Annotated in this window: 43 protein-coding genes, 1 tRNA gene and 6 pseudogenes; 28 read left to right on the top strand and 22 right to left on the bottom strand. The window is 67.4% G+C overall.

Annotated features, from left to right (window positions below; translation table 11 throughout):
• Positions 1 to 83 precede the first annotated feature (83 nt).
• The 3 genes and pseudogenes from KW83_RS17755 to KW83_RS17750 all read right to left on the bottom strand — a co-directional run.
• The gene (locus KW83_RS17755) at positions 84 to 428 is read right to left on the bottom strand and encodes a transposase (protein ID WP_235191463.1); all 345 of its coding nucleotides are present in this window, start codon (positions 426 to 428) and stop codon (positions 84 to 86) included.
• Positions 429 to 430: 2 nt separating this feature from the next.
• Positions 431 to 703: pseudogene (locus KW83_RS20775) on the bottom strand (DDE-type integrase/transposase/recombinase); the annotation flags it as partial.
• Positions 704 to 749: 46 nt separating this feature from the next.
• Positions 750 to 1,732: pseudogene (locus KW83_RS17750) on the bottom strand (transposase); the annotation flags it as partial.
• Positions 1,733 to 2,622: 890 nt separating this feature from the next.
• Between KW83_RS17750 and KW83_RS17745 the strand changes: the two are divergent.
• Complete coding sequence (locus KW83_RS17745; RefSeq protein ID WP_036181726.1) at positions 2,623 to 3,588, top strand: Gfo/Idh/MocA family protein; 966 nt, start codon at positions 2,623 to 2,625, stop codon at positions 3,586 to 3,588.
• A 7-nt stretch (positions 3,589 to 3,595) separates the two neighbouring features.
• Here the strand turns inward: KW83_RS17745 and KW83_RS17740 are convergent, their stop codons facing one another.
• From KW83_RS17740 to KW83_RS19410, 4 genes are all read right to left on the bottom strand, one after another.
• Positions 3,596 to 5,383 (bottom strand): M3 family oligoendopeptidase, encoded by a 1,788-nt coding sequence (locus KW83_RS17740; protein ID WP_036181685.1) that lies wholly within the window; start codon positions 5,381 to 5,383, stop codon positions 3,596 to 3,598.
• A gap of 57 nt (positions 5,384 to 5,440) precedes the next feature.
• Positions 5,441 to 7,036 (bottom strand): ATP-dependent DNA ligase, encoded by a 1,596-nt coding sequence (locus KW83_RS17735; protein ID WP_036181683.1) that lies wholly within the window; start codon positions 7,034 to 7,036, stop codon positions 5,441 to 5,443.
• 61 nt (positions 7,037 to 7,097) lie between these two features.
• Positions 7,098 to 8,117 carry a ligase-associated DNA damage response exonuclease gene (locus KW83_RS17730; RefSeq protein WP_036181681.1) on the bottom strand — a complete coding sequence of 340 codons (1,020 nt, stop codon included), beginning with the start codon at positions 8,115 to 8,117 and terminating at the stop codon, positions 7,098 to 7,100.
• A gap of 392 nt (positions 8,118 to 8,509) precedes the next feature.
• Complete coding sequence (locus KW83_RS19410; RefSeq protein ID WP_051928637.1) at positions 8,510 to 8,938, bottom strand: BLUF domain-containing protein; 429 nt, start codon at positions 8,936 to 8,938, stop codon at positions 8,510 to 8,512.
• A 176-nt stretch (positions 8,939 to 9,114) separates the two neighbouring features.
• On the opposite strand from KW83_RS19410, the gene KW83_RS17720 reads away from it, so the two are divergent.
• The 4 genes from KW83_RS17720 (at position 9,115) to KW83_RS17705 (ending at position 13,132) form a co-directional block, all read left to right on the top strand.
• The gene (locus tag KW83_RS17720) at positions 9,115 to 10,530 is read left to right on the top strand and encodes a circularly permuted type 2 ATP-grasp protein (RefSeq protein ID WP_036181679.1); all 1,416 of its coding nucleotides are present in this window, start codon (positions 9,115 to 9,117) and stop codon (positions 10,528 to 10,530) included.
• A gap of 5 nt (positions 10,531 to 10,535) precedes the next feature.
• Positions 10,536 to 11,492, top strand: coding sequence for an alpha-E domain-containing protein (locus KW83_RS17715; protein ID WP_036181677.1), 957 nt, complete (start codon positions 10,536 to 10,538; stop codon positions 11,490 to 11,492).
• Positions 11,489 to 12,370, top strand: a complete 882-nt coding sequence (locus KW83_RS17710) for a transglutaminase family protein (RefSeq protein WP_051928636.1) — start codon at positions 11,489 to 11,491, stop codon at positions 12,368 to 12,370. The genes KW83_RS17715 and KW83_RS17710 overlap by 4 nt, the downstream gene beginning before the upstream one ends.
• Before the next feature lie 333 nt (positions 12,371 to 12,703).
• Positions 12,704 to 13,132 carry a phasin family protein gene (locus KW83_RS17705; protein ID WP_036181674.1) on the top strand — a complete coding sequence of 143 codons (429 nt, stop codon included), beginning with the start codon at positions 12,704 to 12,706 and terminating at the stop codon, positions 13,130 to 13,132.
• Positions 13,133 to 13,666: 534 nt separating this feature from the next.
• On the opposite strand, the gene KW83_RS17700 is transcribed toward KW83_RS17705, so the two are convergent.
• The gene (locus KW83_RS17700) at positions 13,667 to 14,878 is read right to left on the bottom strand and encodes an NADP-dependent isocitrate dehydrogenase (protein ID WP_036181671.1); all 1,212 of its coding nucleotides are present in this window, start codon (positions 14,876 to 14,878) and stop codon (positions 13,667 to 13,669) included.
• Between the two features lie 146 nt (positions 14,879 to 15,024).
• Here KW83_RS17700 and KW83_RS20200 point away from each other — a divergent pair, with 146 nt between their 5' ends.
• The gene (locus KW83_RS20200) at positions 15,025 to 15,183 is read left to right on the top strand and encodes a YqaE/Pmp3 family membrane protein (RefSeq protein WP_036181668.1); all 159 of its coding nucleotides are present in this window, start codon (positions 15,025 to 15,027) and stop codon (positions 15,181 to 15,183) included.
• A gap of 97 nt (positions 15,184 to 15,280) precedes the next feature.
• Positions 15,281 to 15,874: an NAD(P)H:quinone oxidoreductase type IV gene (gene wrbA, locus KW83_RS17690; RefSeq protein ID WP_036181665.1), complete on the top strand. Its 594-nt coding sequence runs from the start codon at positions 15,281 to 15,283 to the stop codon at positions 15,872 to 15,874.
• A 496-nt stretch (positions 15,875 to 16,370) separates the two neighbouring features.
• Here wrbA and KW83_RS17685 read toward each other — a convergent pair whose 3' ends face one another.
• Together KW83_RS17685 and KW83_RS17680 are read right to left on the bottom strand one after the other, a co-directional pair.
• Positions 16,371 to 16,994, bottom strand: a complete 624-nt coding sequence (locus KW83_RS17685) for a glutathione S-transferase family protein (protein ID WP_036181662.1) — start codon at positions 16,992 to 16,994, stop codon at positions 16,371 to 16,373.
• Between the two features lie 9 nt (positions 16,995 to 17,003).
• The gene (locus KW83_RS17680; protein WP_036181659.1) at positions 17,004 to 17,657 is read right to left on the bottom strand and encodes an alpha/beta hydrolase; all 654 of its coding nucleotides are present in this window, start codon (positions 17,655 to 17,657) and stop codon (positions 17,004 to 17,006) included.
• A 190-nt stretch (positions 17,658 to 17,847) separates the two neighbouring features.
• On the opposite strand from KW83_RS17680, the gene iscR reads away from it, so the two are divergent.
• From iscR to KW83_RS22050, 18 genes and pseudogenes are all read left to right on the top strand, one after another.
• Positions 17,848 to 18,309, top strand: a complete 462-nt coding sequence (gene iscR / locus KW83_RS17675) for a Fe-S cluster assembly transcriptional regulator IscR (protein WP_036181656.1) — start codon at positions 17,848 to 17,850, stop codon at positions 18,307 to 18,309.
• Between the two features lie 44 nt (positions 18,310 to 18,353).
• Positions 18,354 to 19,403, top strand: a complete 1,050-nt coding sequence (locus tag KW83_RS17670; protein ID WP_036181653.1) for a cysteine desulfurase family protein — start codon at positions 18,354 to 18,356, stop codon at positions 19,401 to 19,403.
• A 13-nt stretch (positions 19,404 to 19,416) separates the two neighbouring features.
• Positions 19,417 to 20,958 (top strand): Fe-S cluster assembly protein SufB, encoded by a 1,542-nt coding sequence (gene sufB, locus KW83_RS17665; protein WP_036181650.1) that lies wholly within the window; start codon positions 19,417 to 19,419, stop codon positions 20,956 to 20,958.
• Positions 20,955 to 21,164 (top strand): hypothetical protein, encoded by a 210-nt coding sequence (locus KW83_RS17660; RefSeq protein ID WP_036181637.1) that lies wholly within the window; start codon positions 20,955 to 20,957, stop codon positions 21,162 to 21,164. The genes sufB and KW83_RS17660 overlap by 4 nt, the downstream gene beginning before the upstream one ends.
• Positions 21,164 to 21,367, top strand: coding sequence for a hypothetical protein (locus KW83_RS17655; RefSeq protein WP_036181634.1), 204 nt, complete (start codon positions 21,164 to 21,166; stop codon positions 21,365 to 21,367). Before KW83_RS17660 ends, KW83_RS17655 begins: the two co-directional genes overlap by 1 nt.
• A 70-nt stretch (positions 21,368 to 21,437) precedes the next feature.
• Positions 21,438 to 23,078 (top strand): glycosyltransferase family 2 protein, encoded by a 1,641-nt coding sequence (locus KW83_RS20195; RefSeq protein ID WP_161785527.1) that lies wholly within the window; start codon positions 21,438 to 21,440, stop codon positions 23,076 to 23,078.
• 78 nt (positions 23,079 to 23,156) lie between these two features.
• Complete coding sequence (locus KW83_RS17645; protein ID WP_036181712.1) at positions 23,157 to 23,477, top strand: heavy metal-binding domain-containing protein; 321 nt, start codon at positions 23,157 to 23,159, stop codon at positions 23,475 to 23,477.
• Positions 23,478 to 23,479: 2 nt separating this feature from the next.
• The gene (locus KW83_RS17640; RefSeq protein ID WP_051928635.1) at positions 23,480 to 24,370 is read left to right on the top strand and encodes an FkbM family methyltransferase; all 891 of its coding nucleotides are present in this window, start codon (positions 23,480 to 23,482) and stop codon (positions 24,368 to 24,370) included.
• 45 nt (positions 24,371 to 24,415) lie between these two features.
• On the top strand, positions 24,416 to 25,171 hold the full coding sequence (gene sufC, locus KW83_RS17635; protein WP_036181630.1) for a Fe-S cluster assembly ATPase SufC: 756 nt from the start codon (positions 24,416 to 24,418) through the stop codon (positions 25,169 to 25,171).
• Positions 25,171 to 26,466, top strand: coding sequence for a SufB/SufD family protein (locus KW83_RS17630; protein WP_036181627.1), 1,296 nt, complete (start codon positions 25,171 to 25,173; stop codon positions 26,464 to 26,466). The genes sufC and KW83_RS17630 overlap by 1 nt, the downstream gene beginning before the upstream one ends.
• A 5-nt stretch (positions 26,467 to 26,471) precedes the next feature.
• A complete protein-coding gene (locus tag KW83_RS17625) occupies positions 26,472 to 26,954 on the top strand; it encodes a YIP1 family protein (protein ID WP_036181624.1) in 483 nt (160 codons plus the stop codon).
• Entirely contained in the window at positions 26,951 to 27,547 is a 597-nt protein-coding gene (locus KW83_RS17620) for a YIP1 family protein (protein ID WP_036181621.1), read from the top strand. Before KW83_RS17625 ends, KW83_RS17620 begins: the two co-directional genes overlap by 4 nt.
• An 11-nt stretch (positions 27,548 to 27,558) precedes the next feature.
• Entirely contained in the window at positions 27,559 to 28,779 is a 1,221-nt protein-coding gene (locus tag KW83_RS17615; RefSeq protein WP_036181618.1) for a cysteine desulfurase, read from the top strand.
• 201 nt (positions 28,780 to 28,980) lie between these two features.
• A tRNA-Arg gene (locus KW83_RS17610) sits at positions 28,981 to 29,057 on the top strand.
• Positions 29,058 to 29,438: 381 nt separating this feature from the next.
• Positions 29,439 to 29,558 (top strand): Mu transposase C-terminal domain-containing protein, encoded by a 120-nt coding sequence (locus KW83_RS20190; protein WP_152563644.1) that lies wholly within the window; start codon positions 29,439 to 29,441, stop codon positions 29,556 to 29,558.
• A 33-nt stretch (positions 29,559 to 29,591) separates the two neighbouring features.
• A complete protein-coding gene (locus KW83_RS20770) occupies positions 29,592 to 29,762 on the top strand; it encodes a hypothetical protein (protein ID WP_152563643.1) in 171 nt (56 codons plus the stop codon).
• Positions 29,763 to 29,766: 4 nt separating this feature from the next.
• Complete coding sequence (locus KW83_RS22055) at positions 29,767 to 29,973, top strand: hypothetical protein (protein ID WP_051928634.1); 207 nt, start codon at positions 29,767 to 29,769, stop codon at positions 29,971 to 29,973.
• Positions 29,889 to 30,479, top strand: a pseudogene (locus KW83_RS22050) (TniB family NTP-binding protein); the annotation flags it as partial. The gene KW83_RS22055 and the pseudogene KW83_RS22050, both read left to right, overlap by 85 nt.
• Here KW83_RS22050 and KW83_RS21610 read toward each other — a convergent pair.
• From KW83_RS21610 to KW83_RS21605, 9 genes are all read right to left on the bottom strand, one after another.
• On the bottom strand, positions 30,412 to 31,068 hold the full coding sequence (locus KW83_RS21610) for an efflux RND transporter periplasmic adaptor subunit (protein ID WP_235191462.1): 657 nt from the start codon (positions 31,066 to 31,068) through the stop codon (positions 30,412 to 30,414). The pseudogene KW83_RS22050 and the gene KW83_RS21610 overlap by 68 nt on opposite strands.
• Before the next feature lie 536 nt (positions 31,069 to 31,604).
• Positions 31,605 to 32,795 (bottom strand): ester cyclase, encoded by a 1,191-nt coding sequence (locus KW83_RS19400; RefSeq protein WP_051928633.1) that lies wholly within the window; start codon positions 32,793 to 32,795, stop codon positions 31,605 to 31,607.
• A 142-nt stretch (positions 32,796 to 32,937) separates the two neighbouring features.
• Positions 32,938 to 34,020 (bottom strand): patatin-like phospholipase family protein, encoded by a 1,083-nt coding sequence (locus tag KW83_RS17585; protein ID WP_051928632.1) that lies wholly within the window; start codon positions 34,018 to 34,020, stop codon positions 32,938 to 32,940.
• Positions 34,017 to 35,675: a mechanosensitive ion channel family protein gene (locus KW83_RS17580; RefSeq protein WP_161785525.1), complete on the bottom strand. Its 1,659-nt coding sequence runs from the start codon at positions 35,673 to 35,675 to the stop codon at positions 34,017 to 34,019. Before KW83_RS17580 ends, KW83_RS17585 begins: the two co-directional genes overlap by 4 nt.
• On the bottom strand, positions 35,672 to 36,457 hold the full coding sequence (locus KW83_RS17575; RefSeq protein ID WP_036181599.1) for a 3-hydroxybutyrate dehydrogenase: 786 nt from the start codon (positions 36,455 to 36,457) through the stop codon (positions 35,672 to 35,674). The genes KW83_RS17580 and KW83_RS17575 overlap by 4 nt, the downstream gene beginning before the upstream one ends.
• A 120-nt stretch (positions 36,458 to 36,577) precedes the next feature.
• Complete coding sequence (locus KW83_RS17570; protein ID WP_051928631.1) at positions 36,578 to 37,753, bottom strand: patatin-like phospholipase family protein; 1,176 nt, start codon at positions 37,751 to 37,753, stop codon at positions 36,578 to 36,580.
• Complete coding sequence (locus KW83_RS17565) at positions 37,750 to 38,121, bottom strand: DoxX family protein (RefSeq protein ID WP_051928630.1); 372 nt, start codon at positions 38,119 to 38,121, stop codon at positions 37,750 to 37,752. The genes KW83_RS17570 and KW83_RS17565 overlap by 4 nt, the downstream gene beginning before the upstream one ends.
• A gap of 25 nt (positions 38,122 to 38,146) precedes the next feature.
• Positions 38,147 to 39,205 carry a dihydrolipoyl dehydrogenase family protein gene (locus tag KW83_RS17560; RefSeq protein WP_051928629.1) on the bottom strand — a complete coding sequence of 353 codons (1,059 nt, stop codon included), beginning with the start codon at positions 39,203 to 39,205 and terminating at the stop codon, positions 38,147 to 38,149.
• The gene (locus KW83_RS21605; RefSeq protein WP_081904691.1) at positions 39,202 to 41,112 is read right to left on the bottom strand and encodes a glutaredoxin domain-containing protein; all 1,911 of its coding nucleotides are present in this window, start codon (positions 41,110 to 41,112) and stop codon (positions 39,202 to 39,204) included. Before KW83_RS21605 ends, KW83_RS17560 begins: the two co-directional genes overlap by 4 nt.
• A gap of 128 nt (positions 41,113 to 41,240) precedes the next feature.
• Here KW83_RS21605 and KW83_RS17550 point away from each other — a divergent pair, with 128 nt between their 5' ends.
• Entirely contained in the window at positions 41,241 to 42,050 is an 810-nt protein-coding gene (locus KW83_RS17550; RefSeq protein ID WP_036181597.1) for a LysR family transcriptional regulator, read from the top strand.
• Positions 42,051 to 42,199: 149 nt separating this feature from the next.
• On the opposite strand, the pseudogene KW83_RS17545 reads toward KW83_RS17550, so the two are convergent.
• The 3 genes and pseudogenes from KW83_RS17545 to KW83_RS17535 form a co-directional block, all read right to left on the bottom strand.
• Positions 42,200 to 43,406, bottom strand: a pseudogene (locus tag KW83_RS17545) (IS3 family transposase).
• Positions 43,407 to 43,498: 92 nt separating this feature from the next.
• Positions 43,499 to 43,591: pseudogene (locus tag KW83_RS20180) on the bottom strand (integrase core domain-containing protein); the annotation flags it as partial.
• Positions 43,592 to 43,657: 66 nt separating this feature from the next.
• A complete protein-coding gene (locus KW83_RS17535) occupies positions 43,658 to 44,227 on the bottom strand; it encodes an IS3 family transposase (RefSeq protein ID WP_152563640.1) in 570 nt (189 codons plus the stop codon).
• Positions 44,228 to 44,256: 29 nt separating this feature from the next.
• Here KW83_RS17535 and KW83_RS20760 point away from each other — a divergent pair.
• Both KW83_RS20760 and KW83_RS17520 read left to right on the top strand, forming a co-directional pair.
• Positions 44,257 to 45,155, top strand: a pseudogene (locus tag KW83_RS20760) (IS3 family transposase); the annotation flags it as partial.
• A 22-nt stretch (positions 45,156 to 45,177) separates the two neighbouring features.
• Positions 45,178 to 45,532 (top strand): IS5/IS1182 family transposase (locus KW83_RS17520; protein WP_036181687.1); only part of this gene is annotated, 355 nt, incomplete at its 3' end.

Genomic DNA, 45,532 nt, shown 5'->3' with positions numbered 1-45,532 from the left:
GCTCAGCTTCACCAACCGGCATTGCTGACTGACGCCCAGTTCCGGATGGTCGCCGCGGATCATCGCTTTCTTCTTCGCAGGGCTCATCGCTTGAGCCCGGCGGACAAAAAATCGTTCTCGACCGCCAGCCTCCCGATCTTGGCGTGAAGCTCCTTCACTTCCGCCTCGCTCGGGCCTTCGGGCCTACTGCCACGGGCAAACACGTCGGCCATGCCGTCGACAGCCTGACGCTTCCAAGCGCTTACCTGGTTCGGATGAACCTGATGCCGCGCAGCAATCTCCTGGATCGTCTTGTCGCCTCGCAGCGCCTCGAGCGCGACCTTTGCCTTGAACTGATCCGTGAACTTCCGGCGTTTCGCCATTTCGTATCCCTCCAAAGGTTCGGGATACACCTTAGCTACCTGTCCGATTTCCTGGGACCACTTCACTAGTGCCACTCGACCCTGCGGTTTTCCTGCCGACTTATGATCGCGTTCGATGTCGGTTCCGTGCCGTTGTCGCTGACCACCATGCAGTGACAACGACGCACCCGGGCGATGTTGTCGAACTCACGGCCGACGCGTTGCCCGGACAACGAGGTATCGACGACAAAGGCCGGGCATTCCCGGCTGAAGTCGTCGATGACGCAGAGCACCCGAAAACGGCGGCCGTCCGAGAGACTGCCAGACACGAAGCCCAGAGACCATCTTTGGGGAGTGTCCTGGACTCAATGTATCCGGCCCGGCCCATGCGGTTTCGGGAGACGTTCGAGCGGCAAGGCGCGCGCCGGATATTCTGGCGAACCGGTTGCGAGCCGCGAACCGTTCCCTGGCATGTCTGCCATCGTTTTCGAAGGTGCGGATGGCGAGGTCGATCGGTTTCGTGGCGGTCCCATCGGCGGGGAATGAACCGCGCGTCTGGGTCTTCGGATCGCCCGGTTGGGGCTCTCGATGGCATTCGTGGTGTGGATGATTTTTCGAATCGCCGGATCGAAGGCGGAGAACGGGATCACCTCTTGCCACGCCCGACGCTAGGCCGGGGCGATGGAGGCATATGTCCCGGCCCGTTTTCTTCGGAATCGTCGATCTCGGCGGCGGCCACGTCCTTGCGGTCCTTGCATGAGCGGAAGTTCAGGCAAGGACCGGATGCACGATGCAGGTCTGGACGATAGGCTCGGGAAAGGCGGCGGCGATCGCTCCGGGAAATTCTTGGGGCCGTCCACCGCGGCAATCGGGATGTCCCGCAGCGCGTCGAACATGACGATGGGATCCATCCGGCCCGGCGCCCGGCTTGGCCATTCCCGGTCCCGCGGCACTGTCTCGGTGAGGCGGCTGATCGGGCCGGGCGAGACCTTCAGACCGTAGAAATCCAGCGGACACGCCTGGATGTCCCGGACCGTCAGCCCGGCGGCATAGAGCCCGACGATCCTGTCATCCACGCCGTCGATGCGGGTCTGGCCCTTGCTGACCGGCTCCGGCTCGAAGCTGTTGTCGCGGTCCCGCGGCACCGCCACCGGCAGTCCACCGTTCCGGCCTTTCAGCACCTTGCTTCTCCTGCCGTTTCGGCGATTGGCCTGACCGGGCGGGGCTCGCTTACCCTCTCCATCGCCCGGATGCGCGGTCGGCTCCACCCCCCGCATCCGTTTTGTCAGACGGATTTCGAGTGCTTTCATCAGCCCGGTGTCGCCGAAAAACCCCTCGGGGCAATCAACGCCCTTCAGATGGTCGTCCCGTATTTCCCTGGAGATCGTCATTCATGCGTCCTGTCGGCGAAGCATGGACCGGATCGCTCATACACAGAAGATCGGACGCTCTCTGCCACCGACATTGATGCCATCGGCCAGTTCGGCGGGGATCCTCGGCGCGCCGCAGGTACTTGGATGTGCAGTGGATCTCGGCAAGCCGCTCGCTCGGCGCCGCATCGGCGACTGACCGCGTGGACGGCGCGCGGCGCTGCCAGCGATGGACGCCGCTGCGCGACACGCCCATGACCCTCGCCATCGGTTGCACGGGATGCACGGCCCGGTTCACGGTCGTGAATTCGAAGACCTCGACGCGCCGCGCTCGTTACGTGCAAACCAGGCGCCGTCCACTGGGTCCGGACCGATGGCGCCGTCAATAAACGACCCTTCGAGAGGGTGTCGCGCTCCATGCGAAGCCGACGGTGTTCCTTCGCAGGCGGGCCAGCTCCTCGCGTTCCAGACTGGTGGGGCCGTCATCCCCGGCCCCGGGCTGCCGGATCCAGCCGGCGATCGTCGCGGCACAGGGTTCGAACTCCCGCGCCAAGCTCTCGACGCAGCGCCCCGATCGCGCCAGCGCGACGATCCGGTCCCTGAAGTCCGCAGGCTACGGGTTCCCCGTCCTCGGCATGGGGACACCGTCCGATGAAAGCCGATGTGTCTCCACGGAACCGGGGGAACGCCAGATCTCGATCCTCGCAAGTTCGAAGCCACCGATCCCGATGAGGCGGGTGCTTTACCGGCCCCAGGCGATAAACAGTCGGAAGGTTGCCGGTCTGCCCGCGAGGTTTCACCGCGGCGATTGCGTCGGCACCGCGCCGGGGCTCATTTCGGGATGGCGTCTCGCCGTGGCGGCGCGCTTGCGCTACGCCGGTGCGGCAACCGACGATGGAAAGGCCGGGATCATGAATGAAACGCTTCGCTGGGGGATCGCAGGCGCGTCTTCTTTCGCGCGAAAGACCATGGCACCGGCGATCCATGCCGCGCGGGGTGCGCGCGTCGTGGCGCTGGCCACGCGCGATCCGTCCAAGGCCGCGCCGTTCTGCGCCGCTATCCCCGATCTCCGGGTCGAGGCTGAGTACGATGCGCTTCTGACCGACGACATCGACGCGATCTATGTGCCGCTTCCCAATCATCTGCATGCAGAGTGGGTGCTGAAGGGCCTGAACGCAGGCAAGCACGTGCTGTGCGAAAAACCCATCGCACTGCAGGATACCGATTTCGACACCATGATCGAGGCGCGCGACCGCACCGGGCGTCTGGCCGCCGAAGCCTATATGATCGTCCACCATCCCCAGTGGCGCCGTGCGCGGGAGGTGCTGCGGACCGCGCAGCTGGGCCGGCTGCGACACGTCGAGGCCGTGTTCACCTTCAACAACCCCGATCCCGACAATATCCGCAACATGCCGGCCATGGGCGGAGGCGGACTGCGCGACATCGGCGTCTATGCGTTCGGATCGGTGCGGTTCGCCACGGGGGAGGAACCCGAACGCCTGACAGCCACGCTCAGAATGCAGCACGACTTCGATACCTTTGCAGAGGTCAACGCCGTCTTTCCGGGGTTCTCTTATCACGGGATCGTCTCGACCCGCATGGCCGCGCGCCAGAGGGTGACCTTTCACGGCGAGGACGGCGTGATGGAACTGACCGCGCCATTCAACCCGGGGGCTTTCGATCAGGCCGAACTGGTCCTGGAAACCCGGCGCGACGTCCGGCAGGTGGAGCGCTGGCCGGCCGCGGATCAGTACGTCCTCCAGGTCGAGGCGTTCTGCCGCAGCGCCCGGACCGGCCAGGCCTACCCCTGGACTCTGGAGCAGGCGCGCGGCACCCAGCGGATGATCGACATGGCCCTGGCCTCCGGAGGCGCCTGATGCCGCGTCAGCCCATCGTCTCCAGTTCGTCGATCATGCCCTCGATCATCGACAGGCCCTTGTCCCAGAAGGCCGGGTCGGTGGCGTCCAGTCCGAACGGTTCGAGCAGGTCGGAATGGTGCTTCGAGCCGCCCGCCCTGAGCATATCGAAATACGTCTCCTGAAAGCCGGGCGCTCCGTCCTCATAGGCGGCGTAGAGCGCGTTCACCAGCCCGTCCCCGAACGCATAGGCGTAAACGTAGAAGGGCGAATGGACGAAATGCGGCACATAGGTCCAGAACACCTGGTAGTCGTCCATGAAGTCGAACGCCGGGCCAAGGCTTTCGCCCTGTACGCTCATCCAGAGCGCGCCGATCTCGTCGGGCGTCAGCTCGCCTTCGCGGCGCGCGGCGTGAAGCTTGCATTCGAAGTCGTAGAAGGCGATCTGCCGGACGACGGTATTGATCATGTCCTCGACCTTGCCGGCCAGCAGCACCTTGCGCTCGGCCTGGGTTTTGGCGCCGGCCAGAAGTTTGCGGAAGGTCAGCATCTCACCGAACACACTGGCCGTCTCGGCAAGGGTCAGGGGCGTATTGGCCAAGAGCTCCCCCTGGGGTGCCGCCAGCCGCTGATGGACGCCGTGCCCCAGCTCATGCGCAAGGGTCATGACGTCGCGTGGTTTTCCAAGATAGTTCAGCATGATATAGGGATGCGCGTCGGTCACGGTGGGATGGGCGAAGGCCCCCGGCGCCTTGCCGGGCTTCACGGGGGCGTCGATCCAGCCGCGCTCGAAAAACGGCTCTGCCAGCCTGGCCAGATCCGGTGAGAAATCGGCATAGGCGTCCATCACCGTTTTGCGCGCCTCGTCCCAACCGACGATGCGATCGTTCTCCATCGGCAGCGGCGCGTTGCGGTCCCAGACCTGCATCCGGTCCAGTCCCAGCCACTTGCGCTTGAGCTCATAGTAGCGGTGGCTGAGGCGCGGATAGGCGGCGACGACCGCGTTGCGCAGCGCCTCGACCACCTCTGGCTCCACGTCGTTGGCCAGGTGCCGTCCGGTCTGGGGCGTGGGCAGGGTGCGCCAGCGGTCCTCGACCTCCTTTTCCTTGGTCAGGGTGTTGTGGACGCGGGCGAAGGTGCGGACATTGGCCGAGAACACGCGCCCCAGCTCCCGCGCCGCGGCCTCGCGCTTCGCGCGGTCCTGCTCCGAAAGCAGGTTGAGCGTCGCCTCGATCCCCATGACCTCACCGTCCACGGTGAATTCGAGGCCCGAGATCGTCTCATCGAACAGCTTGTTCCATGCGGTCGCGCCGACAACCGACTGGTCATGGAGAAATTTCTCCAACTCGTCGGACAGCTGGTAAGGCCGCATCTTGCGCATCCGCTCGAAGACCGGGCGGTAGCGGGAAAGCTCTGTGCCGTCCGAAAACCAGCCATCGACGGTGGCCTCGTCGATGCGGTTGACCTCAAGGGTGAAGAACACCAGCGGTGCCGTATAGGTCGTGATCCTGTCCTGGCAGTCGGACAGGAAGGCGGCGCGATCCGGGTCGGTGGTCTGCTGGTAGTAGCGCAGGCCCGCGTAGGACATGATGCGCCCGGCAGCGGCGTCGATCTGTTCGTAGCGGTGGACGACCTGCAGCATTTCCGCGGCGGAGAAGTCCGCGAGCCGGCCCTCCACCTCCGCCGCAAAGGACGCGCATTCACCCTCAAGCCAAGTCAGATCGCGCTCGACCTCCGGGGCGTCCGGGGCGGCGTAGAGGTCGGTCAGATCCCATTCGGGAAGGTCTCCGAGGTCGCGGGTCTGGGCGTCGAGCATGGTCTCTCCTCAAGCTTTCGTCTCGCACATATGGCTTGGCCGCGGCTCCGCCAAGGGTCAGCCGTAGGCGGCGAGCATCCGCCTGAGGTCGTCGAGCGTATTGGCCTCCGCCACGGGCTTGTCGTGGCGCCAGCGGGCCATGCGCGGAAACCGCAGGGCGACGCCGGACTTGTGGCGGGGGCTTTCCTGGATCCCCTCGAAGGCGATCTCGAACACATGGTGCGGTTTGACCGCGCGGACGGGTCCGTAGCGTTCCAGCGTGTTGCGGCGGACCCAGGCGGTGATCTTGCGGAACTCGGCGTCGGTCAGGCCTGAATAGGCCTTGGTGAAGGGCACCAGCGCATCGCCGTCGCGCACGGCGAAGGTGAAGTCGGTGAACAGGTTGGCGCGGCGGCCGTGGCCCTGCTGGGCATAGATCATCACCGCGTCGATGGTCAGCGGATCGACCTTCCATTTCCACCAGTCGCCGCGTTTTCGCCCGGCACGATAGGGGGCGGATTTCCGTTTCAGCATGATGCCTTCCGAGGCGAAATCGCGGCTGCCCTCACGGATGTCGGCGAGCCTGTCCCAGGTGTCGAACGCCAAGAGGGGCGAGACGCGGAGCGGGGCCTCCGGCGGCACGGATGCGACCAGCGCGTCGAGCAGCGTGCGGCGTTCGGCGAAGGGCCGGTCACGGATATCTGCGCCCTGCCATTCCAGCAGGTCGTAGGCGTAGAGGATGACCGGCGCGTCCCTGAGGAGCGCCTTCGGCACCGTCTTGCGGCCGATCCGTTTCTGCAAGGCGTTGAAGGACAGGGGAAATTCGTCGCGCCAGGCCAGGATCTCGCCGTCGATGACGGTGCCGGCGGGGACGAAATCGACCAGTCGGGCGAACTCCGGGAAGCGGTCGGTCATCAGCTCTTCGCCGCGGGACCAGAGGAAATGCGCGCCGCCGCGCAGGACCAGCTGTCCGCGGATGCCGTCCCACTTGCGCTCCGCCGCCCAGTCGCCGGGCGGCGCGTCGAGTGAGGATGGTCCCTCATCCAGTTGATAGGCAAGGTAGAACGGGTAGGGGCGCGACAGGTCCACGGACGGGTCATGGGCGCGGATCAGCGCGTCGAAACTGGTCGTCTCCGGCGTCCAGTCGCCCATCAGGCGGTGGGCGAGGTCGGCCTCTTCGATGCCGGTCGCGCGGGAGAGGGCGCGGGTCATGAGCTTTTGCGAGACGCCCATCCGGAAGCCGCCGGTCAGCAACTTGTTGAAAACGAAGCGTTCCCTGGCGTCGAGCTGGTCCCAGGCATCCAGGATCGCGGCGCGCTTGTCGGCCTCGTCGCGGGGGGCGAGGGCGCGGATTGTGGTGATCCAGTGGGTCAGACTGTGGTCGGAGGCACGGGTCGCGTCGGGCAGGACCAGGGCGATGGTTTCGGCGAGATCGCCGACGATCGGATAGGATTCCTCGAACAACCACAAGGGGATGGCGGCGCGTTCGGCGGCCCATTCCCGCAACAGGTTGGCGGTGACCGCACGTTTCGGACGGCGGCCGGACAGCAGCGCGATGGTCCACAGGCGGTCGGTTTCCGGCGCGTCGGCGAAATAGCCGGCCAGGGCATCGACCTTGGCGTTGGTCCTGGTGGTCTGGTCGAGCCGGGTGAAAAGCGCGGTGAAAAGCCTCATCCGACACCTGTCTGAATCGCGTCGGAGATCCGTCGGAGTTTTGTAGGAGGGTGCGAACGCATCATTCACCGGTTCCCGCACCGTCGTCATCGATGCTTTCGCCCTCATAGGCGGTCTCGACCACGGCGGCGTCGTAGCCCTGGCTCTCCAGCCAGCGGCGGAAGATCGACGTGTAGCCGTGGGTGGCGAAGATGCGGCTGGCGCCGGTCTCTGCAATCGCGGTGTTGAGCCCGGCCCAGTCGGCATGGTCGGACAGCACGAACCCGCGGTCGGCGGCGCGGCGGCGGCGCACGCCCCGCAGCGCCATCCATCCGCTGGCGAACCCGGTGGAGGCGGCACCGAAGCGGCGCGCCCAGGACGTGCCCAGCGCGGAGGGCGTGGCAAGGACCAGCGCGCCGGGATAGGCCTTGGGGTCGGTCTGCGGTGTGACGCGGACCGTGTCGGGCAGGGGAAGGCCCTGGGCGCGCAGGACCTCATTGGTGTTCTCGACCGCGCCGTGGGTCAGGATCGGGCCGATGGAGGCGTCGATGGCCGACAGCAGCCGCTGCGCCTTGCCGAGCGCGTAGGCCCCGAGGATCGTCGCCCGGCCCTGTGCCGCATTGGCGCGCCACCAGTCGTCGATCTGCCGGGCCACGTCGGTCTGCGCGTCCCAGCGGAACACCGGCAGTCCGAAGGTGCATTCGGTGATGAACGCATGGCAGCGGACCGGCGCGAAGGGTTCGGACAGGCCGTCATCCTCTGTCTTGTAGTCGCCGGATACCACCCAGACCTCTCCGCCGACCTCCACCCGGATCTGCGCCGAGCCGGGGACATGTCCGGCGGGATGGAACGAGATATCCGCCGACCCGATCCGCAGCCTTTCGCCATAGGCGACGGTCTGCAGGTCGATGGCGCCCAGGCGGTGGCGCATGACGGGCGCGGCGGCATCGGTGGCCAGATACCGGCCCATTCCGTCGCGGGCGTGGTCGGCATGGCCATGGGTGATGAGCGCCCGGTCCACGGGGCGCCAGGGGTCGATGAACACATCGGCGGCCGGGCAATAGATGCCGCGGTCGGTGAAGGTGAGGACCGGCTCTGTCATGGGGGGCGAGATAGGGCCGGCCCGCCGGGCGGACAGGCGGACACGGCGCCGCGCGCCCGTCGCCGGACCGGCGGGCGTGGCGACGGCCGAAGGACCCGCCGTCGCGTGCGTGCGGCGTCGTGCGATCCGGGGCCGAGCGACGGCGCCAAGAAATGGGGCCAAGAAATGGGGCCAAGAAACGGGGCCGAGAGATGGGGCGCGAAAGGCGGGTCCCGGAAGGGGGGGACTGACGGAGGCGGGGACTGACGGAGGCGGGGACAGACGGAGGCGGGGCGGACGGCGGACGCGGGTCGGACGCCGACGCCCGGCACCGGCGGGCCGGGCGGGGGCGGTCCCCCGCCGCGTGCCGGCCGTCGCCCGGCGGGTCTGCCGCGCGCGACGCCCAGGGCGGTTCAGGCCACCGCGTCCGCCTTCAGCCGGGCGCGCAGGGCCGCCAGATCCTCAACCAGCGCCTCACCGGCGATGCCGTCGGGATCCAGCGAGCGGGCGACGAAGTCGCGGGCCTGCACGGTCGCGTCCTCTGCCCCGTCGCCGGCGGGCAGGGCGGCCATGGACCAGTGCGGGAAGGACGGCCGCGCCACCGTCCGGTCCAGGATCACGCGCATGTCGCAATGGCGCGGATCCCCGGCGATGGTGTCGACGACGAAATCGAGCTGCTCCGGATCGCCCTCAAGCAATTGCAGGAAGTGATCGCCATGGACCAGAAGGATGCCGGTCACGCCGAGTTCGGGATTGTTGCGCCGCGAGCAAAACAGGATGTCGGGCAGGTGGGTGCCGGCGTCGCCTTCGGATGCGCGGCTTGTGTAAAGGATCTGTCGCATCCCCCGTGGGTCCTTTCGTGGGTTGGCTGTGCCCGATCCTAGGGCGCGCGGCTTAATGTTCGGTAAAAACCGGTCCGTGTCCCAGCGGCACCGCGGCCGACAGAGGCGCTGCGGTTGCGCTCACGGTCTCCCGGTCTAGGATGGGGAGCAGCCAACAGGGACGGGACAGGCCGAAGATGCCGGAGTATTTCAACGAGATGTACCAGGGAGGCGAGGTGCGGCCGCCCTACAAGGGGATCGAGGGCTGGGCCAGCGACATGCCCGTCGACCTGCGGGGCATGAAGCAATCCGAGGCCGAGAGGCTGTTCCGGCGCATCGGCATCACCTTCGCGGTCTACGGTGAGGGCGGCAGCCCGGACCGGCTGATCCCGTTCGACATGTTTCCCCGCATCTTCGCCGCCGACGAGTGGGACCGGCTGGAGCGCGGCATCAAACAGCGCGCGCGGGCGCTCAACTGCTTTCTGGCCGACGTCTACGACCGCGGAGAGATGATCCGCGCCGGCCGCATCCCCGGCCATCTGGTGTATCGCAACGACGCCTACGAGATCGCGGCGACCGGGTTCCTGCCGCCGCAGGGGATCTTTTCGCATATCGTCGGCATCGACCTGGTACGCACGGGGCCGGACGACTTCTTCGTGCTGGAGGACAACTGCCGCACGCCGTCGGGGGTCTCTTACATGCTGGAGAACCGCGAGATCATGATGCGGATGTTCCCCCAGCTCTTCCACGAGAACCGCATTGCGCCGGTCGAGACATACCCTGCATTGCTCAAGCGCACGTTCGACAGCGTGGCGCCGAAGAAATGCGAGGGAGAGCCGAGGGTGGTGATCCTGACTCCGGGGCATTTCAACTCCGCCTATTACGAGCATTCGTTCCTTGCCGACATGATGGGGGTGGAGCTGGTCGAAGGCTCCGACCTGTTCGTGGAGGGCGATTTCTGCTGGATGCGCACCACCGAGGGACCCAGGCGCGTGGACGTGATCTACCGCCGGCTCGACGACGGGTTCATCGACCCGCTGTGCTTCCGGCCCGATTCGATGCTGGGCGTGCCGGGGCTGATGAACGTCTACCGCTCCGGCGGGGTGACGATCTGCTCGGCCCCCGGGGCGGGCGTGGCCGACGACAAGGCGATCTATACCTACGTGCCGGAGATGGTGCGGTTCTATCTGGGCGAGGAGCCGATCCTGAAGAACGTCCCGACCTGGCAATGCGCCAGGGACGACGAGTGCAAATACGTGCTGGAGAACCTGGCCGATCTGGTGGTCAAGGAGGTCCACGGCTCCGGCGGGTACGGGATGCTGGTGGGGCCGAAATCCACCAGGGACGAGATCGCGTTCTTCCGCACCAAGATCGAAGAGAACCCGCACAACTACATCGCCCAGCCGACGCTGGCCCTGTCCACCTGCCCGACCTTCGTGGACGAGGGCTTCGCGCCGCGCCACGTGGATCTGCGGCCCTACTGCCTGGTCGGCAAGGAGATCAATCTGGTCCCCGGCGGTCTGACGCGGGTGGCGCTGACCGAAGGGTCGCTGGTGGTGAACTCTAGCCAGGGCGGGGGCGTCAAGGACACCTGGGTCCTGGCGGGAAGGTAACGGACATGCTCAGCCGCACCGCAGACAACCTGTTCTGGATCGCCCGCTACATCGAGCGGGCCGAGACCAACGCGCGCCTCCTGGAGGTTGCCGCCCGCAACGCGCTTCTGCCCGACACGGGCGGGGGCAACCGCAACGAGTGGGAGTCGGTGCTGCGTGCGTCCGGCACCAGCGGCCTCTATGCCGACAAATACGGCAAGGAGGCCGTTCAGAGGAACGTGGAAACCCACATGTTCTTCGACCGCGACAACCCGTCCTCGGTCGCGTCCTGCATCAATGCGGCCCGCGAGAACGCGCGCATCGTGCGCACCGCGCTGACCACCCAGGTCTGGGAGGCGATCAACGCCGCCCAGGCGGAGATGACGGAACTGGGCCGGGTGGAACGCTCCAGCCTGTCCACCTCGGACATGAAGGACTTCGCGCTGCGCCACATGGCCCATGTGAGGGGCGCGATCCTGGCCACGCAGCTCAGGAACGACGGCTACGATTTCATGAACATCGGCCACTACCTGGAGCGCGCCGACAGCACGGCGCGGATCATCGACGTGAAATACTACGTGCTGCTGCCCAACGTCTCTATGGTCGGCTCCGGGCTCGACAACTACCAGTGGCGCACGGTGCTGCATGCCATGAACTCCCAACGCGCCTTCGCCTGGGTTTATGGCGGAGAGGTCACGGCCGCCAAGATCGTCGATTTCCTGGTGCTGAACCCGCAGGCGCCGCGGTCGCTCATCGCCTCTGCCGAGGGGGTCGTGTGGCATCTGGAGCGGCTGGCCCAGACCTACGGGCGCACGACCACCGCCACCGCACGGGGCCGGGCGATCCTGGCGGGCCTCAACGCCATCACCGTGGCCGACATCTTCGAGGAGGGGCTGCACGACTTCCTTCAGCGAGTGCTGTCCGAGGTCCTTGCCCTGGGTCACGAGATGTCCACCAGCTACCTGAACGGGGAAGCGCGATGAGACTGCATGTCCGCCACCGCACCGGATACACCTACGACACGCCCCGCCGCACGGTGGTCCAGTCGCTGAGGCTCTGGCCCACGGAATTCGACGGCCAGAAGGTCCACGACTGGTCGGTCCGGATCGAAGGCCACGACGCCCAGCGCGGCGCCGCGTTCCGCGACGGCGCCGGCGACTGGATCGAGACCGTGTCGCTGATGAACGTCTCCGGCATGACCATCGTCGTGGAGGGCGAGGTGGAGACCGCCGACCTGAGCGGCGTGGTCCGCGGCCTGCGCGAGAAGGTGCCGCCGATGGCCTATCTGCGGCCGACGCGGATGACCCGGCTGGACCAGGGGCTGCGCGACCTGGCCCTGACGGCGGTGGAAGGTGACGACGGACCGCTGGCCCGCGCCCATGCCATCGCACGCGCGGTGCGCGATCACATCGCCTATACCCCGGGCTCGACCGAAAGCGAGACCACCGCCGAGGAGGCGCTGGCGATGGGCAAGGGGGTCTGCCAGGACCAGGCCCATGCCGCCATCGCCATGGCCCGTGCTGTGGACATGCCCGGCCGCTACGTGGTGGGCTATCTGCAGGCCAACGAGGACAGCGCGGTGAGCCAGGCCAGCCACGCCTGGGCGGAACTCTGGGTGGACGGTCTGGGCTGGGTCGGGTTCGACGCGGCCAACGGCTGCTGCCCGGACGAGCGCTACGTGCGGCTCGGCTCCGGGCTCGACGCCCATGGCGCGGCGCCGATCCGCGGCCGTGCCCAGGGCGCGGGATCCGAGGACATGGACGTGGACGTGCGGGTGCTCGACGCGGCACAGGCCCAGAGTCAGGCCCAGAGTCAGACCCAGAGCCAACAGGGACAGACCCAGACGCAGAAGCAACAGTAGCGGCGATCCGCCGGGCGCCTGGACGGGCGCGGCGGAGGCAGCACCGCCGCGCGATGTCGCGGCGGCCCGCACGCACGCGCGCCCGTCTGGCCGAGCGGTCCGGGCCGCGTCCGATGCGGAACCGGAGGCGTCCTATACGGTTTGCGGAGAGATGCCGGCGCGGGCGGTCGGGTGGTCACCCGCGCCCCTGAAGCACCACGATCTGCAAAGCCAGGGAAAAATCCCGGAAGCTCGAAGATTTCTGCGCTGCGGCGGTTGAAAATGCTGCAGTGCGGCACAACATCTTCATCAACGCCGAACGTACTGTCCGAAACTCCAGAAGGGAGCCACACAATGGCCAAGCAGAACAAGCAATCCGCCGCGAACGACATCCAGAGCATGTTCGATCCGCAGAACTACCAGAGCGTCTTCAAGACCTGGGCGAACATGAACGAGCGCGTGACCGCGATCCTGGTCGATGCCGGCCAGCGTTCGACCGAAATCACCTCGGAGACGGCCAACGAGACGCTCGCGAATCTGCGTGAGATGACGCAGGTCCGCGACGAGGCCGCCGATTACGGCCAGGCCTACAGCGACTTCGTGCAAAAGCAGATGGACCTTGCCATGCGCACCGTCCAGGCTTTCGCCGATGTCAGCCAGAAGACAGGCGCAGAGGCCAGCCAGTTGGCGTCCGAAGCCGGTGAGACCTTGGCCGACAAGGCCACCGACAACGCCGACCGCGCCGCCAGCAAAGCAAGCTCCGCCGCCAAAAAGGCCGCCTGAGCCGACGTGCGCGCAAGCCTTGCCATAGACGAACGGCGGATCCGAAAGGGTCCGCCGTTTCGCGTTGCGGAGGTGGCCGCGCGACAAGACGCCGGCAGGCCCCCCGGCGATAAGATATATGGACCGCAATCCCTTTCGGCTGAGGTTTCGAGAGATGATGCGGGGCCGCAGTGGAACGGGCGCGTAGTCGGATGCCCGGTCGGCGAATTCGCGGCGCCTCTGACCGGTCCTGCCCACGCTGACGGCGCTACCGGTTCGGCGAAGGGCAGATTACGGTCATCCGGATAGAGCGCCAGGCGGGTTCCGCGCCACGGTCCTGTGCCGCTCATACGGGAGCAGCCGCGACCCCTCGCAGGTGGCGGTCGAACCATGGCGGCAGGGAGGTGTCGCATACTCGGCGTCGGATCAGGCGCCATGCTCAGAGCCGGATGTGGGATGGGCGGCCCAAACAAGCCGACCATCGTTTCGAGACCGGATCTCACCGCATGAAATGCCTCACACGATGGCGGGCCTTCCTTCGCCGGTCGGGCGCCGTCAGCCCAGCGCCTTGGACAGGTTCGCCTCGACCTTGTCGAGAAAGCCGGTGGTGGTCAGCCAGTTCTGGTCCGGTCCCACCAGCAGGGCAAGGTCCTTGGTCATGTCGCCTGCCTCCACGGTATCGACGACGACCTTCTCCAGCGTCTCGGCGAAATCCATCAGCTTGTCGTTCCCGTCCAGCTTGGCGCGGTGGCGCAGACCGCCGGTCCAGGCGAAGATCGAGGCGATGGAGTTGGTCGAGGTTTCCTCTCCCTTCTGGTGCTGGCGGAAGTGGCGGGTGACGGTGCCGTGCGCGGCTTCCGCCTCCACCACCTTGCCGTCGGGGGTCATCAGCTGCGAGGTCATCAGCCCGAGCGAGCCGAACCCCTGGGCCACGGTGTCGGACTGCACGTCGCCGTCGTAATTCTTGCAGGCCCAGACATAGCCGCCGGACCATTTCATCGACGCGGCCACCATGTCGTCGATCAGCCGGTGCTCATAGGTCAATCCGGCCTTGTCGAACTGGTCCTTGAACTCCTCGTCGAAGACCTTCTGGAACAGGATCATGAACTGGCCGTCGTAATTCTTGAGAATCGTGTTCTTCGTGGACAGGTACACCGGATAGTTGCGCTTGAGCCCGTAGTTGAGGGACGCCCGGGCGAAATCGCGGATCGACTCGTCCAGGTTGTACATGCCCATGTAGACGCCGGAGGCGGGCGCGTCGAAGACCTCTTCCTCCATCACCTGGCCGTCCGTGCCTTCCCATTTCATGGTCAGCTTGCCGGGGCCGGGGAACTTCATGTCGGTGGCGCGGTACTGGTCGCCGTAGGCGTGGCGGCCGATGACGATGGGCTGGGTCCAGCCGGGCACCAGGCGGGGGACGTTCTGGCAGATGATCGGCTCACGAAAGACCACGCCGCCCAGGATGTTGCGGATCGTGCCGTTGGGGGAGCGCCACATCTTCTTGAGGCCGAACTCTTCCACCCGCCCCTCATCGGGGGTGATCGTGGCGCATTTCACGCCGACGCCGATCTCCTTGATCTTCTCGGCCGCGTCCACGGTGATCCGGTCGTCGGTCTCGTCGCGGCTTTCGATGCCGAGATCGTAATAGAGAAGCTCCACGTCCAGATAGGGCAGGATCAGCTTTTGCTTGATGAAATCCCAGATGATGCGGGTCATCTCGTCGCCGTCGAGCTCGACGATGGGGTTCTCGACCTTGATCTTCGCCATGGGGGCCTCGTGAAACGGGGTTGCGGTTGTGGCGGGACATAGCGGACCGGGGCGCATAGGAAAAGGGTATACCACGGAATACAGTCGCTGCGCGGAACCGCCCGGCGCCGCCGCCGGTTGGCCGGGAACCGCAAAGAGAGGGTCCCATGGACGTCATCCGCATCATCATCGCCATCCTGCTGCCGCCCCTGGGCGTGTTCCTTCAGGAGGGGCTGGGCAAGCACTTCTGGATCAACGTTCTGCTGACCATCCTGGGCTATATCCCCGGCATCGTCCACGCCATCTGGATCATCCTCAAGCGATAGGGCGGCACCCGCGCACAGGGTCTGTTCGGCCACGGGACTGGCGGGGACCGGGCGCCGGGGGCATCTTCCGGCTCGCAAACGACGAAAGGATACCGTCATGCCGACACCGAAGATCACCGTGCTGTTCTATACCACGTACGGCACCAACCACGCCGTCGCCGCAGAGGCCGTCCGCGCCGCAGAGGCCGCGGGCGCGGAGGTCCGCCTTCGCCGCGTGCGCGAGACCGCGCCCGACGAGGTCGTGAAGGGCCAGGAGGCCTGGGCCGCCCAGGTCGAGAGGATGTCCGACATTCCCGTGGCAGAGCCCGACGACATGGCCTGGGCAGACGGGTATTTCGTCTCCGCGCCGACGCGGTTCGGCGTGGTGGCCAGCCAGATGCGGGCCTTCATCGACACGCTGGGCGGACTTTGGCAGAGCGGGACCCTGGCCGACCGGACCTTTACCGCGACCACCAGCGCCCAGACACTGCACGGAGGCCAAGAGACGACGCTCTTTTCGCTCTATGTCACCGCCATGCACTGGGGCTGCGTGCTGGTCCCGCCGGGATATGCCGACAGCGTGAAGTTCGAGGACGGCGGCAACCCCTACGGCTGGTCGGGCAGCGCGGGCGAATTGGACGAGACGGCCAGAAAGAGCATCGCCTTTCAGGCCACGCGGCTGGTCGAAAAGACCGCCAAGCTGATCGGCTGAGCGTCCGGTCCCCGGCGGAGCGGCCCGAAGACGGGGTCGCCCGGGCCGGGGACGATACGCGACGACGTCGCGCCTTGGCGCAAGGGTATCCGAACGGGCCCGCGTCCGCGGAACGGCGCCTTCCCGAAGGGCCGCGCCGCTCCGCCTGCGGATATTGCGCGCGCGGCCGGGATCCTACGCCGACAGACGGCCACGGCCCCCCCCCCGACGCTCCGCGTGATCGCGTCTCCGGGAGGTGCCCCCACGACGCTCCGCGCGTTCGTGGCCGACACCATCCACAGAAGGGTCTCCGGGACGCCTCCCCGGCGCTCCGCGCGTTCGCGGCTGAGACCCTCTACAAGAGGGTCTCCGGGACGCCTCTCACCCCCCCCCCTTCATCTTTCCAAAAATATCCTCGGGGTGGTCCGGAGGGGCAGACGGCCCCTCCGGCGCTCTCCTCCCGCGCAAGGCACGATCGGGAGCGCGCCGGTCCGGTGCGGCCTCGACGTCGGGCGGGTCAGGCGTAGTCGTAGGGGCCGCCGGCCCTCAGTGCGGCATCGTAGGCCGGGCGCGCATGGATGCGGGACAGCCAGGCCCCGGTCGCGCGCCGCCCGTCAAGGCCGTTGCGCGCCGCGGCGGCCTCCAGGGGAAAGCTCATCATCACATCCGCGGCGGTCAGGGTCTCTCCGGCGAACCACGGACGCTGCGACAGTTCCGCCTCCACATGATCCAGATGCACGTCGATCAGCGGCTGGACGCGGCGGAGGGCGATGCGGCCCATGACGGGGATCCTCGACAGCACCAGCCTGACCAGCAGCGGCGGCATCAGCGAGCCTTCGGCGTAGTGCAGCCAGAAGCGGTAGCGCCGGGCCGTCTGCGGGTCGTCCCCCGGTCCGAGCGCGCCCGCCTTGTCCACCAGATATTCGACGATGGCGCCGGTCTCGGCCAGGGTCAGGCCGGCATCCTCATCAACGATCACCGGCGACTTGCCCAGCGGATGGACCGATTTCAGCGTCCGCGGGGCCAGGCCCGTGGCGGGATCGCGCGCGTAGCGCTCGACCCTGTAGGGCAGGGACAGTTCCTCCAGCAGCCAGAGCACGCGCTGGGAGCGGGAATTCTCAAGGTGGTGAACGACGATCATGCGGATCCCCTAGCGCGTCGTCTCGGTCAGGCGGCGCTTCACGTAGTCCCGGGTCATGGCGATCATCGTCTCCATGTGCGGATCCTCGAAGAAATGGCCCGCGCCCTCGATCTCCTCGTGGGTGATGGTGATCCCCTTCTGTTCGTGCAGCTTGTTCACCAGCATGTGCGTGTCGCGCGGCGGGGCGACGCGGTCGGCGGTGCCGTTGACGATCAGGCCCGAGGCGGGGCAGGGCGCGAGAAACGAGAAATCGTACATGTTGGCCGGCGGCGAGACCGAGATGAAGCCGGTGATCTCCGGCCGCCGCATCAGCAGTTGCATCCCGATCCATGCCCCGAAGGAGAAGCCCGCGACCCAGCAGTGCTTGGCGTTGGCGTTCATGGATTGCAAGTAGTCGAGCGCCGAGGCGGCATCCGACAGCTCGCCGATGCCCTGGTCGTATTCGCCCTGCGACCGGCCCACGCCGCGGAAATTGAACCGCAGTACGGTGAAGCCGAGGTTCAGGAACGCGTAATGCAGGTTGTAGACCACGCGGTTGTTCATCGTCCCGCCGAATTGGGGATGCGGATGCAGGACGATCGCGATGGGGGCGTCGGGCTTGCGCTGGGGGTGGTAGCGCCCTTCGAGACGGCCCTCGGGACCGGGGAAAATCACCTCTGGCATGGGCAGTCGCTCCAATCGCAGGCGCCTCGGTCCCGGCGCGGCCAATGTTGACGACATTGGTCGGAGACTTTAGAGCCTTTCTAAACACGGCGGGCCCGCGCCGGGCCCCTATCGGCCTGTGCAGGTAGCGGCCGGGCGCGGGAGCGTCAATGGCCGCGGACCGGACGGGCAGGCAGAGGAGCCCCAGGCGATGAAGCTCAGCACAAAGGGGCGGTACGCGATGGTGGCACTGACCGACCTGGCGCTGGCGGGCGGCGACGGGCTGGTGACGCTGGCCGAACTGTCGCGCCGGCAGAACGTGTCGCTGCCCTATCTGGAGCAGCTTTTCGTCAAGCTGCGGCGGAGCGGGCTGGTGGCCAGCGTGCGCGGCCCCGGCGGCGGCTACCGCCTGGCGCGGTCGGCCGCCGAGATCCGCGTGGCCGATGTGCTGGCCGCGGTGGACGAGACCGTGTCGGCGCTGGAAACCGGCGCCGGCGCCAAGGGGGGGCTGTCGGGCACCCGGGCGCAGTCGCTCAACAACCGTCTGTGGGAGGGGCTGTCGGCCCATGTCTACGTGTTCCTGCACCAGACGCGGCTGTCGGACGTGGTGGGCAACCAGCTGGCCCCCTGTCCCGCGGTGCCGTCGCTGCTGGAGGTGGTGGACGAGGGATGAGAGCGCCGGGGCTCTGCCCCGGACCCCGGGATATTTGGAGAAAGATGAAGAACGCTCGGACATATCTGGACTGGAACGCCACGGCGCCGTTGCGCGCCGAGGCGCGCGCAGCGGTGATCGCGGCGCTGGACGTGGCGGGCAACCCGTCGTCGATCCACGCCGAGGGGCGCGCGGCGCGCGGCGTGGTCGAACGCGCGCGGGCGCAGGTGGCCCGCGCTGTGGGGGCCGAGGCGGCGGATGTGGTATTCGTGTCCGGAGCGACCGAGGCCGCGGCGCTGGTCTGCGCCGGGCGCGGACTGGTCTGCGCGGACGTCGAGCACGAGGCGGTCCTGGCCTGGTGCAGGGCCGTTCTGCCGGTGGATGGGCGCGGCGCGGTGAGCGTGACCGAGCCGGGACGCACGGCGCTTCAGGCGGCCAATTCGGAGACCGGCGTGCTGCAGGCGTTGCCCGCCGGGCTGGCCGCCGTGGACGCGACGCAGGCGTTCGGCAAGGTGCCCTTCGCCTTCGACTGGTCGGGGGCGGAGACGGCGTTCGTGTCCGGCCACAAGATCGGCGGACCCAAGGGCGTCGGCGCGGTGTTGCTGAGGCGGGGCCTGGAGGTTGCGGCGCGGGTGCGGGGCGGCGGCCAGGAGATGGGCCGCCGGGCCGGGACCGAGAACGTCGCGGCCATCGCGGGATTCGGTGCCGCGGCGGCGGCGGCGGCGGCGGATCTTGCCGCCGGGCGCTGGTCGGCGGTCGCGGCGCGGCGCGACGCCCTGGAAGACGCGTTGATGGCCGGGGCCGGCGACATTATCTGCATCGGCAGGGATACGCCGCGCCTGCCCAACACCAGCCTGATCGTCTGCCCCGGCTGGAAGGGCGAGACGCAGGTGATGCAGATGGACCTTGCGGGGTTCGCCGTCTCGGCCGGGTCGGCCTGTTCGAGCGGCAAGCTGCGCGGGTCCGGCACGCTGGCGGCGATGGGAATGGACCCCGACGCCGCCGGATCCGCGATCCGCGTGTCGCTGGGACCGGAGACGACCGACGAGGACGTGAACCGCTTTGCCGAAAGCTGGCTCCGTCACTGGAACAGACACCGGGCGCGCGCCGCCTGACAAGGAGAGACCCATGACCGATCAGATCGTCATCGAAGAGACCGCCAAGGAAGGCGTGGACCGCGAGACCGTGGATGCCGTGGCCAAGCTGTCGGGCGCCTACAAGCACGGCTGGAACACCGAGATCGAGATGGACTTCGCGCCCAAGGGGCTGACCGAGGACATCGTGCGGCTGATCTCGGAGCGCAACGACGAGCCGGAGTGGATGCTCGACTGGCGGCTGGAGGCCTTCGCGCGCTGGCAGAAGATGAAGGAGCCGGACTGGTCGATGCTGAAATACGCTCCGGTGGACTACCAGGAGCAGTATTACTATGCCAAGCCGGCCTCGATGCTGGAAAAGCCGAAGTCGCTGGACGAGGTGGACCCCAAGCTTCTGGAGACCTATGCCAAGCTGGGCATCCCGCTGAAGGAGCAGCTTGTCCTGGCCGGCGTCGAGGGCGCGGACGCGGCGCCGGCGGAGGCCAAGGAGGGCGAGCGGCGGGTGGCCGTGGACGCGGTGTTCGACAGCGTCAGCGTGGGCACGACCTTCAAGGCGGAGCTTCAGAAGGCGGGCGTCATCTTCTGCTCGATCTCGGAGGCGATCCGCGAGCATCCCGATCTGGTGCGCAAGTACCTGGCATCCGTCGTGCCGGTGCAGGACAACTATTTCGCCACCCTGAACAGCGCGGTCTTTTCCGACGGGTCGTTTGTCTACGTGCCCAAGGGCGTGCGCTGCCCGATGGAGCTGAGCACCTATTTCCGCATCAACGCCGAGAATACCGGCCAGTTCGAGCGCACGCTGATCATCGCCGACGAGGGCGCCTATGTGTCCTATCTGGAAGGCTGCACCGCACCCATGCGCGACACCAACCAGCTGCATGCCGCGGTGGTCGAGATCGTCGCGCTGGACGACGCCGAGGTGAAGTATTCCACTGTCCAGAACTGGTATCCGGGCGACGAGAACGGCAAGGGCGGGATCTACAACTTCGTGACCAAGCGGGCCGATTGCCGGGGCGACCGCTCCAAGGTGAGCTGGACGCAGGTGGAAACGGGGTCCGCACTGACCTGGAAATACCCGTCCTGCATCCTGCGCGGAGACGAGAGCCAGGGCGAGTTCTATTCGATCGCCATCACCAACAACTGGCAGCAGGCCGACACGGGCACCAAGATGATCCATCTGGGCAAAGACACCCGAAGCCGGATCGTGTCCAAGGGGATCAGCGCCGGCCACGCGCAGAACACCTATCGCGGGCTGGTGTCCATGCATCCCAAGGCCAAGAACGCGCGCAACTACACGCAATGCGACAGCCTTCTGATCGGCGACCGGTGCGGCGCGCATACGGTTCCCTATATCGAGGTCAAGAACAACTCGTCCCGGGTCGAGCACGAAGCGACGACATCCAAGGTGGACGATGACCAGATGTTCTATTGCCAGTCCCGCGGCATGGATGAGGAAGAAGCCGTGGCGCTGATCGTCAACGGGTTCTGCAAGGAGGTGCTGCAGGCGCTGCCGATGGAATTCGCCATGGAGGCGCAGCAACTGGTGGCGATCAGCCTGGAAGGCTCCGTGGGATGACCATCGACGATGCGGCAGAAGGGCTTGCCGAGGCGGACCGCCTGGCACCGGTCCGCAAGAGGGTGGCCGCCGCCGACGCTGTGGGTGGCATGCCACTTGGCGCGCTGGCTGAGCGGGCCAGATCGAGCCGCGCGTACGGGACCGAGCCGCGGACGGCGGGGAACCTGTTCTCTTGCGTTCGCGTCGAGCGCGCCGTGGCGAACTGATGGGAGAGCTCGACCCGATCCGCCCGCCGGCACGGGCGCGCTTCTTCCGCTCGCTCACCGTCGGGGTGGCGGTCGTGCTGGGGCTGATCGCCAGCCTTGCGTGGTGGCTCCAGGCGCCGCTTCCGCGGGTATTGATCGTGCTGGCGGTGTCTGCGGCGATCGGCTGGGCCGCGGGCCGCGTGATGTTCCGGAGGATCAAATGAGCGTCGAGGCGGTGCAGGGCACCGGCGCGGGGCAATGCGGCGCCGGCCGCCGGGCCGGATGACGTCCGGGATGGCGGATCCGGCACCGCAGGCCGCGGTGGAGCCTGCCGCCGGGCGCACCGTGCTCTTTTCCGCGGTGAAGAACGAAGGTCCGTTCCTGCTGGAATGGGTCGCCTATCACCGCGCGATCGGGTTCGAGCGGATCGTCGTCGCCTCCAACGACAGCGACGACGGGACCGCGGAACTGCTGGACGCCATGGCGTCGTCCGGCGCCATCGACCTGCACCTTCGCCACGCCCCGCCGGCGGGCCGCTCTGCGCAGATGTCGGCGGCCCAGGCGCTGGCCGCCGCGGACCCGCCCCGCGCCGGGGACTGGTTCCTGTGGCTCGACGCGGACGAGTTTCTCAACATCCATCTGGGCCAGGGGCACGTGGCGGATCTGGTGGCGCTGATCGGCGCGCGGCACGGGATGCTGATCCCCTGGCGCGTGTTCGGCGCGGGCTGGCAGACCGGGCTGCAGACGCGGTTCCTGACCCCCGGATTCGACAGCGTGTCCCCCGACGCGCCGGCCGATCCGCAGATCAAGACGCTGTTCCGCTATGCCCCCGGCGTGCTGGACGTGTCGCCCCATGCGTTCCACAGGCCCCGGGTCGATCCCGCCGCGGGACTGTCCGCCGCCGACTTCCTGACCGGCTCGGGCGGCACCGCGACGCTGGCCGACAAGGCCGACGCCGGCTGGCTGAAGGGCAAGGAGCGGGCCCGCAACAGTCGCGTGGGCCTGCGGGATTTCGGACGGGACTGCGCGCAGATCAACCACTACGCCGTCCGGACGCCGGAACTCTTCGCGCTGAAGAAGCGGCGCGGCCGCGGGTTCCACGGCCGGCTCAAGGGCGGTCGCGACGCGCCGCCGGTGCGCCATGACGATGCGTTCTTCGCGGCCCATGATTGCCGGGGGGCCACCGACCGGACGATCCTGCGGCACGCGGATGCGCTCGAACGGGAGGTCGCGCGCATCCTGTCCGATCCGCAGACCGCAGCCTGCGTGGCGCAGACGACGCGGAGGACGCAGGACCGGCTGGCCGAGGCGCAGCGGCAGGACCGGCCCGCGGCCGCAGGGACCGTCGAAGAGCTGTTCCTGCCCGGTCTGACCTTCGATCCGACCGTCGCCGATTTCGTCACCGACTGCTACGCCCGCGCCGATGCGATCCTGGAATACGGCTCCGGCGGGTCGACGGTGCTGGCCGCCGGGCAGGCGCATTCCGCCGTCGTGGCGGTCGAGAGTGACCGGGACTGGGCGCGGCGGCTGCGCGCGACGCTGGCCGCGCGCTTTCCCCGGGCGCCGGTCCGGGTCCACTGGGTCGATATCGGCGAGACCGGCAAATGGGGCCGTCCGCGCGACACGGCGAAGGCCGGCACCTGGCCCGCCTATCCGCTGGAGGTCTGGGATCTGCCGGATGCCGCCCGGCCGGACCTGGTGCTGATCGACGGGCGGTTCCGGGTCGGCTGCTTCTTCGCCACCCTGTTCCGCACGGCGCGCCCCGTGACCGTCCTGTGGGACGACTACGTGGACCGGCCCGCCTACCACCTGGTAGAGGACTTCGCGCGCCCGGTGGAAACCGTCGGTCGCATGGCCCGGTTCGAGCTTGGCCCCCGCGCGGTCCCGCCGGAGGCGCTGGGCGTCATGGCGCGGGCTTTCGTGGACCCGGACTGACGGAGCCGCGACCGGACACCGGCGCGCGCCGAGCAATCGCAACAGGAGGACCGGATGAGTTTCTGGAGCAAGTCTGAGATGATCGTCACCACCACGCCGGGCATAGAGGGGCGGCGGATCACCGCCTACAAGGGCATCGTCGTCGGAGAGGCGATCCTGGGCGCCAACCTCTTCCGCGACATGTTCGCCGGCGTGCGGGACATCATCGGCGGCCGGTCCGGCGCCTATGAGAAGAGCCTGAACGAGGCGCGCGAGACCGCCCTGCGGGAGATGGAGGACCGCGCCCGCGATGCCGGGGCGAATGCCGTGGTCGGGGTGGATCTGGATTATGAGGTCGTCGGCAAGGAGAACGGGATGCTCATGGTCTCTGCCTCCGGCACGGCGGTGACGATCGACTGAGGGTGGCCCGGGACGGATCCCCCAATGGCGAAGATGCCGCGCGCGACCGCATCGCGGCGCTGATCGATTGCGTGGCCCCCGCGCGGCCGACCCGCGTGGTCGAGGTCGGCGCGAACCCGATCAACGACAACCCCTACGCGCGCCTGCGCGACATGGGCGGGTGCGAGGTCTGGGGGTTCGAGCCCGACCCCCGCGCCTTTGGGCGGCTGAAGGCGGGGCCGAGAGAGACCTATCTGCCCCATGCGGTGGGCGACGGGACGACCCGGACGCTCCATGTCACGCGGATGCCGTCGCTGACGTCCCTGCTGCGCCCGCGTCCGCGCACCACGGCCTATCTGAAACGCGCCGCCCGACCGATGACCGTGGAGCGCGAGGTCGCGGTGGAGACCGTGGCGCTGGACGCGCTGGCGGAACCGGACGCGTTCGAGCTGCTGAAGATCGACGTCCAGGGCGGAGAGGCAATCGTGTTCGATGGGGCCGCCGGGCACCTGTCCCGCGTCGCGGCGGTCGTCACGGAGGTCGCCTTCGTGCCGCTCTACGAGGGCCAGCCGCTCATGGACGAACAGATGCGCAGGCTCAGGTCGCACGGGCTGATGATGCACAAGTTCCTGCATCTCAAGGGGCTGTCGTTGCGCGGCGGGCTGAACACGGGGCTTCACAAACGCCGCCATCGCAACCAGTTGATTGACGGGGACGCCGCGTTCATCCGCGACCTGACGGACCCCGAGGACGTGCCGGACGAGACGCTGAAACACCTTGCGATCCTGGCGGATGCGGTGTTGGAGAGCTTCGATCTGGCGGTGCGCTGTCTCGATCTGCTGATCGCGCGCGGCGCCATCGACACGGGGGCGGCCCGGGGCTACGTGGCCCGGTTGCCCGACCTGGCGCGCTGACGCGGCCGGACCATGACGTTGCCCGGTGGGCTGGAAAGGAAGAAGATGCTGGAAATCAAGAATCTGCAGGTCAAGCTTGAGGAAGAGGACAAACAGATCCTGAAAGGCGTGGACCTGACGGTCGAAGCCGGGAAGGTCCATGCGATCATGGGGCCGAACGGGTCCGGCAAGTCCACGCTCAGCTACGTGCTGGCGGGACGCGACGGCTATGAGGTCACCGGCGGCTCTGCATCTCTGCTGGGCGAGGACATTCTGGACATGGATCCCGAGGCGCGCGCCGCGGCGGGCATGTTTCTGGCGTTCCAGTATCCCGTGGAGATCCCCGGCGTGGGCAACATGACCTTCATGCGGACGGCGGTGAACGCCCAGCGCAAGGCCCGCGGCGAGGAGGAGATGTCCTCGGCCGAGTTCCTGAAGGTCGTCCGTGCCAGGGCCAAGGACCTGCAGATTGATGCCGAGATGCTGAAGCGCCCGGTCAACGTGGGCTTTTCCGGCGGCGAGAAGAAGCGCAACGAGATCCTGCAGATGGCCATGCTGGAGCCGAAGCTGTGCATCCTGGACGAGACCGACTCGGGCCTCGACGTGGATGCGATGAAGCTGGTGGCCCAGGGGGTCAACGCGCTGCGCAGCCCGGACCGCGCGTTCCTGGTCATCACCCACTATCAGCGGCTGCTGGACCACATCGCGCCGGACGTGGTGCACATCATGTCGGCGGGGCGGATCGTGAAATCCGGCGGACCGGACCTGGCGCTGGAGGTCGAGAAGAACGGCTATGGCGACATCCTGAAGGAGAGCGCGTGATGGCCGTGGCGAAACCCGCTAGCCCGGCGGCGTCGCGGCTGGACGGGCTGACGCGGCCCCCGGGCGGCGGCTGGCTGGGGGCGGCCCGCGATGCGGCCCTGTCGCGCCTGCAGGGGATGGGCCTGCCCGCCCCGCGCGACGAGTACTGGCGCTTTACCCGGCCCGCGGACCTGAACGCCGCGGCACCGGCCCCGGCGGCCCCGGTAGAGAGCGCCGAGGCAGAGGCGCTCTACGACGGCACGGACCGCCTGCGGCTGGTGTTCCGCGACGGGGCCTTCGACGCGGAGGCATCCGACGCGCTGACCGGCGAGGGGCTTGAGATCGCGCGGCTGGCAGAGGCCGGCGGCACCGACATCCACTGGGCCGCCGATCTCTACGGCGCGCTGGAGGCGGACGGCCAGTCCCCGGTGCCGCGTCCCTTCGCGGCGCTGAACACGGCCCATGCCACGGACGGCGTGCTGATCCGCGCCACCGCCGCCGTCTCCCGCCCGGTCGAGATCGTCTATCTGCACGAGGACGCGGCGTCCGACCCGATCCTGCATCACGTGATCCGGGTCGAAGAGGGCGCGTCCCTGACGCTGCTGGAGACCGGCACGGTCGGCGCGCGCTGCAATACCGCCATGGAGGTGGATGTGGCGTCTCACGGGGCTTTCCACCACATCCGCGACCAGGGCCGCGCCCACGCCCGCCGTACCAACACCCACGCCTTCGCGCGGCTGGGCGGGGCGTCGGTGTTCAAGTCCTTCACCCTCAGCCTCAACGGCGCGCTGACCCGCAACGAGCATGTCGTCGCCTTCACCGGCAATGACGCCACGGCGCATGTGGCCTGTGCGGCCATCGGCGACGGGCGCCAGGCGCCGATGCACCATGACGACACGGTGTTCATCACCCATGACGCGGTGAATTGCGAAAGCCGCCAGGTGTTCAAGAAGGTGCTGAAGAACGGCGCCGTGGGCGTGTTCCAGGGAAAGATCCTGGTCAAGCGCGGCGCCCAGAAGACCGACGGCTACCAGATCAGCCAGGCGCTCCTGCTGGACGACGACAGCCAGTTCCTGGCCAAGCCGGAGCTGGAGATCTACGCCGACGACGTGGCCTGTTCGCACGGCTCCACCACCGGTGCCATCGACGAGGACATGCTGTTCTACCTGCGCGCCCGCGGCGTGCCGGAGCGGCGCGCGACGGATCTGCTGGTGCTGGCCTTTCTGGCCGAGACGCTGGAGGAGATCGGAGACGAGGCCATCGCCGAGAGTCTGCGCCAGCGCCTGTCCACCTGGCTCGACCGGCACGCGGGCTGAGGCGGATGGCCCTGGCGAACGACATCGTGGCCAGCTACCGGCGTCCGGGAGAGATCCTGCGCCGCCGGCTGGGACCGCCCGAACGGGCGGAGGCTCGGGCGCTGGTCACGGTGATGCTGGCCTGCTTTCTCATCTTCGTCGCGCAGTGGCCGCGCCTCAGCCGCGAGGCCGCGCTGACCGGGCAGGAGCTGAACATGCTGCTGGCAGGCGCGATGCTGGGGTGGCTGTTCGTGGCACCGCTGGTGCTTTACGGCATCGCCGGGGTCAGCCATCTGGTCGCCCGGTCGGTGGGCGGCCACGCCACCTATACCGAGGCCCGCATGGCGCTGTTCTGGGCGCTTCTGGCCGCGGCGCCCCTGTGGCTCTTCTGGGGGCTGGTCGCGGGATTCGTCGGGCCCGGCCCGGCGCTCGACGCCGTGGGGATCCTGGCCCTTCTGGCCTTTCTGGGTCTCTGGGCCGGCGGGCTCTATGCCGTGGAGCGCGCATGACCGATCTGGTTTCCGTGAAGGGTCTTCTGGGCCTTGCCGCAGACAGCGTGCGCGCGCCGCGCCCGACCTTCGCGCGCCTGCTGGCGCTCGGCATTCCGCGCCAGGTGCTGTGGGAGGCGCTGATCCTGGTCGTCGTCGTCTCCGTGATCCTCGCGGAGCTGGGCAACATGATCCTGCGCGCCACCATCGGCGCGGACGGCGAAGCCCCGCAGTTCCTGTCGCCCTTCGCCTTCGGGGCGCTGCAATTCGTCGTTCTGGTCACCTCTGCGCTGCTGATCGACCGGGTGGGCCGCGCCATGGGCGGCACCGGGGATCTGGCCGCAGCACTGCTGGCCGTGACCTGGTTGCAATTCATCATGATCGTCTTGCAGCTGATTCAGTCGGTGCTGCTCCTTGTCCTGCCGGGAGCGGCGGGGATCGTGCTGATCCTGGGGATCGTGCTGTTTCTCTATCTGCTCACCGCCTTCGTGGCCGAACTGCATGGCTTCGTGTCGATGGGTCGCACCTTTGCGATGATCTTCTTCGTGATGATGGGCGTTGCCCTTGCTCTGTCCTTCGTTCTGACCCTGACCGGGGTCGCCGTTCCCCGCTGAGGAGACTTTCGATGTACGACGTGGAGACGGTCCGCCGGGACTTCCCCATTCTTTCGCGTGAGGTGAACGGCAAGCCGCTGGTCTATCTCGACAACGGCGCGTCCGCGCAGAAGCCGAAGGTCGTGCTCGACACGATCCGGCGCGCCTATGCGGAAGAGTATTCCAACGTCCACCGCGGCCTGCACACACTGTCGACCATCTCGACCGAGAACTACGAGGCCGTGCGCGGCAAGATCGCCGCCTTCCTCGGCGCGTCCGACCCCGACACCATCGTGATGAACACCGGCACCACCGAAGGGATCAACATGGTCTCCTACGGCTGGGCCGCGCCGCGGATGGAGGCCGGCGACGAGATCGTGCTGTCGGTCATGGAGCACCACGCCAACATCGTGCCCTGGCACTTCCTGCGCGAGCGCCAGGGCGTGGTGCTGAAATGGGTCGCGCCCGCGGCGGACGGGTCGCTGGACCCGCAGACGGTCATCGACGCCATCGGGCCGCGCACCAAGCTGGTCGCGATCACCCACATGTCGAACGTGCTCGGCACGGTGGTGGACGTGGCCGCGATCACCCGCGCCGCCCATGAGCGCGGCGTGGCGGTGCTGGTGGACGGCAGCCAGGCGGCGGTCCACATGCCGGTGGATGTCGAGGCGATCGGCTGCGACTTCTACGCCATCACCGGGCACAAGCTCTACGGGCCGTCCGGCTCAGGCGCGATCTACGTCCGCCCCGAGCGGCTGGCCGAGATGCGCCCCTTCATGGGCGGCGGCGACATGATCCGCGAGGTCCATCGCGACACCGTCACCTACAACGACGCGCCGATGAAGTTCGAGGCCGGCACCCCCGGCATCGTGGCCCAGATCGGCCTTGGCGCGGCGCTCGACTACATGACGGGACTGGGGATGGAGGACATCGCCGCCCACGAATCCGACCTGCGCGACTATGCGCGGGGCCGATTCGGCGGGCTCAACTGGCTGAGCGTGCAGGGCGACGCGCCGGGCAAGGCGGCGATCTTCTCGTTCATGCTCGACGGCGCGGCCCATGCCCACGACATCTCGACCGTTCTCGACAAGAAGGGCGTGGCCGTGCGCGCAGGCCACCATTGCGCCGGGCCGCTCATGGACCATCTGGGCGTCACGGCGACCTGCCGCGCGTCCTTCGGGCTCTATAACACACGGGCCGAGGTGGACGTGCTGGTGGACGCGCTGGAGCTCTGCCACGATCTCTTCGCCTGACGGGGGCGGCGGAAAACCGGTTGCCGCGGCGGGCATCAGCGGTTAGGTCGTGGCACGGCCTTCGCCGGGCGACACGTCGAACCGGCATCGGTCGCCGCGGAACGATTGTGAGACGTGAGGAAACTGGATCAGGACAGAACGGCCTGCATCGGCACGACGGTTGAAGGCGCGCTGGTCGCGCCGGACCCATCCGCGCCATAGGCACCCGTAGCTCAGCTGGATAGAGTGCTCGCCTCCGAAGCGAGAGGTCGCAGGTTCAAGTCCTGCCGGGTGCACCATTTCTCCATTCAAGCCTGTCAAATTCCCTAACGCCTTGAAGGGAAAGGCAGTTTTGGTAGTTCCATACTCCTGATACCGGCAGTATGCCAGCGGCTCCGCGAAGGCCAATCTGAGGACTGTCTGCCCCAGTGCATGGGTCCCATTCTTGTAGATATCCCGAGGGTTGCCCGGCACGACGTTTTCCAACACGGCGCAGCGCGGGCGCTACGACAGCGAGGGGCGCGCTTGCCTGACGCTGGAGGAACTGGAACGCTGGCTGACGGTCGCGATCTGCAAGGACTACCACCAGTCGAGGCATCGGGGGCTGGAGGGCGCGACACCGCTTGCCCGGCTGGAAGAGGGGCTTGTGGCCTTGGGCAGGTGGGGCGGGGGGCATTGCCGTGCCACGCCTGATGGACAGCTACCTCATCGACTTCCTGCCGGTCGTACGCCGGACGCTGCAACGGGACGGCTTCACTCTCGATCACATCCGCTATTTTTCGAACGCCCTGAAGCCGTAGATCGCCTCGCGCGATGCGAGGGTCGAGGGGCAGATGATCCTCCGGCGCGATCCGCGCGACCTGTCGCGCGTCTATGTCCTCGATCCCTTCGACGGGTCGTGGCTGGAAGTGCCGTATCGCACCCTGTCGCGCCCTGCGATCACGCTCTGGGAACACCGGATGGCGTTGAAGCGCGCGGGACCGTCATGCCGCCCATGTCGATGAGGACATGATCTTCGCCGCATTCGATGAGATGCAGGAGATCGAGCGCAACGCGGTGCGGCTTTCCAAAAGCGCCCACCGCCGCAAGTCGCGGCCGGAGGTCGATCGGCCGGCACTCGCACCCGCGCAATGGACCGTGCCGGACGGGAACGGACCGCCATCCGACGCCGATACGGCACCGCCCCGCCCGTTCACCGACATCGAGGAGTGGTAATTGGCATGGATCACCTTCGCCTCGACGCACGCCGCATTGCGGAGCTGCCACCGGAAGACCGGCTGGCATGTCTGCGGTCCGATAGCTGGATCGGTTACACCCGTGCGGTGAGCGCCCTCGATCGGATGGATCTGCTTCTCGCCACCCAGGCGGGGCGCGTGCGACCCGAGAGCATGCTGCTGGTCGGCCCCAGCAACAACGGCAAATCCACGATCGCCGAGAAATTCCTGCGCCAGCACGCCCGCTATACGTCGGCCGAGGGGGACCGGCAGATCGTTCCGGTCCTGTCGGTGCAGATGCCGCCCGACGCAACCGCGAACCGTTTCCACGCCCTCCTTCTGGACAGTCTGGGTGCGCCGGTCGGACAGATGCACACGGCGGACAGGCGCGGCGCGATCGCGCTCAACCTGATGCGCGCCTGCGAGGTCCGCTTGCTGCTCATCGACGAGCTGCACAACGTGCTTTGCGTTTCCTCTTCGCGGCAACGCGAGCTTCTGGGGCTGCTGCGGTATCTCGGAAACGATCTGCGTATCCCGATCGTCGCCCTCGGAACGAAGGACGCCTGGACCCGATCTCGACCTTGGAGATCAGCGTCTCAGGGATCGTCACCTCGATCTCGTAGCCGCCGCCGTCGCCCTGGATCTCGAAGGCGGGTTCGCCCGCGCGCACCAGTTGCGACGGTTCGATCAGGCGCGCGGCGACACGACCGCCGTAGGGGGCGAGCAGTGTCGCGTCCTTCAGCCGGTCGCGCGCCTGCTCGATGCCGCTCTTCGCGACCGCGAACCGCGATCGGGCGCTGTCGAGCCTAGCCGCCGCGTCCTCGACCCGCGCTTCTGGGGTGACGCCACGCTGGTAGAGTTCGGTCTGCCGATCGAATTCCTGTTGCGCCTCCGTCAGATTGGCGTCCGCTTCGATCAGCGCCGAATGCCGTTCGTCGAGCTGGATGCTAAGGGTGCTCGCATTCACCGTCGCCAGAACATCGCCTCGGGCGAAATGGTCGCCGATCTCGACCTCGACGCTCTCGACCTGGCCATCGACCTCGAAGCCGAGCGGCGCGCGTTCGGCGGCGCGGACGGTGCCGTTGAGGACCCGCAGGATGGTGCCGTCCCAGGGCCGCGCCTCGGCCCAGGCGACGGGGGGGGCGGCCGCGCGGGCGCCCTCGCGTCCTCCTCGGGCCCGGCGGGCGACGGATAGGACAGAAGATCGTGCTCGATCCGGCGGCCGGCGGCGTGGATGGCGGGATAGGCGCGGGCCGATGGCAGGGCGCTGGCCGCCATCATGTCATGGGTCTGCGCGCCACCCGCTACGATCACGATCGCCACTGCCCCCTGCAGCAGTCCGAGCCCGGCACCGGCTGCGCGCGATATTGTGCCAGGGCGTCCGAGACGCCGCGAGAGGACTGTGGCAAGCAGCACGATCGCGGCCCAGACTCCCAGCGCGGCGATGAGGACCCTCCGATCGTCCTGCCAGAGGCCGATCCCGATCGCCGCCGCGAGAATGGCCGACAACCCGAGCGCCGCGGGGAAACCCGCACGCAGATTGGCGAGCAGGACGATCCCCACCGTGGCGAAAACGATCAGATCGACCATCGGAGCTCTCCTTTCGTCATCCGTGCGAAGCGCGGCGGCGTCCTACCCGCCGATCTGGCGCAGCAGGTCCAGGCGGTCGGCCATCTGCCAGGTCTCGACGATTCGCCCGTCCTCGATCCGGTGGACGGCGATCCCGTCGAAGGACACGTCGCGTCCCGTGGGCGCGACGCCGAACAGGGGGCCGGTATGCCTGCCCTCGACCTTGCCGATGACGGTCACCACACCGCTCGCGACATGGATGTCCTGAACGTCGAACCGGGCACCGTCGAGCGCACTGCGCAGGTCGGCGACATAATCGAGAAACGTGTCCCGCTCGCCCCCGGACTGGCGTTCGGCGACGCCGTGGACCACCCAGCGATCCGACAGGACCTGGTCGAGCATCGCCGCGTCGTTGGTATTGAGCGCGTCGTAGTAGCGGCCGACCATGTCGAGCGCCCGGTCGTCCGCGACCAGCTCGGATTCCAGCGTTTCCGCGAAATGGCCCACATCCGGCCCGGCCGAGCGCAGCCGGAGATAGCCCAGCACACGGTTGTCGCGCTTGGGATCGATGACGACGATCTCGCCTTCGAAGACCCGGAACTGTGTGAGCTCCTCGATATTGGTGAAGTGCGAGATCAACAGCAACGGTCGGTCGCGGTCCGGGTCGCCCTGCCAGTTCGAAATGCGGGCCCGCAGGTCGGTCACATCCGGCGCGCCCTGAAGCGACAGGAGCAGGTTCAGATTGCCATCCGTCTCGACGGGCATCGTCTCGGGCGCCGTGGCGTCGACCCGTCCGATGCCGGTCAGAAACTCGGCGACCGTCTGCTGGTTGCGGCACCATTCGCTGACCACGATCTGCGATGGCAGGATGTCGTTCACGGCCATCAGCGCGCCCAGATCGCGCATGTTCGCGCGGCCCTCGGGACTCATGATCCGCTGGTTGGCGCAGTCGGTCGGCGCGACCTCGTATTCGTCGAGCTTCGACCAGTCGGTCGGGCCGTGCCGCATGAGGTAGACCACGTCGTCGCGGCCGAACATGTCGCCCATGGACTGGAACGGCTCGAAGATCAGGCTGTCGTCGACATCCGCGGGGCTGTCGATCGGATAGGTCATCTCGCCCATATGGGTGGAGATCTGCTCGACATTCATCGCCTCGGGCGCCGTCGGCGTCTCCTGCGCGAATGCCGCCCCGCCGAGCAGGACGAACGCGGCGGCAAGCCGGGACGGCGCGGTATGGATAAACGGATGTCTCATAGCTCCTCCTTGATCGAACCGAGCGATGGAAGGCCGGGACGGCAATGCAGGATCGCTCGGTCCCGCGTTTCCTGAAGTTTACCGAGGGCGCGCCTTGCGGAAAACGACTAGGATGGAGACGCCGCGTTCCGTTGTCGGAACGCTATCCCGACCAGACCTGCCCCGTCGCGGCCCGTTTCCGGCCATAGGCGAAGAGCGCGCGCATATAGGCCGGGTCGAAGCGGTTCGACGGGTCCCACGGCGTGTCGAAATCGCGCCCGATCGTGGCGACGGAGAAGTCCATGCCGGTCCGGGCGGCGTAGCGGCCGGCGCTGGCCACCGCCTGGGCCGCCTGGGCGCGGACCATCGTGGTGAAGGTCTGCTGCATGATCGGGATCGCCCGCCGCGATACCGGCGTAGGCGGCGGCTCGAGCGTGTTGTTGACGAGGATGTAGAGATGCCCGCCTCGCCCGGTCGTCGCGGCGAGATTGGCGAAGGCGGCCTCCGGCACGGCCAGGAGCTGCATGTTCACGCCGCCATCCACATGGGTCTCGGCGACGTCGCCGATCCGGATCGTCACCGGCGGGAAGAGCCCCGGAATGCTGGCCGAGGCGAGCGTCACGCCGCGGAAGAGATCGTTTCGCCCGGCGGCTGCGATCGCGCCCATGTCCCAGACCCAAGGGCGCCCCGTGTCGAGGTTCGAGGTGACGACGAATAGGCGCTGGCCCTTGCTGTGTTCCTCGGCCACCCGGGCGATCACCGGGTCGGACAGGTGCCGCGCGATCAGCGTCCGCATCGGCGCGGACGAGGCGAGCGAGTCGGAGACGAGACCGCCGGGGATGCGGCGGCGCAGGATGTCCTCCTCGCCGTAGCTCGTGTAGATGCGGCGCAGTTCGAGATCCTGCGACGGCCCGAGGAAGGCGAAGGGCGCCATCAGCGCGCCGGTGGAGATGCCGGTGACCAGATCGAAGGTCGGACGCCGGCCCGTCTCCGACCATCCCGAAAGCACCCCCGCGCCGAAGGCCCCGTCCTCGCCCCCGCCCGACAGCGCCAGGATAACGGGCCGCCCGCGCATCGTCGGCAGGTGGAGGTGCCGGGCCCAGGTCTCGAACGACGCGTCCGCCGGCATCCGGAGCGATGGAATCAACGGCTCGCTTGCCCGCCGCAGCACCGGCGGTGCGGCCGATGCGCAGCCGCCGAGAGCGGTCATGGCCCCGAGGCCGGAGAGAAGGTCGCGCCGCTTCATTCGGCGGCCTCGCGCGCCCCGGCCATGACCGAAGTTCGACCACCGTCGCGTCCGAGATAGACCGTTTGTGACGGAAAGGCGAAGCCGGTGCGGCACATCTCGACGATGTCCATGCAGTCGAGCATCGGCGCCTCCTGGATTTCCAGGTAGCCGTTCCAGTCCTCGGCATGAATATAGGCGAAGATCTCGACGTCGAGCGAGTAGGCCGCGAAGCTGATGAACCGCACCCGCGCCGGGTCGGCATCGACACTGGGACGCTCGAGCAGCATCTGACGCAGCCGCCAGAGAAGCTCGCGCATCTGATCGGGGCTGGTCTCGTAGCGCACGCCGATCGTGTGGTGGAAGTGGAAGACGTCGCGGCGCGTGAAGTTCTCCAGGTGCAGCGACGAGAACTCGCCGTTCGGCACCGTGACGATGGTGCGGCCCAGCGTGCGGATTTTGGTGGACCGGATGCCGATCTCCTCGACCGTGCCGAGCGTCTCGCCGAAGCGGCAGAAGTCACCGACGCGGACCGGGCGGTCGGCGATCAGCGTGACCGAGCCGATCAGGTTCTCCACGAGCTTCTGCGCGCCAAAGGCGAAGGCCAGGCCGCCGATCCCGAGCGCGGCAAGCCCCGCGGTAATGTCGATTCCGAAGGCCCGCAATGCGAAGGTGAAGAAGATCGCCGCGAAGAGCACCTTCGCCACCCGCGCGGCCAGCGTGACGACCGAATAGGCCGTGATCGCGCCGCGGTTCGACATCCGCTCGAGCGTGATTTCCGCCAGCGCGTCGATCAGCCGCCAGGCGAACCACAACCCCGCGAACCAGAAGACGATCTGGACGAGGGAGATGAGCTGATAGCGCGCCACGACGGACACGCCGAGATAGCCGACGCCGAAGCCGAAGATCGCCGCGGCCAGCGCCAGCCGCAGCGGTGGCTCGGACGCCGCGATGAAATGCGACATCCGGTTCGGTCCCCGCTCCGACGCGATCCGGCGCCCGACCAGCCCGCGCAGGCGGAAGAGACCGAAGGCGAGGGCGTAGCCCGCGAGCGCGAACGCGCCCATCAGCGCCCAGTCGCGGGCTGGCACGCCGAGGATCGTCGGCCCCGCCGGGAGCGCCGCGGTCCAGCTTCGGGCCTCGTTGGCCAGTCCACCGGCCGGAGCTGTCCAGTCGGACAGGGTCTCGAAGCTTTCGGCGGATAGAAGCCAGATCCGACGGCCGTCGCGATCGACCCGATGCGCGAGAAGCGGTATGGTCTTCGTTCCGGTCCGCAACATACCGATCCGCTCGACGGCTGCGTCGAGGCCGTCGTCGAGCCGGCCTTCGGGAACGAGGCTGAGATCGGCGGATGGACTGACCTCTCCGGCCCGGTCGAGCGCGGCGCGCGCGTCCTCGACGGACCCGGCCGCGTCCGTCTCGACGAACCGCCGGATCTTCTCCGCGTCGCCATCCGCGAGCGCCGAGACGAGGCCTGTCACCAACCCCCGCGGTGTCTCGCGACCCAGGGGATCGGGCGGCGTCGCAGTGTCTTCCGAGACCGCCTCCACGCCACCCAGGCCGGGAACCTGCGCGGATGCCAGGACCGGGATTGTCGTCCAGGTCGAGAGCGCCAGGACAAAGCCGAGGGCGATCCGCACAACTTGGCGGGTCGGGTCCGGTCGCGCCCGGATCATGCTGCGGTCCATCCGCCATCGACCGACAGGTTCGCACCGGTGATCTGGGCAGCGTCAGGGCTCCTGAGGAACAGCGCCGCTCCGGCGACCTGTTCGGCGGTCACGAACTGCTTCGTCGGCTGCGCCGCCAGGATGACGTCGCGCGTGACCTGATCCTCGGTCATCCCGCGTGCCTTCGCGGTCTCGGGGATCTGTTTCTCCACGAGCGGCGTGCGGACATAGCCCGGCGAGATGCAGTAACAGGTGATGCCGTCCTCGGCCGTCTCCAGCGCCACGGTCTTCGACAGACCGGACAGTCCGTGCTTGGCGGCGACGTAGGCGGACTTGCCCGGCGAGGCGACGAGCGAATGGGCCGATGCGACGTTGACGATCCGCCCCCAGTCAGCCTCGCGCATGCCGGGCAGGACGTGACAGATTGTGTGGAACGCCGCCGTCAGGTTGATCGCCATGATCCGGTCCCAGGCCTCCGGAGGGAACGTCTCGATATCTTCCACATGCTGGATGCCGGCATTGTTGACCAGGATGTCGATCGCCCCGAACCGGTCCAGCGCTGCGCCGACCATCTGGGCGATCTGGTCCGGATCGCTCATGTCGGCCGGCGAATACATGGCCGCGATCCCGTGCTCCTCCTGAAGGAGCTGGCGCTCGCACTCGATCTGTCCGCTGTCGCCGAACCCGTTGAGCACGATTGACGCTCCCAAGCCGGCCATTCGTCCGGCGATCTCGAGGCCGATCCCGCTGGTAGATCCGGTGACCAGCGCGGTCTTTCCTTCGAGAGTCATGGCATCCTCCTCTGACGGTGGACCCGTCGCGCGGGACGGGACCGGGATTGATTGCGCACTTTACAGTTGATCGTCGCATGGGCGGTTTTGCAGGCGGCTTGGCGAGAATCTCCGTGCAGCTCATTCCGCGTCCTCCCGAACATCGAGCGCCTCGGGATCGGTCGTCCGCTGAAGCGGCGCCGGGCGCGAGACGTCGAAGGTCCGCATCTCGCCGGGCGCGGCGGCGTTCAGGAAGCGCTCCTTCTGCGCAAGGGTGCGCTGCGCATCCGCCTCGCCCGCCGCCCAGTGTTCGGTCATCGTCAGGCGCGAGAACTCGTAATCCTTGAACTGCCCTTCGCGGATCACCCCGCGATGGATGAGCTGGACGATGGTGACGCTGTGCTGGGTACTCTTCTCTCGCAGGGCCTCGACATCCGGATCATCGACGAGCTCTGGCGGCAGCTTGTCCAGCGGGCGCCGGACCAGGGCCTTGGCGCGATGCTTCTCGAGGCCGCGATCGGTGTTGAGCCGCGTCCGGCTGGAATAGCGGATGTCCTTCTTGCGCTCCTCGACGGCGCGCATGCTGCGCGGCATTGCTCCGATGGCGCTGAAGAGATCGACCTGGAAGATCATGAGGTCGTTCGTCTGGTCTTCGGCCAACACGTGCTCGAGCGGCGTGTTGGAGACCAGCCCGCCGTCCCAGTAGAACTCGCCGTCGATCTCGACCGCCGGGAAGCCTGGCGGAAGGGCGCCCGAGGCCATGACATGTTCGGGCCCGATCGTGTCGGTCTCGCTGTCGAAGTAGCGAAAGTTTCCGGTGGCCACGTTGACCGCGCCGAGGTTCAGCCGCGTCTCTCCGGCATTGATCCGGTCGAAGTCGACAAGCTCCAGAAGCGAGGCGCGGAGCGGTTCGGTGTCGTAGTAGCTTAGCCGGTCCGGCGGACCGGGAAAGGCCCAGCTCGGCACGATCCGCGGCCGGAACATGCCGGGCGCCCCGAACACGAGCGCCGTCGCGGCGCTTGCCGAATTGTAGGCCGCGCGAATTTGCGGATGGTCCCCGCCAGAGGGCAGCGCCCTGACATTGGCGGAGATCGCCGTCCAGAACGCCTGCAGGTGCGGCACCCGGTCCTCGGGCGCGTTCCCGGCGATGATCGCGGCGTTGATGGCGCCGATAGACGTGCCGGCCACCCAATCGGGCGCATAGCCCTCCGAATGCAACGTCTCGAACACGCCCGCCTGGTAGGAGCCGAGCGCGTCGCCGCCCTGCAGGACGAGCACCCGGTGGCGGCCATGCGGTCTCTGAACCGAATCCTTCATGACGTACTCCGTTCCCAGATGATCGCGGCCAGGAGGGCCAGGAGGATCGCGGCCGGCAGGACCGGGCCGCCGATGAGGGCGAGATGCGTCCAGATCGCGCCCGCGGCGACGAGGACGAGGAGCCATGCGCCCGGCACCAGCGTCGCGGGAAAGAGCAGCATCGCCGCGCCGAGGATCTCGAGGCCACCCACGAGGTAGGCGAAGCCGTAGCCCGTCCCCATGTTCAAGAAGATCAACAGCATCAGCGGGGCGTGGATCAGCTTGGCAGCGCCGGAGAGGGTGAAGATCCCGGCGAGCGCGTAGCGGATCAGTCCGAGGCCGAGGCGTACCCATGTCGGGCGCCTGGTCTGCGGTTGAGCGTAGGTCATGGAGGTGTCCTTTCCGTCTGGTGGCTCATTCGGCGGCGAGCGCCTCGGCCGTCTCCGCGGGCCCGTGGATCGGCATGTCCGGGTCGCCGAGACCGATCACCTCTTCCGAGGTGCTGGGATGCAGCGACATCGTGCGGCCGAGCTCGGCCTCGGTGAGGCCCGCCGAGAGCGCGACGGCGCCCATCTGAGCGGCCTCGCCGGCATGGGGACCGAAGAAGTGTATGCCGAGGAGGCGACCGTCTTTCCGGGCGACGATAGCCTTCATGAAGACGTCCTGGGGGTCGTTCGACAGGACGGCTGTGAGCATGGAGAACGCCTTGCTGCGAACCTCGAACGCTATCCCCGCGGCGGATGCCTCGGCTTCGGTCAGCCCCACCGATCCGCATTCCGGCGTCGTAAAGGTCGCCGTCGGGACGATGTCCTCGGGTTGGTCAGGCCGATGCCCCCGGATCGCGTCGATGCAGCGCCGTCCGTCCCGCACGGCCACGGGCGTCAGCATCATCGCGCCAGCGGCGTCGCCGATGGCGTGGATGCCCGGGATCGACGCCTCGCCCCAGGCATCGACCTCGACCTCGACCGCGCCGTCCGCGCCTTGCGCAACGCCCAGCTCGGCGAGGCCCAGGCCCGACGTGGCGGGCCTCCGGCCCACGGCCAGCATCACGTCGTCGAACCGGGTCGTCGTCCCATCGTCCAGCGTCAGCGTTGCGCGGGACCGGGTCGTGTCGATCGCGTCGATCCGCGTGCCCAGCCGGATATCGATGCCCTGCGCGCGCAGCGCGCGTTCGAGCCGGTCGGCGACATCGTGATCGAACCCGGCGATCAGACGATCGCCGACTTCGAACATCGTCACGGCAACGCCGAACCGGTGCAACAGGCAGGCGAACTCGGTCGCGATATAGCCGCCGCCGACGATCGCCAGGCTTTCGGGCAACGAGGCCAGGTGAAAGATGTCGTCTGACAGCAGCGCCCCTGCGGCGCCGGGCAGGTTCGGGACGAGCGGCGCGGCCCCGGTGGCGATCATGATGTCGGCGGCCTCGACGCGCCGGCCGCTGTCGGTTCGGACGACGCCCGGCAACTCGATCATCGCCCGTTCGGCGACGAGATCGACGCCCAGGGACCCGAGACGGTCGCGATGCAGGTCCGACAGGCGGCCGACCTCGCCCAGCCCTGCGCCGATGATGGCGATGTCGTATCTGTCTTTAGACAATGGTGTCGGTCATTGGGAGCCTCGGCAGGGTTCGGCGCGGCCTCGCGCGCGTGGTCCGGAAAGGCGGCGAATCCGGGAGGGGAGTGGGGGCAATCCGGAGTCGCCTTGCGGTCGTGCGCCGACAGGCCTCGCCGCGTCTCGTGTCGACACCCGGCACCCGGCACCGGGTAGCGGCGGTCGAGCGTATCGAGCGCGAGGCCGTTCTCCTCGTGGAACCGGTGCACCGGCGCCTCGATCTCCGGCTTCACGATGGCGCAGAAGCGTTGCGTCAGGCTCGCCATGCCGCAGACGGTCATCAGGTGGACCAGCTCGACCTGGGTGAAGGCGCGGGAGACGGGCTGAACGTATCTGCGCGGTGTCGTCAGCGGCGTCTGCGCGGAGAGCCAGGCGAACTTCAGTGCGGCGCGCTCCGCATCCGTGAAGGGGACATCCACGTCTGGATCACGCGCAGCATTCCATGCGTGGCGAACCCTCTCGGCGGCCTGTCCATGCCGCCCTCCGGCGATCCAGGCCAGATAGCCCTCGATGGCGGCGAGATAGTCGTGGCCGCGCGCGGTAGCCGAGACCTGCGCCATCAGGTGCTTCAGCTCCGAGGGAATCGGCGAGTGGTCGCGGTCCTGCATCACCTCGGCGTAGAAATGCGCGTGCCGGGCGCGCAGCGGCTCAGGCCAGAGCTGCATCCAGTCGGGGAAGATCCCGATCTCGGTCTGCGCATAGGGCTCGACGCCGCCGGCCTCGGCGACGATGGCGTCGTATTTCGCCATCATCTCCTCCATGCTCGGGCCGCCCTGCGGCAGGTCGTAGTCGAGATTGGTCGATGCGCGGTCCTCGCTGACGCCGTGCCGTCCAGCTTGGACGCCGGCCTTTTCGCTGGCCTCGGCCGCCCATTCCGCCTCGACCTTCACGCCGGAGAGATCGTTGAAGACGTTAAGGAAGCCGAAGGCCGAGGCAATCATGGCCGTGCCCATGATGTTGGCCTCCACGTCCTCGCGCGTCACCCGGGCCTGCGGGCGCAGGTCGCTGAGACACCCCAGCGCCTCGCCGGACACGCCGTTCGTCGTCGCATCTGCCGCGAGGTCGACCAGTGCCAGCTCGAACGGCCCGATGGGGCTCTTCTCGGGGGCGTCGCCCTTGCGGGCGGCCTCGACCATCTCGCCCATGCCGAGCGACATCTCGCCGCCCGTGGCCCTGGAATGGACCATGCAGTAATTGCAGCCATGGGCGTTGGAGGTGGAGAATGCGGCGGCCATCATCACCGGCGCGCCGAGCTGGTCCTTGCCGAGCCCGATGGCGCCCGCATTGTGGCAATAGACGAAGAGCTTGTAGGCCTCGGGCCAGTGGTGCTGGTAGTAAAAGCAATTGGGCCAGAAGCCGAAGAACTCCTTGTAGAAGCGCAGGATCGGCCAGGCTTCGGGATCGTCCGTGCGGCTGCCGTCGCTCTCGGGGATGAGGTCGCGGAGCGGCACATCTTCGGCGCCGGACGCCAGCTCCGCATCCGACAACTCGTCCAGCGGCAGCCGCCCGTGCTGGGCCCGCGCCAGGGGCGCGAGGCGACCAGCCTCTTGCAGCGCGACCACGTCGGTCGAGCCGTTCACGTGGAGATCGCCCAGAAACACCTGCGGCACGGTCGCAATCCCGGAAAGGTAGACGCTGGCATCGGCGTTGCGATCGCTCGCGGTCACGTCGATCTGCTCGTAAAGCAGCCCTTCGGCATCGAGCGCTCGCTTGGCGCGCGCGCAATAGGGGCAGTCGGGTTTGGTGAAGGCGGTGATCGGCGCCGGCATGGCATGTCCTTTCGGGTTTTCCTGTCGCTCGCGCCCAATCTACGGACTTGCGAGCGCGCAAGAAGTCGCCAGACTGGAACCCGCCGTTCCGATCGGGGAACGGCGCGACGCAACGCGAGGATCGGCCGATGACCGCCGCCAAGCCCGGGCTCGACGACTTGCATCTCTTCGATCTCGTCCGCTCGGCGGGCAGCATCAGCGCGGCCGCGCGCAGGACGGGCACGTCCAAGGCGACGTTCTCCCGCGCGCTGTCGCGGCTCGAGGCGGTGGCCGAGGCACCGCTCTTCGACCGGGTCGGCACCGGGCTGAAGCTGACCCAGGCCGGCGCGGCGCTGATCGAGGCGGCCGAGGCCGCGAGCCGGGCGCTCGGCCCGGTCCTGGCGGAGCTACACCGTCGCTACCCGGAGGTCCGCCCGCATGTCACCGTGACCGGCATGGGGCCGGACCCGCTGGCCGAGGATCTCGACGTGGTGCTGCGGCTCGGCCGCCCCGACGCGCCGTCGCTCATCGCCCGGCGGATCGTCGATGCGCCGCTCCGGCTCTACGTTTCCGCGCTCCGAGCGAGCGAGATCGACCTCGACGATCCGCAGGCCGTCGAGGCTGAGGGCCGTGTCGTGATCGACGTGCCGGGTCTCGCCCGCGACTGGGTGCTGCACGATGCGACCGGCAGGACGCTGCGCCTGCACGGGACGCCGATGGCGACCGTCGGCGATCCGACCGTGGCGCTCGGTATCCTGCGGGCGGGCCACGGCGCCGCCTTCCTGCCGTCGCTCTACGGCGAGCCGCGCGTCGAGGCGGGCGACTTCGCGCGCGCCCTGCCGGGCTTCGAGGGGCCGCGGGTCGAGATTTTCGCCGCCTTCCCCCCGCGCCGGGCCAGCGTCCCGGCGGTGCGCGTCTTCATCGATCTGTTGAGCGAGGCAGCCTGCGCGATGGCCTGACCCCGCGCGGGCTCCAGTGGCAGCGCCATTCCGTTCGCGGAACGGCGCGTTCCCGAACCGGCGCTATCCGGGATCGAACACATCCCTATTCTCTTCCGTATCTCCAGGGGCGCATCGGACTCTGATCTTGCCCCCGTTTTACCGGACACTCAGGCGGTTGCGGTTTGGGCTGCGATGAACTCGCGTGGTGAGCGCATCTTCAGCCCCGAGTGCGGGTGATTTTCATTGTATTCCTCGAACCACCCGGCGATCAATCCGAGGACGGTGGTGGCGTTTGGCAGCGGCGTAACGTTCACGTAGTCCCGCTTCAGCGTGTTGACTAAGGCCTCTGATATTCCGTTGCTTTGCGGACTCTTCACCGGGGTGAAGCAGGGTTTCAGGCCGAGCTGCCGGGCAAAGATGCGGGTGTCTTTGGCGATATAGGGCGATCCATTATCGCTGAGCATCTCGACGGAGTGCGGTGCGCGATGGCCGCCGAACCGCGCCTCCACCGCCGCCAGCATCATGTCGCGCACGTCCGACCCGCTGATGCCCATGTTCGCGACGGCGCACCAAGAGGTGATCTCGCGATCGTGGGCGTCGATGATGAACGCACCGCGGACGATGTCATCATTCCAACAAGTGAACTCAAACCCGTCCGAGCACCATCTGAGGTTCGAGCGCAAGGTCACGACCTTGCCGTTGTGGGTGCGGTCAGGCCGCTCGGTGTAGGGCCGCGCCGAAAGCAGATTCTGGGCCTGCATAATGCGGTAAACGCGCTTGTGGTTGACGGGTTCTGCGCCTGTAGCGCGCAACTGCCGGTTCAAAATGGCCGTGATGCGGCGATATCCGTAGGTCGGCCTTGCCGCCACCAGCGCGGTGATCAGCGGCACCACCGCCGCATCTTGCGCTTTGTGATAGCGCCGACGCGGCTTTGCGCTTCCTGTCAGACGCTCATGCAGGTTCGACCGGGAGACGCCCAGGGTTGCGGCCAGGGCGCTCATCGGGAACCGTCCTTCGGCTGCGACTGCGCAAGCCACGTCAGTTTTTTTGAGCGCGATTCATCCAGCGCCTCCTTGAGGATCTCGACTTTTAGCGTCTTGCGCCGAGCTGGCGCTCCAGTTCGCGGATGCGATCCTCCATCTGGCGGACGGCGCGATTGCTCGTGACGTCATCGTCCCCGGATACGGCCACAGCTCCCCCTTCCAGCATCAAACGCCGCCAACGATACAGCAGGTCCGGCGCCACGCCATTGCGGCGCGCCACGACTGAGATACTGGCGGTCTCGTCCAGCGTCTCCTCGACGATCCGCAGCTTCTCGGAAGACGACCGGCGCCGCCTGCGGCCGACATCGGTGATGATCTCAAAGTCAGACATAAGCACGTGCTAAGGGCTTTCCCTAAGCCTCCATGGCTATGCCCGAGTGTCCGGTCGAAACGGGGGCCAGTTCACGAGCCCAATGGACGACGGTTTGCGAACAGGTGTTCGTCGAGGCACTCGTCGCGGAGGCGTCCATCGAAGCTCTCGACGAAGCCGTTCTGCATGGGCTTTCCGGGCGCGATCTAGTGAAGTGGTCCCAGTTTTCCGGACAGTGCAGCGGCTGAGCTAAGGTGTATCCTGGTTCGGTTTCATGCCGCCATTTTTTGATCTCGACCTTTCCAATATGCCTCCCTTGGCGTTCGCCGTTCAAGGGCGGTATGCGGGCGTTTATCATTGTAGAACCCGATCCAGTCGCGGATCATACGGCGGGCGTGGAAGCCGTCGGTGATCTCGGTCAGGTAGATCGCTTCCTGCTTCAACGATCGCCAGAGCCGTTCGATGAAGATGTTGTCCATACAGCGTCCTCGACCGTCCATGGAGATGCGGACCCCGGCCTCGGTCAGGGTCGTGATCCAGGCCGATCCGGTGAACTGGCTGCCCTGGTCGGTGTTCATGATCTCGGGGGTGCCGAACCGCGCGATGGCGTCTTCCAACGCTTCGACACAGAAGTCGGCGTGCATCGTGTTCGACAGTCGCCAGCTCAGCACCTTACGCGTTGCCCAGTCCATGATCGCCACGAGGTAGGGGAAGCCGCGCTTCACAGGAATGAACGTGATGTCGGCACACCAGACCTGGTTGGGTCGGTCGATCTGCATCTTCCTCAGCAGATAGGGATGAACCGGGTTGGACCTGTCGCGGTTTGATGCCGCTCCTTTGATAGCATTTACTGCAACAAAGGAGACGAACTATGGGATTGAAACGGACGGACGAATTCCGCCAGGATGCGGTGCGTATTGCGCTGACCAGCGGGCTGACGCGCAAGCAGGTGGCTGATGATCTGGGCGTTGGAATGTCGACGCTGAACAAATGGATCACAGCGCATCGAGACACGAACGTGGTTTCACAAGAGGATTTGGACCTCGCCAAAGAGAATGAGCGGCTTCGACGTGAGATCCGGCTTCTCAGGGAGGAGAGGGAAATCCTAAAAAAGGCCACCCAGTTCTTCGCGGGCCTAAAGCAATGAGATTTAGGTTTGTCGAGGAACACAGGAACCATTTCCCAGCCAACCGTTTATGCAGTGTCGTTGGCGTCAGCACACGTGGCTTGCGGGCCTTCCGTAGCCGCCCTGCCAGTCGCAGACAACGATCTGATATGGTCACGCTTGCACACATCAAAGAACAGTCCCGCCTGAGCCTTGGTAGCTACGGCAGGCCGCGAATGACCGAAGAGTTGAAGGAGATCGGCCTGGACGTCGGTCATCGCCGTGTGGGCCGTTTGATGCGCCAGAACGGCATATCTGTCGTCAGAACCCGCAAACACAAGGTGACGACCGATAGCGATCACAAGTTCAATATCGCGCCGAACCTGCTGGATCGAGACTTCAACACTGATGCGCCCAACCAGAAGTGGGCCGGTGACATTAGCTATGTCTGGACCCGCGAAGGCTGGTTGTATCTGGCCGTAATCCTCGATCTGCATTCACGGCGTGTGATCGGCTGGGCCGTGAGCAACCGGATGAAACGCGACTTGGCGATCCGGGCGTTGAACATGGCCATAGCTTTTCGGGCGCCGCCCAAAGGCTGCATCCATCATACGGATCGCGGGTGGCTCTGTTGCACAAACCCGGTGAGGGATTCATGTCGTGAGTCCAGCGTGGTAGCTGGACGACATGAGCAGACCCACACCGCCAACCTACACGACCAGGAACTGGCCGGCCTATAATGAAGCGCTCAAGCGCCGTGGCTCGCTGACGATCTGGTTTGACCCAGAGATGATCTGGGATGCTGCGCCGACCGGCAAACGCGGCCGACAGCCAACCTACAGCGATACCGCCATCCAGACATGCCTGACGATGAAGGTTCTGTTTGGCATGGCGTTGCGCCAGACGACCGGGTTCGTCGAGAGCCTGTTGCGTCTGATCGGTTTGAACTGGGCGGTGCCCGACTTCAGCACGCTATCGCGCCGCCAGAAAACGCTGGCCGTGAACATCCCGTATCGTGGCTCCAACGGCCCAGTGCATCTCC

The sequence above is a fragment of the Palleronia rufa genome (assembly GCF_000743715.1).
Lineage (GTDB): Bacteria > Pseudomonadota > Alphaproteobacteria > Rhodobacterales > Rhodobacteraceae > Palleronia > Palleronia rufa.
This window is presented reverse-complemented; position numbering and strand designations above follow the sequence as displayed.

Coding starts and splice junctions, on each gene's coding strand:
- KW83_RS17615 (WP_036181618.1), top strand. CDS start 27,559: ATGTACGACGTGGAGACGGTCCGCCGGGACTTCCCCATTCTTTCGCGT.
- KW83_RS17630 (WP_036181627.1), top strand. CDS start 25,171: ATGGCCGTGGCGAAACCCGCTAGCCCGGCGGCGTCGCGGCTGGACGGG.
- KW83_RS20200 (WP_036181668.1), top strand. CDS start 15,025: ATGGACGTCATCCGCATCATCATCGCCATCCTGCTGCCGCCCCTGGGC.
- KW83_RS19410 (WP_051928637.1), bottom strand. CDS start 8,938: ATGCGACAGATCCTTTACACAAGCCGCGCATCCGAAGGCGACGCCGGC.
- iscR (WP_036181656.1), top strand. CDS start 17,848: ATGAAGCTCAGCACAAAGGGGCGGTACGCGATGGTGGCACTGACCGAC.
- KW83_RS17705 (WP_036181674.1), top strand. CDS start 12,704: ATGGCCAAGCAGAACAAGCAATCCGCCGCGAACGACATCCAGAGCATG.
- KW83_RS17565 (WP_051928630.1), bottom strand. CDS start 38,121: ATGACCTACGCTCAACCGCAGACCAGGCGCCCGACATGGGTACGCCTC.
- KW83_RS20195 (WP_161785527.1), top strand. CDS start 21,438: ATGGCGGATCCGGCACCGCAGGCCGCGGTGGAGCCTGCCGCCGGGCGC.
- KW83_RS17660 (WP_036181637.1), top strand. CDS start 20,955: ATGACCATCGACGATGCGGCAGAAGGGCTTGCCGAGGCGGACCGCCTG.
- KW83_RS21605 (WP_081904691.1), bottom strand. CDS start 41,112: ATGCCGGCGCCGATCACCGCCTTCACCAAACCCGACTGCCCCTATTGC.
- sufB (WP_036181650.1), top strand. CDS start 19,417: ATGACCGATCAGATCGTCATCGAAGAGACCGCCAAGGAAGGCGTGGAC.
- KW83_RS17625 (WP_036181624.1), top strand. CDS start 26,472: ATGGCCCTGGCGAACGACATCGTGGCCAGCTACCGGCGTCCGGGAGAG.
- KW83_RS17735 (WP_036181683.1), bottom strand. CDS start 7,036: ATGAGGCTTTTCACCGCGCTTTTCACCCGGCTCGACCAGACCACCAGG.
- KW83_RS17720 (WP_036181679.1), top strand. CDS start 9,115: ATGCCGGAGTATTTCAACGAGATGTACCAGGGAGGCGAGGTGCGGCCG.
- KW83_RS17745 (WP_036181726.1), top strand. CDS start 2,623: ATGAATGAAACGCTTCGCTGGGGGATCGCAGGCGCGTCTTCTTTCGCG.
- KW83_RS17585 (WP_051928632.1), bottom strand. CDS start 34,020: ATGAAGCGGCGCGACCTTCTCTCCGGCCTCGGGGCCATGACCGCTCTC.
- KW83_RS17620 (WP_036181621.1), top strand. CDS start 26,951: ATGACCGATCTGGTTTCCGTGAAGGGTCTTCTGGGCCTTGCCGCAGAC.
- sufC (WP_036181630.1), top strand. CDS start 24,416: ATGCTGGAAATCAAGAATCTGCAGGTCAAGCTTGAGGAAGAGGACAAA.
- KW83_RS17685 (WP_036181662.1), bottom strand. CDS start 16,994: ATGATCGTCGTTCACCACCTTGAGAATTCCCGCTCCCAGCGCGTGCTC.
- KW83_RS17680 (WP_036181659.1), bottom strand. CDS start 17,657: ATGCCAGAGGTGATTTTCCCCGGTCCCGAGGGCCGTCTCGAAGGGCGC.
- KW83_RS17550 (WP_036181597.1), top strand. CDS start 41,241: ATGACCGCCGCCAAGCCCGGGCTCGACGACTTGCATCTCTTCGATCTC.
- KW83_RS17570 (WP_051928631.1), bottom strand. CDS start 37,753: ATGAAGGATTCGGTTCAGAGACCGCATGGCCGCCACCGGGTGCTCGTC.
- KW83_RS17700 (WP_036181671.1), bottom strand. CDS start 14,878: ATGGCGAAGATCAAGGTCGAGAACCCCATCGTCGAGCTCGACGGCGAC.
- KW83_RS17740 (WP_036181685.1), bottom strand. CDS start 5,383: ATGCTCGACGCCCAGACCCGCGACCTCGGAGACCTTCCCGAATGGGAT.
- KW83_RS17670 (WP_036181653.1), top strand. CDS start 18,354: ATGAAGAACGCTCGGACATATCTGGACTGGAACGCCACGGCGCCGTTG.
- wrbA (WP_036181665.1), top strand. CDS start 15,281: ATGCCGACACCGAAGATCACCGTGCTGTTCTATACCACGTACGGCACC.
- KW83_RS17710 (WP_051928636.1), top strand. CDS start 11,489: ATGAGACTGCATGTCCGCCACCGCACCGGATACACCTACGACACGCCC.
- KW83_RS22055 (WP_051928634.1), top strand. CDS start 29,767: ATGATCTTCGCCGCATTCGATGAGATGCAGGAGATCGAGCGCAACGCG.
- KW83_RS17560 (WP_051928629.1), bottom strand. CDS start 39,205: ATGATCGAGTTGCCGGGCGTCGTCCGAACCGACAGCGGCCGGCGCGTC.
- KW83_RS17715 (WP_036181677.1), top strand. CDS start 10,536: ATGCTCAGCCGCACCGCAGACAACCTGTTCTGGATCGCCCGCTACATC.
- KW83_RS19400 (WP_051928633.1), bottom strand. CDS start 32,795: ATGAGACATCCGTTTATCCATACCGCGCCGTCCCGGCTTGCCGCCGCG.
- KW83_RS17730 (WP_036181681.1), bottom strand. CDS start 8,117: ATGACAGAGCCGGTCCTCACCTTCACCGACCGCGGCATCTATTGCCCG.
- KW83_RS17655 (WP_036181634.1), top strand. CDS start 21,164: ATGGGAGAGCTCGACCCGATCCGCCCGCCGGCACGGGCGCGCTTCTTC.
- KW83_RS17580 (WP_161785525.1), bottom strand. CDS start 35,675: ATGATCCGGGCGCGACCGGACCCGACCCGCCAAGTTGTGCGGATCGCC.
- KW83_RS17575 (WP_036181599.1), bottom strand. CDS start 36,457: ATGACTCTCGAAGGAAAGACCGCGCTGGTCACCGGATCTACCAGCGGG.
- KW83_RS20770 (WP_152563643.1), top strand. CDS start 29,592: ATGATCCTCCGGCGCGATCCGCGCGACCTGTCGCGCGTCTATGTCCTC.
- KW83_RS17645 (WP_036181712.1), top strand. CDS start 23,157: ATGATCGTCACCACCACGCCGGGCATAGAGGGGCGGCGGATCACCGCC.